This window comes from Roseomonas sp. F4 (assembly GCF_053891155.1).
The window spans coordinates 112,709-167,100 of the sequence record NZ_JBSSHK010000002.1 but is presented as its reverse complement, the minus strand read 5'-3'; the positions used below and the strand labels follow the sequence as shown (position 1 = coordinate 167,100).

At 70.0% G+C, this 54,392-nt stretch carries 53 protein-coding genes and 1 pseudogene (2 of these 54 running past the window's edge); 29 read left to right on the top strand and 25 right to left on the bottom strand.

Going from position 1 to position 54,392, the window contains the following annotated elements; genetic code table 11:
* A protein-coding gene (locus ACVFYP_RS08225; protein ID WP_499199678.1) for a hypothetical protein crosses the window boundary here: on the bottom strand, positions 1-1,098 show its 5' end (the start). It extends 1,188 nt beyond the left edge of the window; the window shows 1,098 of its 2,286 coding nt (coding positions 1-1,098); it begins with the start codon at positions 1,096-1,098; the stop codon falls past the left edge of the window.
* A 47-nt stretch (positions 1,099-1,145) separates the two neighbouring features.
* Here ACVFYP_RS08225 and ACVFYP_RS08220 point away from each other — a divergent pair, with 47 nt between their 5' ends.
* The 8 genes from ACVFYP_RS08220 to ACVFYP_RS08185 are packed head-to-tail and all read left to right on the top strand — an operon-like array spanning position 1,146 to position 10,423.
* On the top strand, positions 1,146-2,987 hold the full coding sequence (locus tag ACVFYP_RS08220) for a hypothetical protein (RefSeq protein WP_499199677.1): 1,842 nt from the start codon (positions 1,146-1,148) through the stop codon (positions 2,985-2,987).
* Positions 2,977-4,104: a hypothetical protein gene (locus ACVFYP_RS08215; RefSeq protein ID WP_499199676.1), complete on the top strand. Its 1,128-nt coding sequence runs from the start codon at positions 2,977-2,979 to the stop codon at positions 4,102-4,104. The genes ACVFYP_RS08220 and ACVFYP_RS08215 overlap by 11 nt, the downstream gene beginning before the upstream one ends.
* Positions 4,105-4,115: 11 nt before the next feature.
* A complete protein-coding gene (locus ACVFYP_RS08210; protein ID WP_499199675.1) occupies positions 4,116-5,177 on the top strand; it encodes a hypothetical protein in 1,062 nt (353 codons plus the stop codon).
* Positions 5,174-6,661, top strand: coding sequence for a glycerol kinase GlpK (gene glpK / locus ACVFYP_RS08205; protein WP_499199674.1), 1,488 nt, complete (start codon positions 5,174-5,176; stop codon positions 6,659-6,661). The genes ACVFYP_RS08210 and glpK overlap by 4 nt, the downstream gene beginning before the upstream one ends.
* Positions 6,658-7,836 carry an aminotransferase class V-fold PLP-dependent enzyme gene (locus ACVFYP_RS08200; protein ID WP_499199673.1) on the top strand — a complete coding sequence of 393 codons (1,179 nt, stop codon included), beginning with the start codon at positions 6,658-6,660 and terminating at the stop codon, positions 7,834-7,836. The genes glpK and ACVFYP_RS08200 overlap by 4 nt, the downstream gene beginning before the upstream one ends.
* Positions 7,837-7,870: 34 nt before the next feature.
* The gene (locus tag ACVFYP_RS08195) at positions 7,871-8,509 is read left to right on the top strand and encodes a hypothetical protein (protein WP_499199672.1); all 639 of its coding nucleotides are present in this window, start codon (positions 7,871-7,873) and stop codon (positions 8,507-8,509) included.
* A gap of 22 nt (positions 8,510-8,531) precedes the next feature.
* Entirely contained in the window at positions 8,532-9,188 is a 657-nt protein-coding gene (locus ACVFYP_RS08190) for a DUF1028 domain-containing protein (RefSeq protein WP_499199671.1), read from the top strand.
* Positions 9,189-9,235: 47 nt separating this feature from the next.
* Positions 9,236-10,423, top strand: a complete 1,188-nt coding sequence (locus ACVFYP_RS08185) for a M20 aminoacylase family protein (protein WP_499199670.1) — start codon at positions 9,236-9,238, stop codon at positions 10,421-10,423.
* A 39-nt stretch (positions 10,424-10,462) separates the two neighbouring features.
* On the opposite strand, the gene ACVFYP_RS08180 is transcribed toward ACVFYP_RS08185, so the two are convergent.
* The 5 genes from ACVFYP_RS08180 to ACVFYP_RS08160 form a co-directional block, all read right to left on the bottom strand.
* Positions 10,463-12,394 carry a DUF6212 domain-containing protein gene (locus tag ACVFYP_RS08180; protein WP_499199669.1) on the bottom strand — a complete coding sequence of 644 codons (1,932 nt, stop codon included), beginning with the start codon at positions 12,392-12,394 and terminating at the stop codon, positions 10,463-10,465.
* The gene (locus ACVFYP_RS08175; RefSeq protein WP_499199668.1) at positions 12,391-15,015 is read right to left on the bottom strand and encodes a glycosyltransferase; all 2,625 of its coding nucleotides are present in this window, start codon (positions 15,013-15,015) and stop codon (positions 12,391-12,393) included. The genes ACVFYP_RS08180 and ACVFYP_RS08175 overlap by 4 nt, the downstream gene beginning before the upstream one ends.
* A gap of 223 nt (positions 15,016-15,238) precedes the next feature.
* Positions 15,239-15,949, bottom strand: a complete 711-nt coding sequence (locus tag ACVFYP_RS08170) for an acylneuraminate cytidylyltransferase family protein (protein ID WP_499199667.1) — start codon at positions 15,947-15,949, stop codon at positions 15,239-15,241.
* 37 nt (positions 15,950-15,986) lie between these two features.
* A complete protein-coding gene (locus ACVFYP_RS08165) occupies positions 15,987-17,516 on the bottom strand; it encodes an N-acetylneuraminate synthase family protein (protein ID WP_499199666.1) in 1,530 nt (509 codons plus the stop codon).
* Complete coding sequence (locus tag ACVFYP_RS08160) at positions 17,425-18,156, bottom strand: inositol monophosphatase family protein (RefSeq protein ID WP_499199665.1); 732 nt, start codon at positions 18,154-18,156, stop codon at positions 17,425-17,427. The genes ACVFYP_RS08165 and ACVFYP_RS08160 overlap by 92 nt, the downstream gene beginning before the upstream one ends.
* Before the next feature lie 196 nt (positions 18,157-18,352).
* Between ACVFYP_RS08160 and ACVFYP_RS08155 the strand changes: the two genes are divergently transcribed.
* Entirely contained in the window at positions 18,353-19,264 is a 912-nt protein-coding gene (locus ACVFYP_RS08155) for a hypothetical protein (RefSeq protein WP_499199664.1), read from the top strand.
* Between the two features lie 15 nt (positions 19,265-19,279).
* Here the strand turns inward: ACVFYP_RS08155 and moaB are convergent, their stop codons facing one another.
* The 3 genes from moaB to ACVFYP_RS08140 all read right to left on the bottom strand — a co-directional run bounded on the left by moaB (position 19,280) and on the right by ACVFYP_RS08140 (position 22,635).
* The gene (gene moaB, locus ACVFYP_RS08150) at positions 19,280-19,819 is read right to left on the bottom strand and encodes a molybdenum cofactor biosynthesis protein B (RefSeq protein WP_216872992.1); all 540 of its coding nucleotides are present in this window, start codon (positions 19,817-19,819) and stop codon (positions 19,280-19,282) included.
* Positions 19,820-19,891: 72 nt separating this feature from the next.
* Positions 19,892-21,571, bottom strand: a complete 1,680-nt coding sequence (locus ACVFYP_RS08145; protein ID WP_499199663.1) for a lytic transglycosylase domain-containing protein — start codon at positions 21,569-21,571, stop codon at positions 19,892-19,894.
* Positions 21,572-21,822: 251 nt separating this feature from the next.
* The gene (locus ACVFYP_RS08140) at positions 21,823-22,635 is read right to left on the bottom strand and encodes a uracil-DNA glycosylase (RefSeq protein ID WP_499199662.1); all 813 of its coding nucleotides are present in this window, start codon (positions 22,633-22,635) and stop codon (positions 21,823-21,825) included.
* A gap of 99 nt (positions 22,636-22,734) precedes the next feature.
* On the opposite strand from ACVFYP_RS08140, the gene ACVFYP_RS08135 reads away from it, so the two are divergent.
* From ACVFYP_RS08135 to ACVFYP_RS08120, 4 genes are all read left to right on the top strand, one after another.
* A complete protein-coding gene (locus ACVFYP_RS08135; RefSeq protein WP_499199661.1) occupies positions 22,735-24,387 on the top strand; it encodes an electron transfer flavoprotein-ubiquinone oxidoreductase in 1,653 nt (550 codons plus the stop codon).
* A gap of 24 nt (positions 24,388-24,411) precedes the next feature.
* Positions 24,412-25,872, top strand: a complete 1,461-nt coding sequence (locus ACVFYP_RS08130) for a hypothetical protein (protein WP_499199660.1) — start codon at positions 24,412-24,414, stop codon at positions 25,870-25,872.
* 70 nt (positions 25,873-25,942) lie between these two features.
* Positions 25,943-26,413 (top strand): GlcG/HbpS family heme-binding protein, encoded by a 471-nt coding sequence (locus ACVFYP_RS08125; protein WP_499199659.1) that lies wholly within the window; start codon positions 25,943-25,945, stop codon positions 26,411-26,413.
* Between the two features lie 73 nt (positions 26,414-26,486).
* Positions 26,487-27,089: a glutathione S-transferase family protein gene (locus ACVFYP_RS08120; protein ID WP_499199658.1), complete on the top strand. Its 603-nt coding sequence runs from the start codon at positions 26,487-26,489 to the stop codon at positions 27,087-27,089.
* Between the two features lie 37 nt (positions 27,090-27,126).
* On the opposite strand, the gene ACVFYP_RS08115 is transcribed toward ACVFYP_RS08120, so the two are convergent.
* On the bottom strand, positions 27,127-27,690 hold the full coding sequence (locus ACVFYP_RS08115) for a hypothetical protein (RefSeq protein WP_499199657.1): 564 nt from the start codon (positions 27,688-27,690) through the stop codon (positions 27,127-27,129).
* Between the two features lie 164 nt (positions 27,691-27,854).
* On the opposite strand from ACVFYP_RS08115, the gene ispH reads away from it, so the two are divergent.
* From ispH to ACVFYP_RS08095, 4 genes are all read left to right on the top strand, one after another.
* Positions 27,855-28,814, top strand: coding sequence for a 4-hydroxy-3-methylbut-2-enyl diphosphate reductase (ispH, locus tag ACVFYP_RS08110; protein ID WP_499199656.1), 960 nt, complete (start codon positions 27,855-27,857; stop codon positions 28,812-28,814).
* Positions 28,815-28,823: 9 nt separating this feature from the next.
* On the top strand, positions 28,824-29,804 hold the full coding sequence (locus ACVFYP_RS08105) for a homoserine kinase (RefSeq protein WP_499199655.1): 981 nt from the start codon (positions 28,824-28,826) through the stop codon (positions 29,802-29,804).
* 4 nt (positions 29,805-29,808) lie between these two features.
* A complete protein-coding gene (gene rnhA, locus ACVFYP_RS08100; RefSeq protein ID WP_499200464.1) occupies positions 29,809-30,258 on the top strand; it encodes a ribonuclease HI in 450 nt (149 codons plus the stop codon).
* A 201-nt stretch (positions 30,259-30,459) separates the two neighbouring features.
* Positions 30,460-31,026, top strand: coding sequence for a DedA family protein (locus tag ACVFYP_RS08095; protein WP_499199654.1), 567 nt, complete (start codon positions 30,460-30,462; stop codon positions 31,024-31,026).
* 4 nt (positions 31,027-31,030) lie between these two features.
* Here ACVFYP_RS08095 and ACVFYP_RS08090 read toward each other — a convergent pair whose 3' ends face one another.
* The 6 genes from ACVFYP_RS08090 to ACVFYP_RS08065 form a co-directional block, all read right to left on the bottom strand.
* The gene (locus tag ACVFYP_RS08090) at positions 31,031-31,456 is read right to left on the bottom strand and encodes a DUF427 domain-containing protein (protein WP_499200463.1); all 426 of its coding nucleotides are present in this window, start codon (positions 31,454-31,456) and stop codon (positions 31,031-31,033) included.
* Positions 31,457-31,502: 46 nt separating this feature from the next.
* Positions 31,503-32,516: a cytochrome d ubiquinol oxidase subunit II gene (locus tag ACVFYP_RS08085; protein WP_499199653.1), complete on the bottom strand. Its 1,014-nt coding sequence runs from the start codon at positions 32,514-32,516 to the stop codon at positions 31,503-31,505.
* Positions 32,513-33,895 carry a cytochrome ubiquinol oxidase subunit I gene (locus ACVFYP_RS08080; protein ID WP_499199652.1) on the bottom strand — a complete coding sequence of 461 codons (1,383 nt, stop codon included), beginning with the start codon at positions 33,893-33,895 and terminating at the stop codon, positions 32,513-32,515. The genes ACVFYP_RS08085 and ACVFYP_RS08080 overlap by 4 nt, the downstream gene beginning before the upstream one ends.
* Before the next feature lie 2 nt (positions 33,896-33,897).
* Entirely contained in the window at positions 33,898-34,473 is a 576-nt protein-coding gene (locus ACVFYP_RS08075) for a GbsR/MarR family transcriptional regulator (protein WP_499199651.1), read from the bottom strand.
* 111 nt (positions 34,474-34,584) lie between these two features.
* Positions 34,585-36,177, bottom strand: coding sequence for an ABC transporter substrate-binding protein (locus ACVFYP_RS08070; RefSeq protein WP_499199650.1), 1,593 nt, complete (start codon positions 36,175-36,177; stop codon positions 34,585-34,587).
* 62 nt (positions 36,178-36,239) lie between these two features.
* Entirely contained in the window at positions 36,240-37,079 is an 840-nt protein-coding gene (locus tag ACVFYP_RS08065; protein ID WP_499199649.1) for a class II glutamine amidotransferase, read from the bottom strand.
* Positions 37,080-37,113: 34 nt separating this feature from the next.
* On the opposite strand from ACVFYP_RS08065, the gene ACVFYP_RS08060 reads away from it, so the two are divergent.
* Both ACVFYP_RS08060 and ACVFYP_RS08055 read left to right on the top strand, forming a co-directional pair.
* Positions 37,114-37,755: a TetR/AcrR family transcriptional regulator gene (locus ACVFYP_RS08060; protein WP_499199648.1), complete on the top strand. Its 642-nt coding sequence runs from the start codon at positions 37,114-37,116 to the stop codon at positions 37,753-37,755.
* A gap of 413 nt (positions 37,756-38,168) precedes the next feature.
* Positions 38,169-38,310: pseudogene (locus ACVFYP_RS08055) on the top strand (chloramphenicol acetyltransferase); the annotation flags it as partial.
* Between the two features lie 226 nt (positions 38,311-38,536).
* Here the strand turns inward: ACVFYP_RS08055 and ACVFYP_RS08050 are convergent.
* Together ACVFYP_RS08050 and ACVFYP_RS08045 are read right to left on the bottom strand one after the other, a co-directional pair.
* Complete coding sequence (locus ACVFYP_RS08050) at positions 38,537-39,058, bottom strand: hypothetical protein (protein WP_499199647.1); 522 nt, start codon at positions 39,056-39,058, stop codon at positions 38,537-38,539.
* A gap of 5 nt (positions 39,059-39,063) precedes the next feature.
* Positions 39,064-40,239, bottom strand: coding sequence for a zinc-dependent alcohol dehydrogenase (locus tag ACVFYP_RS08045; protein WP_499199646.1), 1,176 nt, complete (start codon positions 40,237-40,239; stop codon positions 39,064-39,066).
* Between the two features lie 197 nt (positions 40,240-40,436).
* Here ACVFYP_RS08045 and ACVFYP_RS08040 point away from each other — a divergent pair, with 197 nt between their 5' ends.
* A complete protein-coding gene (locus ACVFYP_RS08040) occupies positions 40,437-40,784 on the top strand; it encodes a DUF1428 domain-containing protein (RefSeq protein WP_499199645.1) in 348 nt (115 codons plus the stop codon).
* A gap of 12 nt (positions 40,785-40,796) precedes the next feature.
* On the top strand, positions 40,797-41,552 hold the full coding sequence (locus tag ACVFYP_RS08035) for a VOC family protein (RefSeq protein ID WP_499199644.1): 756 nt from the start codon (positions 40,797-40,799) through the stop codon (positions 41,550-41,552).
* 15 nt (positions 41,553-41,567) lie between these two features.
* Here ACVFYP_RS08035 and ACVFYP_RS08030 read toward each other — a convergent pair whose 3' ends face one another.
* From ACVFYP_RS08030 to dnaG, 6 genes are all read right to left on the bottom strand, one after another.
* The gene (locus tag ACVFYP_RS08030) at positions 41,568-42,278 is read right to left on the bottom strand and encodes an SDR family oxidoreductase (protein ID WP_499199643.1); all 711 of its coding nucleotides are present in this window, start codon (positions 42,276-42,278) and stop codon (positions 41,568-41,570) included.
* Positions 42,279-42,350: 72 nt separating this feature from the next.
* Positions 42,351-42,872 (bottom strand): hypothetical protein, encoded by a 522-nt coding sequence (locus ACVFYP_RS08025; protein WP_499199642.1) that lies wholly within the window; start codon positions 42,870-42,872, stop codon positions 42,351-42,353.
* Between the two features lie 59 nt (positions 42,873-42,931).
* Positions 42,932-43,246 (bottom strand): ArsR/SmtB family transcription factor, encoded by a 315-nt coding sequence (locus ACVFYP_RS08020; RefSeq protein WP_499199641.1) that lies wholly within the window; start codon positions 43,244-43,246, stop codon positions 42,932-42,934.
* A 45-nt stretch (positions 43,247-43,291) separates the two neighbouring features.
* Positions 43,292-43,882 (bottom strand): GNAT family N-acetyltransferase, encoded by a 591-nt coding sequence (locus ACVFYP_RS08015; protein WP_499199640.1) that lies wholly within the window; start codon positions 43,880-43,882, stop codon positions 43,292-43,294.
* A 3-nt stretch (positions 43,883-43,885) separates the two neighbouring features.
* Positions 43,886-45,805 (bottom strand): RNA polymerase sigma factor RpoD, encoded by a 1,920-nt coding sequence (gene rpoD / locus ACVFYP_RS08010; protein ID WP_499199639.1) that lies wholly within the window; start codon positions 45,803-45,805, stop codon positions 43,886-43,888.
* A gap of 111 nt (positions 45,806-45,916) precedes the next feature.
* Positions 45,917-47,761, bottom strand: coding sequence for a DNA primase (dnaG, locus tag ACVFYP_RS08005; RefSeq protein ID WP_499199638.1), 1,845 nt, complete (start codon positions 47,759-47,761; stop codon positions 45,917-45,919).
* Between the two features lie 91 nt (positions 47,762-47,852).
* On the opposite strand from dnaG, the gene ACVFYP_RS08000 reads away from it, so the two are divergent.
* Both ACVFYP_RS08000 and ACVFYP_RS07995 read left to right on the top strand, forming a co-directional pair.
* Entirely contained in the window at positions 47,853-49,253 is a 1,401-nt protein-coding gene (locus tag ACVFYP_RS08000; RefSeq protein WP_499199637.1) for a pentapeptide repeat-containing protein, read from the top strand.
* Positions 49,254-49,339: 86 nt separating this feature from the next.
* Entirely contained in the window at positions 49,340-50,248 is a 909-nt protein-coding gene (locus ACVFYP_RS07995; RefSeq protein WP_499199636.1) for a cation efflux transmembrane domain-containing protein, read from the top strand.
* A gap of 3 nt (positions 50,249-50,251) precedes the next feature.
* Here ACVFYP_RS07995 and ACVFYP_RS07990 read toward each other — a convergent pair whose 3' ends face one another.
* Positions 50,252-50,716, bottom strand: coding sequence for a GatB/YqeY domain-containing protein (locus tag ACVFYP_RS07990; RefSeq protein WP_499199635.1), 465 nt, complete (start codon positions 50,714-50,716; stop codon positions 50,252-50,254).
* Positions 50,717-50,826: 110 nt separating this feature from the next.
* On the opposite strand from ACVFYP_RS07990, the gene carA reads away from it, so the two are divergent.
* The 6 genes in view from carA to carB are tightly spaced (at most 7 nt apart) and all read left to right on the top strand, a layout consistent with a single transcriptional unit that may run on beyond the window.
* Positions 50,827-52,215, top strand: coding sequence for a glutamine-hydrolyzing carbamoyl-phosphate synthase small subunit (carA, locus tag ACVFYP_RS07985; RefSeq protein ID WP_499199634.1), 1,389 nt, complete (start codon positions 50,827-50,829; stop codon positions 52,213-52,215).
* Positions 52,216-52,218: 3 nt separating this feature from the next.
* A complete protein-coding gene (locus ACVFYP_RS07980; protein WP_499199633.1) occupies positions 52,219-52,848 on the top strand; it encodes a LysE family translocator in 630 nt (209 codons plus the stop codon).
* Position 52,849: 1 nt separating this feature from the next.
* Positions 52,850-53,485: a LysE family translocator gene (locus tag ACVFYP_RS07975; protein WP_499199632.1), complete on the top strand. Its 636-nt coding sequence runs from the start codon at positions 52,850-52,852 to the stop codon at positions 53,483-53,485.
* The gene (locus ACVFYP_RS07970; RefSeq protein ID WP_499199631.1) at positions 53,482-53,736 is read left to right on the top strand and encodes a hypothetical protein; all 255 of its coding nucleotides are present in this window, start codon (positions 53,482-53,484) and stop codon (positions 53,734-53,736) included. The genes ACVFYP_RS07975 and ACVFYP_RS07970 overlap by 4 nt, the downstream gene beginning before the upstream one ends.
* Positions 53,733-54,170 (top strand): hypothetical protein, encoded by a 438-nt coding sequence (locus ACVFYP_RS07965; protein WP_499199630.1) that lies wholly within the window; start codon positions 53,733-53,735, stop codon positions 54,168-54,170. Before ACVFYP_RS07970 ends, ACVFYP_RS07965 begins: the two co-directional genes overlap by 4 nt.
* 7 nt (positions 54,171-54,177) lie before the next feature.
* Positions 54,178-54,392, top strand: the 5' portion of a protein-coding gene (gene carB, locus ACVFYP_RS07960; protein ID WP_499199629.1) for a carbamoyl-phosphate synthase large subunit. It continues 3,031 nt past the right edge of the window; only the first 215 of its 3,246 coding nucleotides appear in the window; the start codon lies at positions 54,178-54,180; its stop codon lies beyond the right edge, outside the window.

Genomic DNA, 54,392 nt, shown 5'->3' with positions numbered 1-54,392 from the left:
GCTGGCCAGGCGCTGCGGGTCGAGGCGGGCGAACAGCGCCGTCTCCCGCCCCACCGCGGCCTCCCGCAAATCGGTGGCCAGCGCCGGGGGCCAGGCCTCCGGCGGCAGCAGCGCGGCGACGGCGAAGGCCTCCTCCAGCTGGTCCTGTTCCAGCGCCAACGTGATCAGCAGCGCCCCGCCGCCGGCCGGCAGACCCTCCGTCGCGCGCAGGGCCAGCAGCCGTGCGAGCGCCCCGCCGCCCCAGCCGGCCCGGGATTCGGCTTGGGCCAGCAGCAGCGCGGTGGCCGGGCGCGCCTGCGCCTCCGCCGGCAGCCCCTCCAGCAGGAACAGTGCGAGGTCCGGGCGACCATCGCCCATCAGCACGCGCCGCAGCGCTTCCATCAGATCCGGCGCCGCCTGGGCCAGCAGCGCGCCCATCGGCCGCATCGCCCGTGCCGGGTCGGGCAGCCGGGCGGCGGCCTGCATGGCGCGCAGAGCGAGTTCCGGTGTCGGCATGCGTTCCAGCGCGGCGAGCAGGCCGGCGAAGGCACTGCCGGCATCGCCCTGTTCCAGCCGCAGCGCCGCCAGCCGCAGCGCCTCCGCCTGGCTGGTGGCGCCGAGGGTCGAGAGGCGTTCCAGCGCGTTGCGGGCGGCTGTGAGGTCGCCCAGCTCGGTGTGCAACTGCATCGCCTCCCGCAACGGCGGGATCTCGCCGGTCAGGCTATGCAGCCGTTCCAGCGTCTGGGCGAGTTGGTGCGGATTGTGCCCAGCGCGCAGATAGGCCGCCAGGCGGCGCAGCGCCGCGGGGTCGTCCGGCCGGGCGGCGGCGGCGCGCTCCAGGCTCGCGGCGGTGCGGTCCTCCAGCGGCCGGGGACCCGCGGCCTGGCTGGTATTCGGCAACTCGGGCGGGGGTAGCAGCGTGGCGGTCACCAGGGCCGTGCTGGCGGCGAGCGCGAAGGCCAGCGCGAATCGACGCGCCGGCGACAGCTCCGCGAGGAGCCGGCCAGGGATGGGCGCGGCGGAGGTGGCGGTGAAGGACATGCGCATCGAACAGGTAGCGGTGGGATCGGTCCGCCGCCAGGGGCAACCGCCATGGGCCACCGTGAGCGCAACATCCATGCCGCGCCTGGGGGCCAAGCCCTGGCGCGATCACCCCTGTGTCGATAATGCTGAGACCGAGAGCCTGGATCGAGGGCGATGGCCATTTCGGGGATTCCCGCGTGAAGATGCCGACGGCCTCGACGAGGCGCCGCGCGGCGCTGCCTGGGCCGCTCCCGGCGGCATCGGGCGAACTGCCGGTGGATGCGGCGCCGGCCTATGCCCCCCCTGAATTCACCTCGGCGGAATCCACCTCCGAGGAATCGACCTCGGAGCAATCGGCGTCCGAGAACGGCCTGGTCGGTGCGCCCTGGGACCGGCCCTGGGCGGCGGGGGGCGGGTCCGCCGCCACGCCCTCACTGCCCCCGGCCGCCCCGCGCCGCCGTCGCCGCTGGCCCTGGCATCGTCCAGGCTCGGCCGAGGCCGCCGCGGCACGGCTGCGCGCCGCGCCGGACCCGCCGGCCGCCGAGCCGGTCGAGTCCGCGCCGATCGAGCCCGAGCCATTGGGCGACCCGGCGGCACCCAGCCCGCCCAGCCCGCAATTGCCCAGCCTGCCCCTCGGCGGCCTGCCGCCGCTGCGCCTGCCGTTCCGGGCGCTGGTGGAGGGTTTTGGCGGACTGCTGCTGCTGGCGGTGGTGGACCGGCTGATCACCGGCGGCACCGGCTTCTCCCACGCCCCGGCCTCGCCCTTCGTGCTGCCGATCCTTTATGTCGCGGCGCGCTACGGGCTGCTGCCCGGCCTGGTGGTGGCCGCCGCCGCCGGCACACTGCGGCTCGGCCTCGCCGTCACCGCCGGGGCCTGGACCAGCGGCGCCTGGATGCTGCCTTTGATGTGGCCGCTGGCGGCGATGCTGATCGGCGGCTTCTCCGACCTCCAGCGCCGCCGCCTGGCCGCCGCCGAGGCCGCCGCCGCCGCCGCCGCCGAGGACCGCGAATCGATCGCCGAGGCCAATCAGCGCCTGGCCGAGAGAATGCTGGAGCTGGAGGCACGCCTGAATGCGCGGCTGCAGGCCGGCACCGCCATCTTCCAGGCGGCCCGCATCATGGGCCAGGGGACGGAGGGGGTGATCCGTGGCGCCACCGGCCTGCTGCGCGCCGCCACCGGCTGCACCGCCTGTTCCTTCTGGCTGAATGAGGACCGCACCCTGCATCTGGTCGCCGCCGAGGGCTGGCCGCAGCATCTGGCCGGCGCCGCAGCGCTTTCCCAGACCCTGCTGCCCGGCCCGCTGACCGATGCCATCCGCCAGGGCCGCGGCGCCCTGGTCGCCACCCGCCTCACCGACCGCCTGGCGCTGGGCGACGAAGGCGTGATGGCCGCGCCGGTGGTCGCGCCCTGGGACGGCGCCCTGCTCGGCATGGTGAAGATCGAGGAGATCGGCTTCAGCGATTTCGGCCTCGACACCATCGCCGCGCTGGAAGCCGCCGCCGGCTGGATCGGCGCGGCGCTGGCGGAGGCGCGGGCGCGCGAGGCCTCGGAATCCGCGGGCGGCATCGCCGGCCTGCCCGGCCCGGCCACCAGCGGCGGGCTGATGGTGCCCGGTGAGGAAGCCGGCCGCGCCATCAGCGTGATGACCGGCCTCGCCCGCCGCCTCGGCTTCGACCTTGTGCTGCTCTCGGCCGAGATCCCCGCCGGGGCCCGCGCCGCGGCGGCGCTGGAGGCCACGCGGGCGGCGATGGCGGAGGCCTTCCGCGGCTCTGACCTGCTGCTGGAGGCGCGTCTGGAAGACCGGCGCCTGTCCGTGCTGCTGCCCGGCACCGCCGTGGCCGGGGCGGAGATCGCCGCGGCGCGGCTGCGCGCCTTGCTGGCGGAGCGCGCGCCCTCCGCCACCGCGCAGGTGGTGGTGGGCGTGGCGCTGCTGCACGGGCTTTCGCGCGGTGCCCCGGTGGCAGCGGGGACCCATGGCCGCTGAGCCGGTGACGGACCGGCGCCGCGCCCAGCGGCGGCGCTTCGCCCGGCCTGGGCCGGACCGGCGGACCGCCCGCGCCCTGCGCCCGGGCGAGGGGCCGGGGCTGGCCGTGACGCTGGCCGGGCTCGGGCTGGCGCAGACATTTGTGGCGATGGCCCTGGGCCTGGGCTGGTGGGCAACGGCGCTGGTGCTGCACCTCGGCTGCTGCCTGGCCCTACCCCTGCTGCGACCGACGCTGCCGGAGGATGGCTGGGCCGGCACGGTGGCGCGGCTGCTGCTGGCGTTGCTGCCGGGTCTCGGCCCGCTGGCGGCGCTCGGTGCGCTGGTGGCGCTGGCGCGGGGCGTGCCGCGCCGGCTGCGGGCGGTGCTGGCGCCGTTGCCGGAAGATCCGCTGGATGCGCGGCTGGAGGCCATCGCCACCGCGCAACCTGGCGCGCTGCCGGATGGGCTGCTGCTGGAATCCCTGACCGATGTGCTGCGCTGGGGCCATGCCGGGCAGAAGGCGCGGGCGCTGGCCATCGCCGCAGACCCGGCCCGCCCCGGCGGCACGGACCTGCTGCGGCTGGCGCTGGGCGACGCCGATCCGGCGGTGCGGGCGCGGGCGGAGGCGCTGCGCCCCGCCGTGGAGCGCCGTCTGCTGGACTGGACCGAGGCCCTGCGCGCCGCCGCCCGCGGCCGTGCGGGGGCGGAGGGGTTGGCGGCACAGCGCGCCCTGGCCCGCGCGCTGGACCGCACCGCCCTGTCCGGCCTGCTGGACCCGCCCGGTGCCGCCGCCGCGCGGGCGGAAGCCGCGGGCCTCTGGCAGGCGCTGGCCGAGGCCGCCGATCCGGTGGGTGACGCGGAAGCCGAGGCCGCCCTGGGCCGCGACCTGCTGGCGCTGGGCGACCTGCCGGCGGCGCGCCTTGCCTTGGAAGCGGCGGTGACGCGCGGCGCGGCTGGGGAGGCGGCGCTGGCCTGGCTGGCGGAATGCCTGTTCCGCGCCCGCGATTTCGCGGCGCTGGAGGCCCTGGTGCAACGCTGGCGGCCGGTGCTGGAAAAGGCCGCGCAAGGCGGCGCCCTTGGTGCCCCTGGACCCCAGGCGGGTGCCTGGCGACTCTGGCTGGCCTCGGCGCGGCGATGAGGGATGGCGGGATGATCCAGGGTGCCGCCGGGGCGCTGGCGGCGGGTGCCTGGCTTGGCCCGATGTTGGCCGTGCTGACGGGCTTCGGCCTGTTGCGGCTGGCGGGGGTGGAGGGTGGCCTTATCCTGCTGGCCAGCGTGGTCGGCCTGTCGCTGCTGGCCGGGGCGCCGGCGGCGGTGCTAGCGGCGCGGCGGGGGCTGGTGGCGACGCCCCTCGGCCTCGCCGCCGGGCTGGCGCTGGTCGTCGGCTTCGCGCTGTTCCACCTGGATGACCGGCTGCCGGTGGCCCAGGCGCTGCCGGCGGCGCTGGCCACGGCGGCGCTGGCGGTGCTCTGGGGCGGGCTTGCCGTCACGGCGGCGCTGGGGCTGTCGCCCTGGCGCGAGCTCGGCGCCGGGCTGCTGCTGGCGGCCGGCCTCGCCTTCGGGCTGGGCGGGATGGCCGGGGCCTTCTGGGGCCTGGCGGCGGGCGCCGCCCTGACGGGGTTCCTGCTGGCCGCCCCGGCCGGCCCAGCCGATCCGCGACTGCGCCCGCGCCAGATGGCGGGGCCGACGATCGCCGGGCTGGCGCTGGCGCTGGCGGTGCTGGCCCAGCCTTTCGTCACCTTCCTGCTCGGCGGGCCGCTGATGGTGCCGGCCCTGGCGCTGCTGGTGGCCCTGCCCGGCCTGCTGCTGGTCGCCCTCGCACGCTCCCTGCCGCCCTTCGGCCTGGCCACCGCGCTTCTGGCGCTGCAGGCCCTGTCGGTGGCGATGGCGCTGCTGCTCGGCGGTGCCCCGGCTGTCGCCGGAGTGCTGCCGGAGGAAGCGCTGCACGCCTATCGCCTGGCGCTGCTCGGTGCGGCCTTCCTGCCGGCCTTCGCCGCCTTGCAGGCGGCGCTGCTCAGCCGCGCCTCCGCCCGCCTCGCAATCCTGGCCGCGCTGGCGCTGGCGGTGCTGTCGGCGGGGCTCGGACCGCTGCTGGCCCTGGTCGTGCCGGCGCTGGCCGCGCATGCTGCGCTGGCGGCACCGCTGCTGGCGACCGGCTTCGCCTTCTGGCTGGTGCTGCGCGCGGCGGAGGATGGGGAGGAGACGGCATGAAGGACCTGCTTCTGGCCATCGACCAGGGCACCACTTCCACCCGCAGCATCCTGCACGGGCCGGATCTGGCGCCTTTGGCCAGCGCCCAGCGGCCCCTTCCGCAGCACTTCCCGTCTCCCGGCTGGGTGGAGCATGAGCCGGAGGATATCTGGACCGCGACGCTCGCCACGATGCGCGATGCGCTGTCCGGCGGCGGGGTGGGGCCAGAGGCGCTGGCCGGCATCGGCATCACCAACCAGCGCGAGACCACCGTGGTCTGGGACCGCCGCAGCGGCCGGGCGATCCACCGCGCCATCGTCTGGCAGGACCGTCGCACCGCTGCCCATTGCGCCCGGCTGGCGGCGGAAGGCGCGGCGCCGCTGATCGCGGAGCGCAGCGGGCTGCTGCCGGACCCCTATTTCTCCGCCACCAAGCTGGCCTGGCTGCTGGACAATGTGGGCGGCGCGCGGGCGGCGGCGGAACGCGGCGACCTCGCTTTCGGCACCATCGACTGCTTCCTGCTGTGGCGCCTGACGGGCGGGCGGGTGCATGCCACCGACGCCACCAATGCCGCGCGCACCATGCTGTTCGACATCCGGCGCGGCTGCTGGGATGACGACCTGCTGAAGCTGTTCGGCATTCCGGCCGCCCTGCTGCCGGAGGTGCGGGACAATGCCTGCGAGTTCGGCATGACCGAGCCCGGCCTGCTCGGCGCCGCCGTGCCGGTGCGCGGCATGGCCGGGGACCAGCATGCGGCGATGCTTGGCCAGGCCTGCTTCGCGCCGGGCATGGTGAAATCCACCTATGGCACGGGCTGTTTTCTGCTGCTGAACACGGGCGATACCGCCGTGCCCTCGAAGAACCGGCTGCTGACGACGCTGGCCTGGCAATTGGGCGGGCAGCGGACCTATGCGCTGGAAGGCGCCATCTTCATCGCCGGCGCCGCGGTGCAATGGCTGCGCGACGGGCTCGGCATCATCAAGGACGCCGCCGAGAGCGGCGCGCTGGCGGCGCAGGCGGACCCCGCCCAGCCGGTCTATTTCGTGCCGGCCTTCACCGGCCTCGGCGCGCCGCATTGGGATGCGGAGGCGCGCGGTGCGATCCTCGGCCTGACCCGCAACACCGGCCCCGCCGAGATCTGCCGCGCGGCGCTGGAGGCGGTGGCCTTCCAGACCCGCGACCTGGTGGAGGCGATGCAGGCGGATTGGGGCGCGGCGGGGACCACCGTTCTCCGCGTGGATGGCGGCATGACGGCCTCCGACTACGCCATGCAGGCGCTGGCGGACCTGCTCGGCGCGCCCGTGGACCGGCCGGTGGTGCAGGAGACGACGGCGCTGGGCGCCGCCTATCTGGCGGGCCTGCAGGCCGGGCTGTTGCCGCCGCCCGGGCCGGCGGTGGCGCATTGGCGGCTGGATCGCCGCTTCCAGCCCGCCATGCCCCGCGCCGAGGCCGACCGGCGCCATGCCGGCTGGCAGGATGCGGTGCGACGGGTGCTGACGCGATGAGCGCGCTCGCCACCCTCGGCATCGCCCCCATCATCAACGCCGCCGGCACGGTCACGCGCTTCTCCGGCGGCATCCTGGCGCCGGAGGTTGCGGCGGCCATGGCGGAGGCCTCCGCGGCCTGTTTCGACATGCTGGAATTGCAGGAAGCGGCCTGCTGGGAGATCGCCGAAGCCACGGGGGCGGAGGGTGGGATCGTCACCGGCGGCGCCTCAGCCGCCTTGCTGCTCGGCGCCGCCGCCTGCCTCGCGGGGCTCGATCCAACCGCGATGAACGCGCTGCCGGCGGCGGGGCCGAAGCGGGACTTCGTCATGGCCCGCGGCCAGCGCAACATGTACGACCGGGCGCTGGAAGTGGCCGGCGGGCGGATCGTGGAGGTCGGCATCCCGGACCGCTTCTCCGGCGCCGGGGTGCGCGACGCCTCGGCGGCGGAGCTGGCGGCGGCGATCGGGCCGGGCACGGCGGCAGTCTTCTGGGTGGCGCAAAGCTGGTCGGAGCCACCGCTGGCGGAGGTTGTGCGGGTGGCGCATGCGGCCGGCGTGCCGGTGCTGGTGGATGCGGCCGCGCAACTGCCGCCCCTGGCCCATCTGCGCGGCTTCGTCGAGGCCGGCGCCGATCTCGTCGCCTTTTCCGGCGGCAAGGCGATCGGCGGGCCGCAGGCCAGTGGCATCCTTGCCGGGCGGCGGGACCTGGTGGCCAGCGCGCTGTTGCAGATGTTGGACCTGGATGTGCCGGAAGGTCAGTTCCGCCTGCCCGCCGCCTTTGCCGGCAACCAGGCCCTGCCCTTCCTGCCACGCCACGGCATCGGCCGGTCCTGCAAGGCGGGGAAGGAGGAGATCGTCGGCCTGCTGGTGGCGCTGCGCCGCTTCCGGGCGGAGGGCGACGCGCCCCGCCAGGCGCGGATGCTTGCGCGGCTGGAGGAGGTGTGCGCGGCGATGGGCGCGACGCCCGCCGAGATCACCGCGGACGCCACGCCGCTGCTGCTGATCCGCTGTGCCGATGCCGCCATGGCGGCGCGGATGGAGGCGACGCTCCGCGCCCGGCGGGTGCATGTGAATCAGGGGCGGATGCGGGAGGGGGTGCTGGTGGTGCATCCGGCGGCGTTGGCGGCGGCCGATTTGGTCGCGCTTGGCGAGGCCCTCGCGGCAAGCTTCGCCTCCGCCGGCAAAGCCGGTTAAGCTTATGGGCGTGACACGCCGGGAGAGTCCTTTCATGCGGCCTGCGCTGATGGCGCTTTCAATCCTGGCGCTGGCCGGCTGCGCCGAGCTGCGCGCCCCGCCCCCTTCCGCCCGCATCCCGGCCGCGCTGGGGGCGGGCAGCGCCGATCCGCTGCGGGACGCGGTGGCGCAGGCGGCGATCGCCTATGCCGATGGCGGCAGGTCGCTGACCAACGACCCCGCCGCCATGGCCCGCGCCGCGGCGCAGGTGGAGCTGATGACGGCGGAGTTCCAGCGCGACCTGCGCTGGGCGCCGCTGCCCTCCGGCGTGTTGTTCGAGCTGCGTGGGGCGCGGCTGGAAGGCCGCGCCGCCCTGGGCATCCGCGCCGGCGCCGATCCGGATGAGGTGGTGCGCGCCTTGACCGCCGCCCACCAGGCCCTTCTGCGCGGCAATCGCGCGGCGGCGGAGGCGGCGCTGCGCCCGGCTTTGTTCGAACCGGGCGGGGCGGAGACGCTGGCCCTGCTGACCCGCCCCGGCCCGCTGCCGCAGTCCCGCATCGCCACATCCCTGGCGCGGGACGAGGTGGAGCGCCTGGCCCGCAGCCGGGTCTGGGGCCTGACCGGGGCGCTGGACCCGCATTCCGGCTGGGTCGATCCGGAGCCGGGCCGCGGCCTGGGCATCGGGCCGCGCTGAGACCGCCAACAGAAGAGGCCCGATGACCTTCTCCCTGATCGCGCGCTGCGCCCGCACCGGCCAGTTCGGCGCGGCCGCCACCACCTCCTCCCTCGCGGTCGGCGCGCGGGTGCATGCCGTGGCGCCAGGGGTGGGGGCGGTGCTGACGCAGCACCGCACCGATCCGCGCCTCGGCCCGCGCGGGCTGGGGCTGCTGCGGTCCGGCTGCACGGCGGAGCAGACGGTGGCGGCGCTGGTCGCCTCCACCCCCGATCATGGCTGGCGGCAATTGGCGGCGATCGATGCGGCGGGCCGCACCGCGCATTTCCACGGCCGGCATGTGAAGCGCGAATTCGGCGCGGCGCATGGGCCGGATGTGGTGGCGATCGGCAATATTCTGTCGAGCGACCAGGTGCCGGCGGCGATGGTGGCGGGCTTTTGCGCCGATCCGGATCTGCCTTTGGCCGAACGGCTGGTGCGGGGGCTGGAGGCCGGGGAGGCGGCGGGGGGCGAGCATGGCGAGGTCCGCTCCGCCAGCCTGCTGGTCTATGGCCCGCACGACTTCGCCCTGGTCGATCTGCGCGCCGATGGCCATGCGCAACCCATCCCGGCGCTGCGCGCGCTGTGGGAGGAATATGCGCCGCTGGTCGAGGCCTATGTCGTGCGCGTGCTGAACCCCGACGACGCCATCGCCCTCTGAACCGCCTTCATCGCCAGCCCCCGCCCCTCTCCGAAAGGTGCCGAAACATGCCGATCAACAACAGGATTGCGGCGATGCAGCCGGAGATGGAGGTCTGGCGCCGCGACCTGCACCAGCATCCCGAACTGCGCTTCGAGGAGCATCGCACGGCGGCGCAGGTGGCGAAGCTGCTGACCTCCTGGGGCATCGAGGTGCATACCGGCATCGCCACCACCGGCGTGGTCGGCGTGCTGCGGGGCCAAGGGGGCTCCGGTGGCGGATCGGGCCGGAGCATCGGGCTGCGCGCGGATATGGACGCGCTGCCGATGACGGAAGCGACGGGCCTGCCGCATGCCTCCACCACGCCGGGCGTGATGCATGCCTGCGGCCATGACGGGCACACCACCATGCTGCTCGGCGCCGCGAAGTACCTGGCGGAGACGCGCAACTTCGACGGCACCGTGCATTTCATCTTCCAGCCGGCGGAAGAAGGCGGCGCGGGCGCCAAGGTGATGATGGAGGAAGGGCTGTTCACGCGCTTCCCCTGCGACAGCGTCTACGGCATGCACAACGATCCCTCCCTTCCTTTGGGAGAGGCGGATATCCGCGACGATGTGATGATGGCGGCGGCCGATGTGTTCTTCATCACGGTGCGCGGCAAGGGCGGGCATGCGGCGCGGCCGCATGGCGGCATCGACCCGATCATGGTCGGCGCGCAGATCCTGGGCGCGATCCAGACCATCGTCGCGCGCCGTGTCGACCCGCTGGAATCGGCGGTGATCTCCACCACGCAGTTCCATGCCGGCACGGCCCAGAACATCATCCCCGACGAGGCGAAACTCTCCGGCACCGTGCGCACGCTGAAGCCGGCGGTGCAGGATCTGGTGGAGGCCAGCATGCGGCGGGTGGTGGAGGCGACGGCCGCGGCGCATGACGCGGTGGCGGAGTTCACCTATCAGCGCGGCTATCCGCCCACCATCAACCATGCCGAACAGGCGCGGCTGGCGGCCAGCATCTGCACGCGGCTGCTGGGCGAGGGCAAGGTGCGGCGCGACATGCCGCCGGTGATGGGGGCGGAGGATTTCTCCTACATGCTGCTGGAGAAGCCCGGCGCCTATATCAAGCTGGGCCAGGCCGCCGGCGCCAAGGGCCGCGCGCCGGTGCATACCGTGCAGTATGATTTCAACGACGACCTGCTGCCGATCGGCGCCAGCTTCTTCGCCGCCGTGGTGGAGCAGGAGTTGAAGCGGGGCTGAGGCGAAGGGGGGCCTCCCCCTCCGCCCCCGAGGCCGGGATCAGGCCTGCCGCAAGGCCTCTGCGCCGCGCTGCCACAGCGCGGCCTGGTCCGCATCCAGCTTCGCCAGGCCGACACCCTCCGCCGCGATCGGCTCCAGCAACGCGGTCAGCGTCATGAGCAGGGCGGCGTCGCGCGGATGCGCCAGGCCCTCGACAAAAGCCCGCATCTGGGCGCGCCGCACCCGCAGCACCGGGCCGAACTTGTCGGCCTCCGTGCCCGGCCAGCGGATGAAGGTCTCCGGCCAGCCCTTGCCGCGGCGGAATTCCAGCAATGGGCCGTCCGACGCCAGGGCCAGCTTGAAGCGGATCTGCGGCCAGGCCTCCCCGCCACCGGCCAGGCCGTGCACCACCAGATCCAGGTGCTGGTAGCCGCGCGCGCCGGTCAGGTGCTGGTGCAGCTCCACCCGCCCCAGCTGCGGCTTCGGCGGCGGCAGCGGGATGCCGCGCTGGATCGCGGCCTCGCGCTGCGCCTCCCGCAGCACATCGGGGTCGCGGGCCGCCATCAGGCTGGGCTCGGTCAGCGTCAGGACGCCCTCCGTGCCCGCATCGCGTCCCTGCACCGCCAGCACGATCTGCGCCTGCGGGCCGAGGGCCAGGGGCAGAAGCATGGTCAGGCTGCCATCCTGGCCAGGCGTGGCATCGCGCCAGCCGGAAAAGCTGCCCTCCGCCGCCAGGGAATCGAGCCCGGTCACCGGATGGCCCGCCGGCACGACCCATACGCCGATGCCAACGGGGCGCGCGGCGCTGCCTTGCAGGCTCCAGCCGAGCCGCAGCACATCCGTCCCCAGCACCGTCACGCGCGGCAGCGCCAGCAGGGCGGGTTCCGTCCCGGTGAGGGCGAGGCGCGTGGCCTGGCCCAGGCCGGACCAGTTGCCGGCCAGGATTCGCGCGGCCTCGCGCTCGGCCGGCGCGATCGCCAGTGGAACGCCGGTCAGCGGCAGGCTGGCGCCGGCCTCGTTCCAGTCCCAATGCGCCGGCACCACGAAACGCTCGCCCAGACGCGCGGTCCAGATGCGCATGGCCAGGGCGCGGCCCTGGTCGCTGCCATCGGCGCGACCACAGGCGACGGCGGCGGGCACCCAGTTGGGCTCCAGCGAGAAGGCCAGGGAATGGGGCCCGGCGACGTCGGCGGTGATCTCCAGCACCGCCGTCTCCCGGTCCGGCCCCAGCGGGGTCGGCAGGTCGAGCGTCAGCCAGCCTTCCGTCACGCTTTCCATCGGCACGGTCCAGGCGGCGGCGATGCGGCCGCTTTCCTCGCCCAGCACGCGCAGGCGCAGCGGGCCGCTGGTGGCGGCGCTGATGGCGCCGACATGCACCGCCAGCGCGGCCAGGCCTTCCAATTTGCGCGCCAGCGGTTGGCGCAGGAACAGCCGCTCCCCCTCCGTCGCCACGCCGATGCGCTGGGCCGAAGGCTCCAGCGCCGCGACCAGGGACAGGGGCGCGGGCGGGCGATGGCCGAGCGTGCGGGTGACGCTGGCGATGGCGATGCGGGTTTCCTCGTAATCCACCCGGGTCGCGGCCAGTTGCCGTTCCAGCCGCACGCAGCGTTCCTGCGCCGTCTGCACCTCCGCCGCCAGCCGCGCCAGCAGGGCCGGCAGGGCGGTCGCGGCATCAGCGGCCAGCACCAGCGGCGCCGGCTGGCCCATGGCCGATTGCCACCACTGCGCCACCGGTCGCCCTTCCTCCGCCGTGCGGGCCAGCAGGGCGACGGCGCCGGGCGGCGGCAGGGTCAGCGGCAGGGTGGCGGCCGGCTCAGCCGCCGCGTTCGGGCGGTGCAGGCGGAAGGTCTTGCCGTTGCGGGTGGCGAGCCACAGCTCGATGCCCGGCAGTTCCAGCCCTTCCAGCCCTGGCAGGCCGGCGATGGCCAGTACGGCGGTGCGGCCGGACATCAGTGCCGACAGGTCGGCGGGCGCGATCTGGAGAATGCTCATGCCGCAGGCCTCAGCGTCTGCTCGATCCGCTCCACCCAGCCCTCCATGTTGCGACTCCAGCTTGTATCGGCCAGCCGCGCCGCGGCGGCGAGACCCACCTGCCGCAACCGCGCCCGGTTCCCGGCAAGGTGGCGGAGAATGCTTGCGAATTGCGCGACCACGCCAGCCTCATCCTGGTCCACCGAGACCAGGAAGCCGTCCACGCGGTCACGCAGGATTTCCGTCACCGCGCCGACATCGGTCGCGACCATGACGCAGCCGAAGCGCTGCGCCTCCAGGATCGTCAGGGGCACGCCCTCGAAGAAGGAGGGCAGGACGACGACATCGGCCCAGGCATAGAGCGCATCCAGCTCCGCCCCCGTCATCGCCGGCGGCTCCAGCTCCACCCCGGTGGCGGAGAGGTCGAGCGCGGCATCGTCCAGCACCGCCTTGCCGACCACGCGCCAGACGATGTCGCCGCCCTGGGTCTGGAGGATGACATCGCGCAGCCGGTCCAGCCCTTTCTGCGCGTCCAGCCGGCCGAGATAGAGCACCCGCAGCGGGCGGTCCTCCGCCGCGCCACGCGCCGCCAGCGCGGCCGCCAGCACCGCCGGATCGGCGGTGTAGGAGGGGGCGTTGAGCACCTTCACCACCTTGTCCTCCGGCACCGCCTGGCCGATGCACCAGTCGCGCAGGCGGTCGGAGATGACGACGAAGCCGTCATAGGCACCTTCATAGGCCAGGGCGATATGCGGGTTGCCGAGCGGATTGCCGAGCGGCCCCTTCTCCACCAGATGCAGGCCGAGCCAGGTCTTCACCCCCTGCTGGCGCAGTTGCTGCATCAGGCCGTGGCCGCCCAGCGCATGGGTGTTCAGCACCACATCCATGGTGGCCAGCAGCCCCACCGCATCGCGCGTGTCGCGCCAGATGGCGAAGCCGGAGACCGGCGCGCCCAGATGCATGCGGTCGTAGTCGCCGCCCTCGATACCCTCGCCGCCGAAGAAGTTGACGCTCTCGAAGACCTCGAAATGGCCGTCCAGCGGCTGCACCTTCTGCGCCCCGGTGATGAACAGATGCGGCCGCCAGCCGGCATGGCGCATCGCGGCGGCGTAGTTGAACACCACCTTTTCCACCCCGCCGAAGGAGAACAGCGGCAGGATGAAGCCGATATCGCGCTGGTCGCCCGGCGCCAGGTGCGGCAGCACGGCGCCGCAGCGGGCCAGGTCGTAATAGAGGTCCGGCGCCATGAAGCGGGGCCGCCGGTCATCCGGCCGCCAGGTGGTGGACAGGGAGGAGCGTGTCAGCATCCGCTCCCGCAGCGCATCGACCTCCGCCAGCATGCTGTCCACAACCGGCGGCGGCGCATCGGCCAGCAGGGCGGCCGGCAGCATCACCGGCAGATGCGCCAGGCGCGGGCTCGGCGTGTCGGATTTCACGGAATTGACCCAGCCGACGAAGGGGTCGCGCGCCACCTCCTCCAGCAGCATGGTGCGGGCGAAGATCATCGCCGCCGCGGCCCCCACCCCGCCACTGACACCGCCATCCGGCGGGGCCGGGACCAGGGACACGCCCAGCGTGCCATCGGCCGAGGGCGTCAGGGTGACGGCGAGGAAATGCGCATCCCGCAGCGCGACATTGGCCTGATGGAAGATGCCGCGCAGCAGGCGCGACCGGCGCAGCAGTTCATAGGCCTCGGTCGTGGTGAAGCAGCAGAAGGAGGGGAAATGCGTGGCGCGCGGCTGCCGGCTGGCCTCCACGAAGCGGCTGCGCGCCATCTCCCGCGCTTCGGTCCGCGGTGCGGGGATCATCGGGTCCAGCAGGTAGCCCACGGTCGGCTCGCCATCCTGGAACAGGGCGAAGCGCGGCAGTTCCTCCGCCTCCAGCACCGCCAGGCGGCGGGCGGTGAGCTGCTTCGCCATGCGGTTGCGCATCTGGCCGAGGATGACGCCGCGCTGGCGTTCGGAACTGGCGAGCATGCTCTCGGCGCGCTTGCGGTACTGGAAGCCGGAAGCGGGCAGATGCCGGCCGCGCCAGCCAGCCAAGGCGGCGCGCAACCAGAAGTCCCAATCCTCGAAGCCCGCCCGCATCGCCTCGTCGTAGCGCAGGCCACGATCGAAGACGTCGCGCCGGATCAGGCTGCCGGCCTCGCAGTAATTCTCCGCCAGATGCATGAAGAAGGAATAGTCGCCGGCGGTGGAGTGGTTTTCCTGGAAGCCGAAGAAATCGAAATCCGGATAGACCCAGCCGGTGCTGGCTGGGGAGGCTTCCAGCAGCGCCTGCGCCCGGGCCAGGAAGGGCGGCTTGATGCGGTTGTCGGCATCCAGCGGGAAGATGCTGCGGCAGCCCGGCCAGGCCTTCAGGATGAAGTCGATGCCGGTGTTGCGCGCCGCCGAAAGCCCGCCATTGGTGCGACGCAGATAGATGATCCGGCCAGGATGGGCGCGGGCATAGGACAGGGCGGTGTCGTGGGTCTGGGCGAAGGGGCAGCCATCATTCACCACCACGGCACCGATGCGGTGAGGACCCTGCTGGGTCAGGACCGATTCCAGCGCCTCCGCCAGGAAGCCGGGCTGCTTGTAGGCGGGGATGACGACTCCGATGTCGATGGATTGCGCGTCATGCTCTGCCGGCATCAAGGTCATCCCGTTCGTCTCTCCGCATGCCATCCCACAGCCACGCGGCGGCGCGCCCCTCGCCACCACGGTGCCGGCCGATGCGGATATCCACGACCCGTCGCCGGCCCATCAACCCAGGTAACGCCGACCCCCGGGCCGGCGGACCATCCCCGTATCTACACGAAATGACAAGGTCATTGTGCATCGCAGCAAGCCCCGCCCGCAAGGTTGGCGGCGCGGCCGCGCGCGGTCAGATGAGCGATTCGCCGGCGGACTGCTTCAGCCGCGCCAGGCGTTCCAGCAGGATGAACTGATCCTCCCAATCAATATCCATCGCGACATCTTCGGCGATCGGCATGAAATAGGGCTTCTGGCCGATACGGTCGCCGGTGGCGCGCATGACGGAGAAGGGCATCACATAGGCCGCATGGTTGATTTCCAGGATCGGCTTGATGTCCTGGCTGCGCGGCCATTTGACGGGATGCGGATTGTAGTTGATCGGCCCGTTCTCATCCCAGAGGAACTTGTGGAGCTTGGTCACGGTGATCAGCGAATCATGGCCACGGGCCACGCAATCCTCATAGGCCCGGATAAACTCCAGATAGTCCTCCCCGCGCACGAAGGGGGAGGTGACATGGCTCCAGACGATCACCCCGTCCCGCACCAGTTCGGCGATGTAGAGGATGAACTCATCCATGGTGGTGCTGCTGCGCCCGAGCTCGTCGGGCCGGGGCAAGGGGCGGACCCGCGCATCCACCTTGGCCGCGAAATCGGCCGCGTAGTCGAGCACGATCGGGTCGTTGGAGGAGACGATGATCTCCGCCAGCTCCGCCACCGCCGCCATCTGCCGCAGCTTCAGCTCGATCAGGCCCTTCTCGAAGCCGGCGAAGGGGCGGGTGTTCTTGTTCGGAACCCGCTCGCTGCCGGCACGGCAGGGCAGGAAACCAATATAGGGCAGCATGGGGTTCTCCGGAGGCAGGCGGCGACGGGCCGGCGGGTCAGCTGGCGGCCTTGACGAAATACTTGTGGTGCTCGCTGGGGTTCACCCGCTTTTCCTCGCTGCCCACGATCAGCTCTGCCTCCCGGATCGCATCGACATATTCGCGGAATTTCGGGGTGGTGAGGTCCACCGCCACCGCGTCGAAATGCGCCCAGTCCGTGTTGCCGAGCTTCACATGCTTCTCGACCATCCGCGCCCCGGCGGCGACCGCCAGGGCGGAGCCCTTCCAGCCGAAGTCATGGCTGGAATAGGCGGGGACGATCTGGCGATGCTGCCTGGACAGCCGGTCGTAATGCCGCACCACGCCGACATTGCATTCATGCAGCGGCGTCGGATAGGCGCTGTTCGCCTGCATCAGGAACAGCCGCTCGCAATTGGTGAAGTTCTCCAGCACCCAGCGCTCATAGGCCTGGTCCGTCATGCCGGTGGACAGCACAACGCCGCGCCGATAGTTGCGCGCGACATGGGAGAGGTAGTCCGTATGTTCGGAGATGGTGGAGGGTAGCTTCACCAGCTCTGGCTCGAACTGCTGCATGAACTGGAAGGAGGGCAGGTCGAGCAGCGAGGCGAACCAGCCGATGCCCAGATCCTTGCACAGCGTATCGACGAAGGCGAAGTCCTCGGCCGAAAGCTCCAACTGCCGGCGATAGTCGCCGAAGGTCCGGCCGAAGGGGGACCGGTATTCCGAGTCCAGCTGCTCCTGGCTGTAGAAGGTGCCGACGTCGCGCTTCTGCAGCTTCACATAATCGGCGCCGGCGGCGCGCGCCGCGCGGATCATCCGCTCCAGCCGTGCCCGGTCGCCGAAATGGTTGGTGGTCATCTCCGCCACCACGGACACATTGTACCGCGGCGCGTCCGGCACCGCGGCGTTGCCCAGGAACTGGCGGTTCAGGTCATCCGGGGAGATGGCGCTGAAGGCGCGCTCCCCCACATGTTTCACTTCCAGGTTCGACTGTTGCAGGAAGTAAAGCGTGTTGAGGAAGTAAAATTCCTGCAACGAGATCTTGGCCTGCTTCTCCTCCGCCGATTGCGGCGCGAAGTCGGTGGTGATCTCGTGGCTGTAGCCGGTCTCGGGGCGGAAATCGAAGCCGACCATATAGACGGTCTGGGTCCGCCCCCGGGCCTTGGCGACCAGGCGGGCGACCTTCAGGGCGGTGAGGAAAAGGATATCCTCCAGCGCCAGCTCATCCGTCATGAAGCGCTGCATGACGAGGTCGGAGGATTCCTGGGTCAGCGTGTGGTGCGGCACGCGCAGCACCTTGCGCCCGGGCACGGCGAAGTCGGTGGAGGTGATATAGAGCTGGGACCGGTAGCCGGCGGCGCGCAGGCCCTGCTTCACCCAGTCCGCATGGAAGACGGTGATGTCGGCCGGGGCGATCCGCTCCGCATCGTTCAGACCGATGACCAGGGAACCGGCGAAGACGTCCTTGCGGACCTCATCCGCCGACCGGCCCTTGCCCAGGATGAAGATCGTGTCGGTGCTGTATATCGACGCGATATCGGCGATGAGGTTCGAGAAATCGTCCATCAAACTTGCTCCCATCGACGGCCACGTCGCACCCCTGCTCCAGCGCCAGCATGAGCCCCGGCAGAAGGTCCCAGGCGTAGGCGCCCTTCGGGTTGCAAAAGCGCGCGAAAGACCCCCGCGCCACGTTGTACAGGTTATAGACCGCGCAGCCGGTGATCCGCGACTCCCTCACCTCACCCATCTGGCGGGCGATCTCCTCACAAAAAGACGACGAGAAGCCGACGATGCGAGAGGTCTCATGGACGATTCTGTCGCCCGTCATGAGCGATTCGGAAAGCTCCGGGAGAAGAAGCAGACTGCCAATATGACCGCCGCGGTTCCATACGCCGAGTGATACGCCCCACTCCTTCAGGCCGGAGCAGAAATTTTCGGTACCGTCGATCGGATCCAGAAGTACAAGATAGCCATCACCGAGCTGGTCGGAAGTACTGTAGCTTTCTTCCCCCACGAAGTCGGCACCCGGTAGATTTTCAGTGACGTAGCGTCGAATCATCTCCTCGACGAAGACATCGGAGGCAGTGACCGGACTTCCATCGGGCTTCCAGGAAACATCCCGCCGGCGCTCCAGGATCTGTGGAAGACCCGCCTTCACCAGGTCCATCGCCCCTTGAAGAAAGGACCGCACCTCCTGCACCTGCATGCGTCGTCACTCCAGATTGTGATGTTGCCTTTGGTCGGGCGGCTACATAGAGAGGAAGTTGGCGGTACCCCGAATGCCGCACGAACCCGTTGCCTTTATAGATCTTCCTCTCCCCTGGGAAAGTCAACATCCACCCTTGCCGAGTTGAATCCAGCAACGGGGCGGTAGAGTACGCCATCCCAAAGGATAAGACCAAATGACGACCGTTCTTTGTAGCGTATGCGCCCACACCAGGCCGGTTGAGCTTTTCGAGCAATTTCTGAATTACAATACAGCCTTCGAAGCCAAGCTGCATCACGTTGCGCATATCTCACGGGATGGTTATCAGGACTTCTTTCGGGATGCCGAATCGCGCGGCGTGGATTTTGCAGCGATTCCGAACGTCCATTTTAACACGACATCCTATGGCAGCGGCACGGGCGTGATCTCCTCACTGCTCGGCTTCCACTATGCCAATGTCATCGAGGCGATTCGCCTCGGTCTTGAATTTGACTATGTGCTGATCCACACCAGCTCGGACTTGTTCTTCCGAACACTTCCGGCCTCCTACATCGAAAGCTACGATCTCGGCTGCCTGCACAAGGAGCACCTGTACAAGGAAGATCCTTATTTCGAAAAGGCGAGCCAGGACACCAACTTCGTCCGCCTGGCCCAGACCATCGTGCCGGATGGCAAGCTGCGCAAGTCACGGGTTGAGGCCGCTTTCTTCCGGAAGAGCATCTTTCTGGAACTGATGGCGCTGATGCTGAAGTTCGAGGCCTTCGACACCGAGCGCCCCTGGTTCAAGACCTATCCCTTCGAGGAAATCGCCGTCCCGACCCTGGTCGCGGGCTACGTGGCGAAGCGCAAGCTCCGCCTGACGCGCAACCTGGTGGTCACCACCGATGGCGCCTTCTTCGAGGCGGTCTCCGGTCGCAAGAAGCAGTGGCGCGAACCCATGACGCTGGAGGAGTTCCACCAGCTTCCCCAGGCGCTGGAGGCGCGCCGCGTCGCCGACCAGTATTTCTCGGTGAAATTCGTCGCGCAGGACCAGAACGACCCGGTGCGGCAGGAGATCCGCCGCAAGCTGGGCTACGAGGTCGCGCTGCGCCGCACCGCCAGCGCCTGAACGCCGGCCAATGGCTCAGGCCGCGCGCAGGTGTTCCTGTAGCCGCGGCATAAGTTCCACCAGATTGCAGGGCCGGAAGCGGGCATCGAGTTGATGCACCAGGATGTCGTCCCAGGCATCCTTGCAGGCCCCGGTGCTGCCCGGCAGCGCGAACAGATAGGTACCACCCGCCACCCCGCCGATGGCGCGGGACTGAATGGTGGAAGTTCCGATCTTCGCATAGCTCAGCATGCGGAACAGCTCGCCGAAGCCGGTGATCTCCTTCTCCAGCACACGGGCGAAGGCCTCCGGCGTCACGTCCCGGCCGGTGATGCCGGTGCCGCCGGTGGTGATGACGCAATCCACCTGCGGGTCCGCGATCCAGGCGCGAAGCTGCGCCTCGATCAGCCCGGCCTCGTCACGCAGGATGGCACGCGCCGCCAGCACATGGCCGGCGGCCTCGATGCGCTGGACCAGCGTGTCCCCGCTGCGGTCGGAGGCGAGGTCCCTGGTGTCGGAGACGGTGAGCACCGCGATGCGCACCGGCAGGAATTTGCGTGATTCGTCGATCGGCATGGCGCCCGCCTCTCAGAGCATGATGACCGAAGGCGCGAAGGCACCGGAGGTCTGAATCATGCGATCCAGTATTCAGCGGGAGATTAGCATCGCCGCGACCGCTGGCGCCCCCTGGAACTGGGGGAACCGCCCCGTGGCCAGCGCATCGAGCGAGGGTGAGGGCAGGCCGAGCCGGGCGGCGTAGATCCAGGAATAGGCCAGCACACGCTGCACGAAGACCCGCGTTTCCCCCACCGGGATGCTCTCGATGAACAGGAAGGGGTCGGTGCGGTGGCGCACCGCCGGCAGCCAGCGGGAGAGGTTGCCAGGGCCGTTGTTATAGGCGGCCAGCAGCCGGATCAGATCGCCGTCCACCTGTCCCATCTGCGCCAGGTGATGCACGTAGCGCTGCCCCACCTCCAGCGAGAAGCCGGGGTCGTGCAGCCGCGCCACATTGGCCCCGCGCAGGCTGCGGTCGCCCGTCACATAGCTGGCGGTGGCCGGCATGATCTGCAGGATGCCGCGCGCTCCGGCCGGGGAGATGGCGCGGGGATCGAAGTTCGATTCCTGCCGCGCCAGCGCATAAAGCAGCGCCGGGTCGATCCGGAAACCGTGCATCGGCTCCAGCCGCGGCAGCGGGAAGCGGGCGAAGTCGCGCGGCCGCCCATCGGCCGATTGCGACAGCGTGGCGAGCTGGGAGGCAAGCTCCGACATATTGGACTGGGAGGCGACCAGCAGCATGGCGCGCACCACGCCGGCATTGCCCTGCACCCGCGGCCACAGGGCGCGCAGCTCCGCCTCCGCCCGCGCCGGCTGGCCGATCTGCAGCAGGGCCAAGGCGCGCCAGCCGGCGGCGGTCTCGGCCATGGCGGCGGCCTCCCCCTCCCCGGCCACTTCGCTCTGCCAGGCGAAGCCCATCGGCAGGCCGAGCGCCCGGCGGGCGACCAGGCCGTAGAAGGTGCGCGGCTCCTGCGCCGCCTGCATCATCCAGGGCACATAGGCCTGGGGTCGGCGGGCGCGCACGGCGGCGCGCGCGGTCCAGAAGGCGGCGGCGGCGCGGGTGGCGGGGGCGGCGATCTCCGACCGCGCAGCATGTTCGAAATAGGCCAGCGCCGCTTCCGGCTGGTTCAGCGCCCAGGCGGCGAGGCCCGCGATATAGCCCGGAAAGGCAGTGCCACCGGATTCGCGGGCGGCGGCGGAGGCGATGCGGAAGGCCTCCTCATCCCGCCCCTGCTGGAACAGCGCCTGCGCCACCTCCGCCCGCAGCAGCGCGGCATAGGCACCGCTGGCGCGGCTACGCTCGATCTGAGCCAGCGCGCCCTCGGCATCCTCCCGCGCGCGCTCGCGGACCGAACGGTCGAGACTGGGGTTGCGGGTGATCTGGCGGGTTGGGGGCTCGCGCTCCTCCGGCACCTCCTCGGCGCCATCGGCCAGGCGATCCTCGCGCGGCGCGGCGGGCAGGGTCATGCCGGCGGGGGCACGGCGCACCAGGATGGCGTGGATGGCGGGCGCATCCGGATGGTCGGCATAATCGGTCAGCCAGGCCACCACATCCGGCAGCGGCGGCTCCACGCCGGCGCGAAGCCAGCGATCGGCCAGCACATGGCCAATAAGCCGGCGGTCTTCCAGCCGTTCCACTTCGCGCAGCGATGGCGCGATCTCGTTCCTGGCATGCAGATCGAAGATACGTCGAAGGCGCGCCGCATCGGATGGCGCTAGGGGTTGCGGGAACCCGGCGTCCCGGCCCTGCGATGCAGGGCGTGGGACGCTCATGGCGGTCTGGTCGACCCGTTGCGCGACGGCGGGAGCCTGAACCCCCAGCGTCAACGTCGTTGCCATCAGCAGCAGCCCGAGGGCTGCGGCAGATGGGGAACGCCGGGCCATGGGGCAGAGCGCTTGCATGGCGGGCCACCCCTAAGGCGGGGTGTGACCACCTGACAACCCCCAATCATGAGACAATATTAATTTTTTAGATCGCTCACGTCGAATCAGTCTGTTACTGCATTTTGTTGACGCATTATTTTTCAATCGCTTGTGGCTTCACCGTCCAGAGTGCGTCGCAACAACAGCAGGTCCATCCAGGCATCCCGTTTCGCTGCCGGGCTGCGCAACAGATAGGCCGGATGCAGGGTGGGCAGCGCCGGCAGCTGGGAGTCCCCCGTGTCCATGCGGTGCCAGCGGCCGCGCAGCCGGGTGATCCCCTCCTTCGATCGCAGCAGGGATTTGGCCGGGGTGCCGCCCAGCAGCACGATATGGCGCGGCCGCACCAGGGCGATGTGGCGCAGCAGGAAGGGCAGGAACAGCGTGATCTCGCCATCCGTCGGCGTGCGATTGCCCGGGGGGCGCCAGGGCAGGATGTTGGTCAGGTAGAAGTTCCGCGACCGCTCCAGCCCGATGCTGGCCATCATCCGGTCCAGCAACTGGCCGGAAACGCCGACAAAGGGCCGGCCCAGCCGGTCCTCATCGGCGCCCGGCGCCTCCCCGATCATCATCAGCCCGCTTTCCGCCACGCCGTCAGCGAAGACCAGGTTGGTGGCGGTGTCGCGCAGCGGGCTGTCGGTCTCGGCGATGGCCTGGCGCAGCGCCGCCAGGTCCTGCGCTGCCGCGGCCCGGCTGCCTGCGGCCAGGACGGCGGGCGGCAGGCCCGGGGGCAGCAGCGCGGTGGGCGCCGGGCGGATCGCCGGGCGCGCCAGTTCCGGCGCCGCATCCGCCATCGGGGCCGCTGCAACCGGGGCGGCTGCGGGCGCGCGGAATCGGTCGATGGGCGCGTCGTCCAGCGCCTCATCCACCCCCCAATCCAGCTGCAGCCGCAGGGCGGCCAGCAGTTCCTCGCGCATTCCTGCCTGCATGGGGGCGATATCGGGCCGCTTCGGGGTTCCGCGCAATGGGCTGCGAGGCTACATCCCAGTTCCCAAGGAACACCGAAGGAACAGCGCATGTCCGGTGACGCGGCCGAAACCCGGGAGAGCATGGAATTCGATGTGCTGGTGGTGGGCGGTGGCCCTGCTGGCCTCGCTGCCGCCATCCGGCTGAAACAGGCCCGCCCCGACACCAATGTCTGCCTGGTGGAGAAGGGCGGCGAGATCGGCGCCCATATCCTGTCCGGCGCCGTGCTCGAACCCCGCGCGATGGATGAGCTGTTCCCGGATTGGCGCGACGATCCGCCGGCGCTCGCCACCCCGGTGACCGATGACCGCTTCATGCTGCTGACCGAGTCGCGCGGCTTCAAGCTGCCGACGCCGCCGCAGATGCACAATGAGGGCAATTACGTCGTCTCCCTCGGCAATGTGTGTCGCTGGCTCGGTGCGAAGGCCGAGGCGCTGGGGGTGGAGATCTATCCGGGCTTCGCCGCCTCCCACACCCTGATTGAGGATGGGCAGGTGAAGGGTGTGGTGGCGGGCGTCGCCGGCATCCTGAAGGATGGCAGCAAGGGCCCGTCCTACGAGCCGGGGATGGAGCTGCGCGCCACCTATACCGTCTTCGCCGAGGGCTGCCGCGGCAGCCTGACCAAGCGCCTGTTCGAGACGTTCGGCCTGCGGGAGGGTGTCGCGCCGCAGACCTTCGGGCTCGGCATGAAGGAGCTTTGGGAAATCCCCAAGGAGAAGCACACGCCCGGCCTGGTGTGGCATTCCACCGGCTGGCCGCTGTCTTCCGACACCTATGGCGGGTCCTGGCTGTACATGCTGGGGGACAACCTGGTCTCGGTCGGCTTCGTGGTCGGGCTGGACTATCCGAATCCCTGGCTCTCCCCCTTTGACGAATTCCAGCGCTTTAAGACCCATCCGGCGGTGCGCGGCTTCCTCGAAGGCGGCAAGCGCATCAGCTACGGCGCCCGCGCGCTGAATGAGGGCGGGTTGCAGGCGGTGCCGAAGCTGGTTTTCCCGGGCGGCATGCTGGTGGGCGACACCGCCGGCTTCCTGAACGTGCCGAAGATCAAGGGCACCCATACCGCCATGAAGTCCGGCATGGTCGCCGCCGAGGCGATCGCCGCGGCCCTGGACGGGGATGCGCCCCCGCCGGTGCTGGAGAGCTATCCGACCGCCCTGAAGGCGAGCTGGGTCTGGTCGGAGCTGGAGGGGGTGCGCAACATCCGCCCCGGCTTCGCCAAATACGGCTTCTGGGGCGGCATGGCCGCCGCCGCGCTGGATACCTATGTGCTGCGCGGCAAGGCGCCCTGGACCTGGAGCCACCATGCCGACCATGAGACGCTGAAGCCGGCGGCCGAGTCCAAGAAGATCGCCTATCCGAAGCCGGATGGCGTGCTGACCTTCGACCGCCTGTCCTCGGTCTTCCTGTCCAATACGAACCATGAGGAGCATCAGCCCAGTCACCTGGTGCTGAAGGACCCCTCGGCCTGGAAGGGCACGAACTGGCAAAAGTTCGCCTCGCCCGAAAGCCGCTACTGCCCCGCCGCGGTCTATGAGGCCGTGGGCGCCGAGGCCGGGAATGGCGAGGGCGAGATGCATCTGGTGATCAATTCGCAGAACTGCGTCCACTGCAAAACCTGCGACATCAAGGATCCGTTGCAGAACATCGACTGGAAGACGCCGGAAGGCGCCGGCGGCCCGAACTACATCGGCGGCATGTAGCCTTCCGCGCATCCGGCCCCCGCCATGGTCGCCATGCCACGCCGCGCGGAGATCCAAGCCGCCCTGCCCGCCGCCGCGCGGGCGCCAGGGTGGCAGCCCCTTCCGGCGGCCCTGCTGGGCATGGTGGCGCTGGCCTTGGCCCTGGCGGCGGATCTGGCGCAGCCGGTGGCACCGCTCGCCGCCTGGCTGGCGCTGGCACTGACGGTGCTGCTCGGGCTGGCGGTGCCGCTGCGGCGGGTGCTGCCGCGACTGGCCCAGGCGGTCGCGCTGCTGCTGCCACTGTTTGCCGGGCTCGCCCTGGCCGAGGCAGTCTTGGCCGGGCCGCGCGGGATGCTGGCGGGGCTGGTCCCGGCGCTGGCGCAGTGGCAGGACCGCCATCTCGGCACGCCGCCCGACCCGCCCTGGGAGGCACCCCGCCTGCGCGCCGCGCTGATGCGGCGTGATGCGCCGCTTCGTCCCTACCCCGCCTCGGCGGATGAATTCCTGCTCAATGCCCTGCTGCGGGATGCGCGCCACGACCGCGCCGGCGCGGCGGCGGAGCTGGTGGAGGCGCTGCGCCGCGCCCCGGAACCGCGCCCGGATGCGCGGCTGCTGCATCAGGCGCTGATGGGCTGGCCGCAATCCCGTCCGACGCTGGAGGCGGCGGCGCTGTCGCTGCCGGTGCTGCCGGCCGAGGACCTGCTGGCCCAGGCGGAATGGGCGCATGCGCAAATCGCCGCCACCCTGCCGCTGGGGCCGACCATCGCCATCGCCGCCCGCATCGCCCCGGTGGTGGAGGCCTTCGCCGATGACGCGCGCTTCGCTGCGCTGGCGGAGCGATTCCTCGACCCCCGCCGCGCTCTGGCCCTGCGCCAGGGCGTCGCGACGCTGGATTGGGTGCGGGAGGTGGCGGCGCGACGGCTTTCGGTCGCCACCGCGATGCCGCCCCCCGGCCAGCCGGCCCAGCCCCTGTTGATCCGCATCACGGTGCCGGAGCCGGCCCAGGCGGTGCAGCTTTGGGACGGGGCGGATTGGGTGGCGGTGCCGCAGATGGCGGATGACCCCGCCCCGACCCTGCGCCAGCCCCGCCCCTTCCAGCCGCAGACCCTTCGCCTGCGCTATCTGGACCGCGACGGCCAGGCCTCGGCGGAGGTGGAAGCGACGATCGACCCGGTGGCGGCGATTCGCGCCGCGGCGCGGCAGGCCTTGCAGCGCCAGGGTGCCTTCGCCCTGTACCAGCCGGGCTTCCTCAGCCCCGGCCAGCTCAACCCCCTGCCCCTCGCCGGCCGCCTCCGCGCCGCGCTGACCGCCATCACCTGGCGCGCGGAGCCGGGGGGAGACGCGGTGACCGTGCCGGTCGGCGTGCCGGACGAGGCCCTGCTGGCCGGCGATCCCCCGCGAATCCTGATCGAATTCACCGTGCCGGAGGAGGCGCGGCTGCTGCACCTGACCGCCCATCTGGCGGAGGGCGGGGAGATCGGCCCGGTGGTTCTGCCGATACGATAGGAGACCCCCCTTCCCGTGCGGCTTGGTTGCGGGCAGAGGAACAGCCTGACTTTCTTGGAGCGAAACACCCATGACTCATGCCGCCCCCGGTGGATTCCAGCACGGCATCACCGCCGCCGCCGCCCGTACCATCCTGGACGCCACCCTCACCAAGGGGCGGGAACTGGGCCTCGCGCCGCTGACCGTGGTGGTGCTGGATGCCGGTGGCCAGTTGAAGGCCGCGCTGAAGGAGGATGGCAGCAGCCTGCTGCGTCCCGACATCGCCTGGGGCAAGGCCTTCGGCGCCATGGCGCTGGGTTTCGGGTCGCGGGAACTGGCGCGGCGCAGCCAGTCCATGCCGGGCTTCATGAACGCGCTGTCGGACCTGGCCGGCGGCCGCGCCGTACCGGTGCCGGGCGGCGTGCTGGTGCGCGCGGCGGATGGCGCGGTGCTGGGCGCGGTTGGCGTCTCCGGCGACCTGTCCGACAAGGATGAGATCTGCGCCGTCGCCGGCATTCAGGCCGCCGGGCTGATCGCCGATACCGGCGACGCCCCCACCTGATCTATCGGCCCTGATTGCCGTGCATGCGGTTGCGGGGCAGATTTGTCCCGCAACCGCAAGAGAATCGAAAAACATGCTCCGCATCCACGGTGTCGCACGCAGCCGCGCCTTCCGCTGCATCTGGGCGGCGGAGGAAGCCGGCCTGGCCTATGAGGTGGTGCCGGTCGGCTTCGGCCCGGGGCTGAAGGATGCGATGGCCCCGGTCAACCCGAACGGGAAGATTCCGGCGCTGGAGGATGGCGGGCTGCTGCTGTTCGAGAGCCTGGCGATCAACCTGCATCTCGGCGCCAAGGCCGGCGCGCCGCTGATGCCTGCCGGCGATGATGGCTCACGCGTGCTGCAATGGACGCTCTGGGCCGCGACCGAGGTCGAGCCCCATGCCATGCAATGGGCCTACAACACCTTCATCCGCCCGCCCGAGCAGCGCGACCCGGCCCAGGCCGCGGCCGGCATCGCCGCGCTGGACCAGCGCCTGGCGGTGCTGGAGGCCCATCTGGCCGCCGGCGGTCCCTGGCTGCTGGGCGAGAACTTCACCATGGCCGACTGCAACCTGGCCAGCGTGCTCTATGGCGGCTGGGCCAATGGCTATGCCTTCGGCCCGAAGGTGAAGGCCTGGCTTGACGCCGCCGTGAACCGCCCGGCGGCACTGGCCGCGCGGAAGCTGCGGGAGGGGTAAGGCCCCCCTACCGCGGGCCCCTTTTACCTGGCCCCTTTTACCGGGGCCCGCGCGCCCGGTTCAGCGCCAGTTCCGCCGGCGTCAGCTGCAGGCTGAGCCGGATGGTGTAGTCGTCGGCGCGGCGACCTTCGCCGAGGGGCATGTTCAGCCGCAGCGTCTGACCATTGACCCGGGTGCGCGCCACATTCGGGGCGAAGGCGACCCGGGTGGTGGCGGATTGGCGGTCCAGAACGGCGCTGTCCGCCGCATCGGTCAGGGCGACGAACCAGGGCAGGTCCAGCGTGCGGCCTTCCGCCGCCGGGCCACGTTCCACATCGAAGCGCGGCGTCAGCCGCACCTCCAGCCCGCTGCGGTCGCGGCGGGTATAGTCGCAGCTCGCATCGAAACCGGCGATGCGGGCATCGGCGGTCAGCGCCGTCAGATCGCCGCTGGCGCCACCGCGAAAGCGCGTGAGATCCGCGCCATCGGCCAGGATGGCGATGCGTGGGCAGGGCGCCTGGTTGCCGTCGCCGGCGCCCGGCAGGCTGCCGCCACCGCAGGCCGCCAGCAGGCCCGCAGCCGCCAGGGCGGCGAGGCGATTGCGATTGATCCGAAATGCCATGCGGGCCACGCCCCCTTTGAAGCCGGTCCCTCTTTGAAGCAGGGCCGGCGGCCGGTAAGATGGCGCATCGTCGCCACGCTGCGTCTATCGCATCGCCGGCGCCGTCCGACCATCCCCGGACCCGCGAGGTATCCGGGCGACGCAGCCGCCAAGCAGGATCCACCATGCCCGACACCAAGCCCCGGCTGAACGTGCTTCTGGCCGGACCCCGCGGCTTCTGCGCCGGCGTGGACCGCGCCATCAAGATCGTGGAGGAGGCGCTGAAGCGCCATGGCGCACCGGTCTATGTGCGGCATGAGATCGTCCACAACCGCTTCGTGGTGGAAAACCTGGAACGCCTTGGCGCCGTCTTCGTCGAGGAACTGTCCGAAATCCCCGACAATGGCCGCCCCGTGGTCTTCTCCGCCCATGGCGTGCCGAAATCGGTCCCGGCGGAGGCCGCCGGGCGGCAGATGTTCGCCCTCGACGCCACCTGCCCGCTGGTCAGCAAGGTGCATCGCGAATCGGAGCGGCTTTACGCCCGCGGCCGCCACATCCTGCTGATCGGCCATGCCGGGCATCCGGAGGTGATCGGCACCATGGGCCAACTGCCGGAGGGCACCGTCACCCTGGTGGAGGATGCCGAGCAGGCCGAGACGGTGCAGCCGCCGGCCGGGGAGCCGCTGGCCTTCACCACCCAGACCACCCTCTCGGTCGACGACACCGCCGATATCATCGCCATCCTCCAGCGCCGCTTCCCCGACCTGGTCGGCCCGGCGAAGGAGGATATCTGCTACGCCACCACCAACCGGCAGGCCGCTGTGAAGGCCATCGCAGCCCGGGGGGCGGAGCTGGTGATCGTGGTGGGCGCGCCGAATTCCAGCAATTCCGTGCGGCTGGCGGAAGTGGCGCGCCGCGCCGGGGCGAAGCGGGCACTGCTGGTGCAGCGGGGCGCGGCGCTCGACCCCTCGATCGCCGATGGCTGCACCACCATCGGCCTGACCGCCGGCGCCAGCGCGCCGGAGGTGCTGGTGGAGGAGGTGCTGGCGAAGCTGGCCACACGCTTCGACCTGGCGGTGGAGGAAGTGGTGGTGGCCGAGGAAAAGGTGGTGTTCCGCCTTCCCCCCGCCCTGGCGGCCGAATAGACCCCATCCATGGCTGTCTATACCGAGGTGACCGACGAGGCGCTGCGCGCCTTCCTGGTCGATTATGAGCTGGGCGGCCTGATCGCCTTCCGCGGCATCGCCGAGGGCGTGGAGAATTCCAACTACGCGCTGCGCACGGAACGCGGCGACTTCGTACTGACCCTGTACGAAAAGCGCGTCGATCCGGCGGAGCTGCCCTATTTCCTCGGGCTCATGGAACATCTGGCGCAAGCGGGCCTCGCCTGCCCCACCCCGGTGCGGGGGCGGGATGGGGAGGCGCTGCGCGCGCTATGCGGCAGGCCGGCGGCGATCTGCACCTTTTTGGAGGGCGTCTGGCCGCGCCGGGTGCGGCCGGAGCACCTGGCGCCGCTGGGTGAGTCCCTGGCGCGGCTGCATGCGGCCAGCGGTGATTTCGCGGGGCATCGGCCGAATGCGCTGGGGCCTCAGGGCTGGGCGCCGCTGCTGGAGGCCTGCCGCGGCCGGGGGGACGAGGTTCTGGCCGGGCTGATGGCGGAGCTGGACGGCCATCTGGGTGCGATCCTGGCCGCCTGGCCGGCGGCGGGCGCCCTGCCGGTCGGGCAGATCCACGCGGACCTGTTCCCGGACAACGTGTTCTTCCTGCCGGATGCGTCGGGGCAGCCACGGGTTTCGGGCATCATCGACTTCTACTTCGCCTGCACCGACCTGCTCGCCTATGACATCGCCGTTTGCCTCAACGCCTGGTGTTTCGAGGCGGATGGCGCCTTCAACCTGACCAAGGCGCGGGCGCTGATCGGCGCCTATGCCGCGGTGCGCCCTCTGACCGCGGCGGAGCGCGTGGCGCTGCCCGCGCTGTGCCGGGGCGCGGCGATCCGCTTCCTGCTGACGCGGCTTTATGACTGGACCCACACGCCGGCGGATGCGCTGGTGACCCGGAAGGACCCCTTGGAATATCTGCGCAAGCTGCGCTTTTTCGCGCAGGTGGAGAGCCCCGGTGCCATCGGCGCCTGAGACCGTGCCGGTGGAAGACCGGCCCTTCGTGGAAATCTGGACCGATGGCGGCTGCAAGCCGAACCCCGGCCCCGGCGGCTGGGCCGCGATCCTGCGCTCCGGCCCGACCGAGAAGGAGCTGACCGGCGCCGAGGCCGCCACCACCAACAACCGCATGGAACTCACCGCCGCCTGCGCCGCGCTGGAGGCCCTGAAAAAACCCTGCCGCGTGGTGGTGCACACCGACAGCGAATATGTCCGCAACGGCATGGAGCGCTGGATCAAGGGCTGGGTGCGCAACAACTGGCGCAATGCGGCCAAGCAGCCGGTGGCGAATTACCCGCTGTGGCAGCGCCTGCTTGAGGCGGCGAAGCCGCATGATGTGGAGTGGCGCTGGGTGCGTGGCCACAATGGGGATGTGATGAACGAGCGCGCGGATGTGCTGGCGACGCGGGCACGGGAGGGGTTGGGGTAGGCCCAGGCCCGCGCCGTCTCAGAAGTGATGCCGCAGCGGCTTTTTGGCACCAACGCGAATAGAGGGCTGTTTCTTTAGGGACTATGCGGCATCCTAGGATGCTTCCGCTGGGAGACGCCCTCATGCCTGTCTGTGCCCTAGCCATTCCCACCCAAGGCCGCATCCGGCAGGCCTGCCCGCGCCTGATGATGGCCGGCGCCAATGGCTGAGCTCTGGGCGGAATGGGGCGGCCTCGCCTATGCCATCGCGGCGCTCTGGGCCTTCTTCGAGGGTGAGACCTTCGTGCTGGCCGCCGCTGCCGTGGGCGCCGCGGCGGGGGGGATCGATCCCTGGCTGCTGATGGTGGTGGTCTGGGGCGGATCCTTCGCCGGCGACCAGACCTGGTTCTTCGTTGGTCGTCGCTTCGGCCCTTCGGCGCTGGCGCGGTTTCCGCGCTGCCAGCGCAATGCGGACCGGGCCATGGAGCTGCTGCACCGGCATGGCACGCTGTTCATCCTCAGCTTCCGCTTCATGTACGGCATCCGTAACGTCGCGGCCGCCGCCTGCGGCCTGGCCGGCATGCCCTATCGCCGCTTCGCCATCCTGAACTTCATCGGCGCCGGGATCTGGGCCAGCAGCTTCGTCGCCGCCGGCTGGTTCCTCGGCAGCTGGCTGGGGGTCGAGCGGCTGTTCCAGCTGATCTGCGGCGGGGTCTTCCTGGCCCTCGCCCTGCTGGTGGGGCGTGGCCTGCTCCGGCGGCGGGCGGCGCGGCGCGTGCTGCCGGCCTGAGGCGTTACCAGCCCAGCGTGCCGGGCCCGCCCTTGAAGGGCCCGACCAGTTCGGAGGTGATCCAGCCGCCGTAGAAACCACCCGGCTGCGGCTGCACCACCTCCTCGTCCACCCGGCATTCCTGCATCAGCCCGGCATAGACGGCGACATGGTCGCGGAGCGCGGCGAAGGCGGGCGTGGGGTCCGGGTAGCTCCAGCCGGCGCGGGGCGCCGTCTCGCCCCCGGCCACGATGTCCCAGTAGCGCGCCACGCCCTTCCATTCGCAGAAGCTGCTGCCGCTGGCCGCCCGCAGCACGCCGGGTGCGAAGGCGTCCGGCGGCAGGTACCAGCTGGGCGGGTGGAAGGTCTCCAGCACCCGGAAGGCGGCCTGCGTGTCCGCGATCCACAGGCCACCGAAGCGGATCCTCACCCGCCGGCGGCTGGCTTCCAGACGCGGCGGGCGCGGATAGTCCGCGACCCGCTCGAGGGTGCTGGGCTCAGTAATAGGTCAGGTCCCTTGCCTTACCGCCAAACACCCGCCAGGCCAGCACCGTGTAGAGCACGATCACCGGCAGCACGAACAAGGCCCCGGCCAGGATGATGGACAGGCTCTCGGGCGCGCTGGCGCTTTCCCAGATGGTCAGGCGTTCCGGCACCACATAGGGGAAGAAGGACCAGGCGAGGCCGGCGAAGAACAGCAGGAACAGGCCGGTCGCGCCCCAGAAGGGAATGTGGTGCCAGGCATCCTCGGCGAGGGGCATGCGCGCCAGCATCCGCGCCAGGCCCCACAGCAGCAGCGCCGTCAGGATCGGCAGCGGCGCCAGCATCAGCAGGCCGGGCCAGTCGAACCAGCGCGCGGCGATGCGCGCCGAGACCAGCGGCGTCACGGCGGAGACCAGCAGGATGCCGATCGCAACCGGCCACAGCGCATGCCGCGCCCAGGTGATGGCATGCGCCTGCAGGGCCCCCTCCGTCCGCCAGATCAGCCAGCAGGCGCCGATGAAGGCATAGGCGATGGCCAGCCCGATCGCCGCCATCAGCGCGAAGCCGGTCGCCGCCCAGCCTTCCGCAAAACCCAGCACGTAGCGCCCCAGCATCCAGCCCTGTGCCAGGGCGGAGACCAGAGAGCCCGCGAAGAACCAGCGGTCCCAGCGCCGCTTCGCCGCCTCGTCCTTGGCCTTGGCACGGAACTCGAAGGCCACGCCCCGCAGCGTCAGCGCCACCAGCATGACAGCGACCGGCAGATACAGCGCCGTCAGGATGATGCCGTGGGCGACCGGGAAGGCCACCAGCAGAAGGCCGACGCCGAGCACCAGCCAGGTCTCGTTGGCGTCCCAGAAGGGGCCGATGGCCGCGATCATGCGGTCGCGCTCATGCTCCTCCGCCACCGTCTCCAGCAGGATGCCGACGCCGAGGTCGAAGCCGTCCAGCACCACATAGGCCAGGATCGCCACCGCCATCAGGCCTGCGAAGACCAGCGGCAGCCACTCGCCAGGGATAAAGGGGGTCATGCCGGGCGCTCCTGGGTCATCTTGTCCTGGGCCGCATCGCCGGGCGCACTGCCCGGCTTCATCATGGCGCCCTCCACCTTCTCGGCGACGCGGCCGGCGGCGGCCAGGCGGAAGACGGTGGTGACATAGGCCAGCAACAGCAGGCCATAGAGCACCAAGTACATGGCCAGTGTGGTGCCGATCGAGGCGGCGGGCAGCGGCCCCGCGGCCTGGGCGGTGTTCAGCACGCCGGTCACCAGCCAGGGCTGGCGGCCGATCTCGGTCACGTACCAGCCGGCCAGGGTGGCGACCCAGCCGGCGAAGGTCATCAGCATGAAGCCGCGCAGCAGAAGCTTCGGCAGCGCGCCGCGACGGAACAGGTACCAGGCGCCGGCCCAGCCCATGGCGATCATCAGCACGCCGATGCCGACCATGACGCGGAAGGCGAAGAACACCGGCGCGACGGGCGGGTGGTTGCCCGCGAACTGGTTCAGGCCGGGCACCACGCCATCCAGCTCATGCCGCAGGATCAGGCTCGCGCCGTTGGGGATGGCGATCTCGAAGCGGTTTTCGCGTGCCGCCTCGTCCGGGATGGCGAAGAGCACCAGCGGCACGCGGCCGCGGGTTTCCCAATTGGCCTCCATGGCGGCGACCTTGGCTGGCTGGTGTTCCAGCGTGTTCAGCCCGTGCAGGTCGCCCAGAAACATCTGAAGCGGCGCCAGCAGCGCGGCCATGACGATGCCGGTGCGCAGCGCCTTGCGAACACCTTCCACCTGATCGCCGCGCAGCCAGCGCCAGGCGGAGATGCCGGCCAGCAGGAAGGCCACCGTCAGCGCGCTGGCCGTCAGCATATGCGCCAGGCGATAGGGCATGGAGGGGTTGAAGACGATGGCGAACCAGTCCGTCGCATGCGCCACGCCGTCGCGCATCTCGAAGCCCACCGGGGTGTGCATCCAGGAATTCAGCGCGATGATCCAGAAGGCGGACATCGTCGTGCCGAAGGCGACCAGGAAGGTCGCGCCGGTGTGCATCCAGCCCGGCACGCGCTTGAAGCCGAACAGCATGATGGACAGGAAGGTCGCCTCCAGGAAGAAGGCGGTCAGCACCTCATAGGCCAGCAGCGGCCCGGCGATATTGCCCACCTTCTCCATGAAGCCCGGCCAGTTGGTGCCGAACTGGAAGGACATCGTGATGCCGGAAACGACGCCCAGCGCGAAGGACAGGGCGAAGACCTTCACCCAGAAGCGATAGGCATCCATCCAGGCTTCGTTCTTGGTCGCCACGAAGCGCAGCTTGAAGAACAGCAGCACCCAGCCGAGCGCGATGGTGATGGTGGGGAACAGGATGTGGAAGGAGATATTGGCGGCGAACTGGATGCGCGCCAGCACGATGGGGTCCATGGTCAGCCCTCCTTGCCGGTGCCGGCGCGACCGCGCATCAGTCCGACGACCTTGTCCTTGGTTTCCAGCAGCCGCGTCACCCGTGCGCCGAGCGCGAGCAGGGAGGCAAGCCTTTCGGTCTCCAGCCGCTTCACATCGTCGTACCAGGTGGTCAGCTGTTCGATCAGCCCGTGCATCTCGGCCATGCGGTGCTGCGCGTGGCGTTCCTCGGCGCTGCCCGGCGTCTGCATCAGCAATTCGCGCAGCACGGAGAGGGTCGGGTCCACCTCCCGCTTCTTCCGCTCCTCCGCCAGGGTGCGCAGGATCTGCCAGACATCGTCGGGGGTGGTGAAATGGTCCCGGCGGTCATTGGGGATGTGCTTCGGAATCGCCAGGTTCCAGGCCTGCAACTCCTTCAGCCCCATCGAGACGTTGGAGCGGGAGACGCCCAACGCGTCGACGATCTGCTCGGCATTCAGCGGGTCGGGGGAGACGTAGAGCAGGGCGTAGATCTGCCCCACGGTGCGGTTGATGCCCCAGCGGCTGCCCATTTCGCCAAAGTGCAGCACGAAGGCCTGGACGAGGGGTGGGAGGTTCATGACGGTCCGACATTTCAGGAATTTCTGAAATATCGGACGTCACAGCCATCCGTCAATGGGAATCCGGCGGACCCCGGGGGCGGGCCAGGCGCCCGCCCCCTTCGCAAAAAATCAGCGCGCCGCCTTGCGGATGTTCCAGGCGATGATGATGCCCGGCATGGCCAGCACGCCGGAAATGCGCGGCGTGACGGCGGAAGGCAGGTACCACTGGCCGTAGGGCACATAGGGCACCAGGCGATAGGCGCTGACATGCAGCTCCTCCAGGATGCGCTTCCGCTCCTCGGCATTCGCCGCATAGGGGAAGGCATCGATCAGCGCCTGATGCGCCGCATCGCAGGGCCAGCCCGGCCAGGCCCGGTCGCAGCTGGCCTGCATCGGCACATTGCCCACGGGGTCGGAGGCGCCGAGGCCGTTCCAGAAGGTCAGGCCGATATGCCAGCCGCCCTCGCTCGGCGGACGGCGATTGGCGCGGCGCCCGGCCATGGAGGCGAAGTCGGTGGCCTGCACATCCGTGCGGAAGCCCACGGATTGCATCTGCTGCGCCAGCACCAGGGTCGCGGTGTGGACGAAGGGATTGTCGGTGGGGTCCATCATGACGATGGGCGTGCCGTCATAGCCGCTCTCGCGCAGCAACTGCCGCGCGCGTTCCCGCGCCGCCGGGCTGCCGAGGCCGGCAGGCACGCCGGCATTCGTCTCCTGCGGGCTGCCGCAGACGAAGAAGGCGTGGCAGACCTGATACAGCGCCGGGTCGGGGAACATGCCCTGGAGGATTTCCTCCTGATTCACCAGCAGCATCAGCGCTTCCCGCGCGCGCGGGTCGTTGAAGGGCGGGTGGATATGGTTCATCCGGATCATGCCAGGCGCGCCCAGCGTATTGGTGCGGACAATCTGCATCCCCCGACGCTGCAACATCGGCAGGAAGTCCACGCCGGGGCTTTCGATATAGTCGATCTCGCCCTGGATCAGCGCCAGGGTCGAGGTCTGCGCATTGGCGATGTTCTGCCATTCGACGCGATCGACATGCACCACCTTGCCACCGGCGGTGCCGGAGGCCGGCTCGCTGCGCGGGACGTAGGCGGGGTTGCGGCGATAGACCACCGTGCTGCCCGGCACCCATTCCTCACGGGAGAAGATGAAGGGCCCGCTGCCGATGGCGTCGCGAATGGCGGTGAAGGGGTCGGTCGCGGCGATGCGGGCCGGCATGATGGCGGGCATATTGCCGGCCGGCTTGGACAGCGCATCCAGCATCAGCCCGTAGGGACGGTTCAGCGTCCACACGACCGTCTTGCCATCGGCCTCCGCCGTCAGGCTGGTGGTGATGGCCAGGATCTGCCGCCCATGCGGATCGCGCGCGCCCCAGCGACGCAGGGACGCCACCACATCCTCCGCCGTGACCGGCGCGCCGTCATGGAAGGCGAGCCCGTCGCGCAGCGTGAAGCGCCAGACCAGCGCATCGGCCGAGACGCTGTACTCGCCGACCATTTGCGGCTGCGGGCGCTGCTGGGCGTCGCGGCCGAAGAGTTGATCGTAGACCATATGCGCATGGGACTGCACCACGCCGGCCGTGGTGTTGATCGGGTCCAGCGTTTGCAGATCGGCATTGGGCACCATGCGCAGCACGCGCTCGGGCGGGATGGTCTGTGCCAGCGCCGGGCCGGCGAGAAGGCCGGCGCCCAACAGCAGGGCGGCAAAGCGGGTCAGCATGGGTGGTCCCCCGGGTTGTGCCGCTTTATGGACCGGCCGTTACAGATGCGACAAGGGCGTGGTCACGCCGCCACTTCGAAGGGTAGCACCCGTACATCCGAACCGGGGCGCGCCACCAGCACATGATTCGCCGCGATCGGCACCCAGCCGGCGCTGCGTTCATCCACCGGTTCCGACACCACCAGCACATTGCCGGCGACGCGGCGCCAGTACAGCGTGGGCGGCTTGCCATCCGACGACCAGCGGAAACAGGTCAGTGTCGTGCCATCGCTCTGCGCCGCGGCGAAGCGCAGCGCCTGGCTGCTGCCGGCGTCGTGCATCATCGCCAGCACGCGGCCCAGTGTGCGCGCCATGGCACCCACCGGATCCTCCGCCAGCCCATCGGCCAAAGCGGCGAGGAAGATCGCCTCGGTATCGCCGGTGCCCATGCGATGGTCGTAGAGCGTGTCGGGGATCAGCGCCTCCATCCGCCGCTTGATGCGGGCATAGTCGCCGACCTGGCCATTATGCATGAACAACTGGCGGCCGAGGCCGAAGGGGTGGCAATTGGCCCGCGTCGTGGCCGTGCCGGTGGAGGCGCGAACATGGGCGAAGAACAGGCGGGAGCGCACCTGGGCGCAGAGCGAGCGCAGATTCTCGTCCGACCAGGCCGGGCGAATTTCGCGGTACAGCCCCGGCTCCTCCCGCTCCCCATACCAGCCGATGCCGAAGCCATCGCCATTGGTGGGTGTCTTGCCCTCATCGGCATGCATCGACTGGTGGATCAGCGAATGCGCCGGGGCGCAGACCAGGTCGGAGAGGAAAATGGGTTCGCCGAGATAGGCGAGGAAGCGGCACATGGGCGCGGCGATCCGGATTGGTGACAGCGCGGCCAGGGTGCGTCCGCCGCGCGTCCAGGGCAAGCGGCGACCGTTGCCGCGCCCGTACCCCCCGCCTATGCTGCGCCGCACCGGCCGAGAGGCGCTCCGTCCCTACATGTCCCGCCCGCGCAGCTTCGACGAGGATGCCGTGATCGAGGCGGCGATGCGCCATTTCTGGCGGCATGGCTATGCCGGCACCAGCGTGCGTGATCTGGGCCAGGCGATGGGGCTTGGTCAGGCCAGTTTCTACAACGCCTTTGGCGACAAGCGCAGCCTGTTCGCCCGTTGTCTGGATCGCTACCTGGAAGCCGGCCTGCGCGCGCGTATCGCACGGCTGGAAGCGAACGAGCCTCCGCGCGCCGCAATCGAACTGTTCCTGCGGGAGATCATCGCGCGGTCCCTGCGCGACAGGCTGGGCTGCCTGCTGGTGAATTCAGCGCTGGAGGTGGCGCCACGCGATCGCGCCATTGCCGGCACCGTCGCGACGCGGCTGGCGGAGCTGGAGGGCTTTTTTCGCCGACAGGTCGAAGCCGGGCAGCGTGATGGCAGCATCGATGCCGGGCGCGATGCGGCGGATGTGGCGCGGCTGCTGATGACGCTGGTGCTGGGCCTGCGCGTGCTGGCGCGCGGCCGGCCGGACCGGGCGGTGATGGAAGGCGCGCTGCGCCAGGCGCTGAGCCTGCTGGACCCGCCGCACGGCCGATCGGCAAAGACGTAGCGAGCGCCGCCATGCAATATCCGTTCAAGGTGCCCTTCGGCCCGCGCGTCGCCGCCTTCTTCCGGCACCATCAGATCTGGCTGTCGCACCCCTTCGGCCTGGATGACGTCTTCCCGCCGGGCGGCGAGTTGTTGATCTCCGCGCCGACCCTGGTCGAGCCGAACGCCACCATGCCGAAGCGCCGCTTCTTCGGCCTCGGCGCCTTCTCCTATTCCATCTCGGCGCTGCCGAACGTGACGCGCACCGGGCGCTATTGCAGCATCTCCTGGAATTGCAGCGTGATGGGCATCCAGCATCCAGTGAACCGCATCAGCACCCATGTCTTCGCCTTCCGGCCCTATTGGCAGGCGATCGCCAAGCGCCATTACGGCGACGCGCCAACCCCCGCGCCCTTCCAGGCGGAGCTGCCGCCCATCGAGATCGGCGACGATGTCTGGATCGGGCAGGATGTGCTGATGAAGCCCGGCATCAAGATCGGCCATGGCGCGATCATCGCCGCGCGTGCCGTTGTCACGAAGGACGTGCCGCCCTTCGCCATCATGGGCGGTGTCCCGGCACGGCTGCTGCGCTACCGCTTTCCGGAGGCCTTGCAGCAGCGCATCCTCGCCTCCCGCTGGTGGGACTACCATGTGCGGGACTTTGGCGGTCTCGACACCGGCGACACCGAGGCATTTCTCGATGGGCTGGCGGCGCGGGTGGAGTCCGGCGCCATCAGCCCCTACGCGCCGGGCCGCATCGATCTGGCGCCGGCGCTGCGGGACTGGATGGCGGCAGGGGTCGACTAGCTGGCTGCAACACGCTTCGGCGCAGCAGCGCCACGGGCCTTGGCCACGCCCTGCGGGAAGCCGCTGAGATCCCTGCCCCGTATCGTCACCCCGCCCGAGACAGGCTGGCCACGCCCGTGCCGTTTGGTCAGTGCGCGACTGGTGAACAGGTCCAGCGCCGTCACGCCGGCGACGAAGCCCAGTGCCAGCACCGCACGGCCGCGCGCCGGGTTGCCGGGGCGCAGCGCGGTCAGCAGGGTCGCAGCGTCGATCGCATCGCCGATCACCCGGCTGCGCAGGCCGGCGCCGCGATCGACGGAGAGCGACATCACGCCGCTCGCCACTTCCCGTGCCCCATAGCCGCGCATCAGATGCGCCTGCCCGGGCAGGCCAAGTGCGCGGCTCATCCGGCGCGGCGCCACGATCTGCGCCACGCCGAGGCCCAGGCTGAACCAGCCCAGCATCCGCGCCAGGCGATCCACCAGGCCGAGCGAGCCGGGCATGCGCCGTTGCGTGCGGGGGCGACGAACAGGGGTCATGGCGTTCATGGCTTCAGCACCACCTTGATGCAGCCGTCCTGCTTGTTGCGGAACAGGTTGTACATCGCCGGCCCCTCCTCCAGGCTCGCCTCATGGGTGATAACGAAGGAGGGGTCGAGCTGCCCATCCTCGATCAGGCGCAGCAACTCGTCGGTCCAACGCTTCACATGTGTCTGGCCCATGCGGATGGTCAGGCCCTTGTTCATGGCGATGCCGAAGGGCAGCTTGTCCACCAGCCCGGCATAGACCCCGGGCACGGACAGGATGCCGGCCGGGCGGCAGACATAGATCATCTCCCGCAGCACATGCGGCCGGTCGGTTTCCAGCATCAGCATCTGCTTGGCGCGATCCATCAGCGTGTCGGGCTGGCCGAAGCCGACATGGCTTTCCATGCCCACCGCGTCGATGCATTTTTGCGGCCCCTTGCCACCGGTCAGCTGATCCAGCCGATCGATGACGCTGTCTTCCTCGAAGTTCAGCGTGATGGCGCCGCCGGCGGCCGCCATGGCCAGGCGCTCCGGCAGACGATCGATGGCGATGACCTGCTTCGCGCCGAGCAGGACGGCGCTTCGGATCGCCATCTGGCCGACCGGGCCGCAACCCCAGATCGCCACCGTGTCGTCGGGCTCGATGTCGCACTGCTTCGCGGCCTGCCAGCCGGTGGGCAGGATGTCGCTGAGGAACAGCGCGTGCTCATCGCTCATCCCATCCGGCACCTTGATATGGGTGTGGTCGGCGAAGGGCACGCGCAGATATTCCGCCTGCCCGCCGGGATAGCCGCCGGTCAGATGCGTGTAGCCGAACAGTCCGGCGCCACCGTGGCCGAACATCTTGTCGGCCAGCTCCTTATTGCGGTTGGTGGTCTCGCAGACCGAGAAGTTGCCGCGGCGGCACTGCGGGCAGTTGCCGCAGGTGATGGTGAAGGGCACCACGATGCGGTCGCCCTTCTTCAGGCTGCCCTTCGCCGCGGCGCCGACCTCCACCACCTCCCCCATCGTCTCATGGCCCATGATGTCGCCGGACTTCATGGCGGGGATCAGGTTATGGAACAGATGCAGGTCGGAGCCGCAGATGGCGCAGCTGCTGACCTTGATGATGACGTCACGCGGGTCCTCGATGGAGGGATCGCTGACCGTGTCGCAGCGAATATCCTCTTTTCCATGCCAAACCAGGGCGCGCATGCGAACTCATCCTTAATGTCAGAGACCTAAGCGCGGCCGTGCGGCTGGGTTGCCGCGCGGCCCGTCACGGTGCCGCGACAGCGCCCCGCGCAGGGGAGGAACCCAAGCCGTCACGCAGCCGTGTTGACGGAGGGATGGACAGCGCGCTTCCGCGCAAATACAAAACCATAAGGTTTAGTGTTTGGAAGGAAACCTCCATGGCCTATGTCGATGGCTTCGTCATCGCCGTCCCCGCCGCGAACAAGGAGGCCTACCTGGCCGCCGCCGAGCGGGTGCTGCCGCTGTTCAAGGAATATGGCGCGACCCGCCTGGTGGAATGCTGGGGCGACGACGTGCCGGAGGGGAAAGTCACCGACTTCCGCCGTGCCGTGAAAGCAACGCCGGAGGAGGTGGTGGTCCTTTCCTGGGTCGAATGGCCGTCCAGGGCGGTGCGGGATGCCGGGATGGAACGCCTGAAATCCGACCCGCGCGTGCCGCCTGGCGACATGCCTTTCGACGGCCAGCGCATGATCTTAGGCGGCTTCACCCCGATCCTCGACGCCTGAAGGGAGGTTCCGATGCCAAATCCCCATGGCAGCTTCATCTGGTATGAGCTGCTGACCAAGGACACCGACGCCGCCGCCCGCTTCTACGGCCCCATTCTGGGCTGGACGGCGGCCCCCTTCGCGGGGTCGGAGATGGGCTACACCGTCTTCTCCCACGGCACCCAGGGCATTGGCGGGATGATGGCCGCGCCCCCGGGCGTGGCGCCGGTCTGGCTCGGCTATATCGTGGTGGACGATGTCGATGCCACCGTCGCTCGTCTCGCCGCCGCCGGCGGCGCCGTGCAGATGCCGGCGCGGGACATCCCCAAGGTCGGCCGCATCGCCATGGTGGCGGATCGCGACGGCGCACCCTTCTACGTCATGCGCGGCGCCAGCGACCAGCCGAGCCAGAGCTACGACGCCGACGCCGTCGGCCATTGCGCCTGGAACGAGCTCTCGGCCCGCGATGCGGAGGGAGCGGTGGACTTCTACGCCACCCATTTCGGCTGGCAGCGGGGGGAGCCACTTCCGATGGGGCCGATGGGCACCTATCAGTTGATGGAGCTCGGCGGCCGCGCCTTCGGCGCCATCGCCCCGGCGCAGGGCGGCATGCCGCCGATCTGGCGCTTCTATTTTCGGGTGCCCCGCATCCAGGCGGCGCTGCGGCAGGTGGTGGAGCTGGGCGGGACAGTCGCGATGGGGCCGATGGATGTGCCGGGCGGCGACCAGATCCTCATCGGCACCGACCCGCAGGGCGCCGAGTTCGCCTTGGTCGGCAAGCCGGATTGAAAAGGGCGCCGGGGCCTATTCCTCGTAAATCATCTTCCGCGTCATCCCGCCATCGGTCCGGAATTCGGCGCCGGTGACGAAGCCGGCCTCCGGCCCCAGCAGCCAGGCGGTCAGGGCCGCGACATCCGCCGGCTGGCCAACGCGGCCGGCGGGGTGTTGCGCATGGTCCTCCGGCCGCAGCGGGTCCCCCGCCGTGTCGATCCAACCGGGGCTGACGCAGTTCACCCGCACATCCGGCCCCAGGCTGACCGCCAGCGCATGGGTCAGTGCCACCAGCCCGCCCTTCGATGCCGCATAGCTTTCCGTATTCGGTTCCGACTGGATGGCGCGGGTGGAGGCGATGGTCACCACGGCGCCCTTCGCCGCCCGCAGCATCGCCTCCGCCTCCCGCACCAGAAGGAAGGTCGCGGTCAGGTTGGTGGCGATGACGGCGGACCATTCGGCCAGCGACAATTCGCGGATCGGCTTGCGGATCATGAAGCCCGCATTGGAGACGAGGCCATCCAGCCGCCCCTCCTCCGCCCGGATGTCGTCGACCAGCGCGGCGACGGCCGCCTCATCCGCCACATCGGCGCGGAGAAAGCGTACCCCTGCCAGCGCCTCCGCCGGCAAATCGCGGTCCACACCCACCACGCGCCAGCCATCCCGCGCCAGCCGCGCGGCCACGGCCCGACCGATGCCGCGCGCGGCGCCCGTCACCAGCGCCACCTTCCTCGAAACGGTCATGGGGATCCTCCTGCCGCTGCAACGCCAGGCGGGGGTGTTGGTTCGGCTGGTCCTCGATCTCCGGACTCCGCTTCAGGACGGCTCTGTGCAGAAGACCTGGGAGGGCTCAGCGGCACAGCGAATCAGGCGGACCATTTCCTTGGCATCCGCTGTCAGGCACGACCATGACGCGGAATAGATGTGCTGGCTGGACGGCGCCGAGATGGTGATCCCGGCGAAGTCATGGTGTCCACGCAGGCAGCCTGGTCGTTCAGCGCCGTTCAACAGGATTCGACGCGCGAGCCGCTGGACCTCGCGCGCCTGCTGCGTTGAGACCGGACGCTCCGATGCAACCCGCGCCTCGCCCCATCGCGGCCCCAACGCAGGGTGCTGCGACAGTTGCGTGAACGCGTAGGTGCGAACCCGTGGGACGTTGTTCGACGCCGCTGGATGATCGACAAGCTCGACCCGTATCGGATCGCCGCTGAAAAGAGCCCCGCCGCCGGCGTCATAGCGGACACTGACGATGTGCCAATGCTCCGGGACCGTGCATCCCCCGAATGCGACGATGCCAGCCAAGGCGAGCGCAGCGCGGCAGGCCGGCCATTGCGGCATTATCGATGTCACCTCAGCCCAGGTCTTCCTCAAGCGCGTCGGGTTCGCAAGCCGTTACGTTATCCCGCCTCCGGCGCGCAATACAGTCGGTACAGCGTCTCCAGCACCGCTGCCGCTTCCGGGCTGGCCAGGCGGTAGAAGATGGTCTGGCCGTCGCGCCGCGTTTCCACCAGCCGCAGGTCGCGCATCCGCGCCAGATGCTGCGACAGGGCGGAGGGGGCGAGGTCGACCAGCTCGGCCAATTGGCCGACGGATTTCTCGCCCTCCACCATGTGGCACAGCGCCATCAGGCGCTTGCCATTGGCCAGGGCGGACAGCAGCCGTGCCGCCTCCTCCGCCTTCGCCCCCAGCGCCGATATGGCCGCCTCGTCCATCCCGCCTCGCTTTTGCATATCAGGGCCGTGCGGCAGAGCCGGAGGTCAGCCTTGCCGCAGCCGTTCCGGAATCTGCAGGCCCAGGCGCAGCGGCACCGGCCAAACTTCCCGCACCACCCGCATGATGCGGAAGCCGGCCTCGACGTAGTTCGGCAAAGCGCGCGGATGGTCGGCGGTGCAGGTGTTCACCGTCAGCAGGCGCGGCCCCTCGGCCCAGGCGGTGTCGATGGCATGGCGCAGCAAGGCGCGACCCGCGCCATGGCCGATGGCCTGGGGCATCAGGCCGAAATAGGACAGGTTGGTGCCGTAATCGCCGCCGCGACGCTCCAGCTCATAGAAGCCGGCCGGCTCGCCGCCCTGGTACAGGACATGGATGCTGATCTCGCGCCGCGCCAGCAGCGCCGCGATTTCGGTATCCGGCACGGTGCGCCGCAGCCACCACAGGTAATCGCGGCCGACCGTGTCATACAGATAACGATAAAACGCCACCGAACAGGCGGCCAGCCGCACCACGCCGACGCCGGGCGGGAAATCCGGCGGCGCGCCGGTGGGCGGCGCATCCATGCGCAGGAAGGTGACATCCACCTCAACCCGCTGCACCGGTTCGCGGATGCCGCTGCGCACCGGCGTTGCCATGGCTCAGTTGTCCAGGAAGCTGCGCAGCTTGCGGCTGCGGCTGGGGTGTTTCAGCTTGCGCAGCGCCTTGGCCTCGATCTGGCGGATGCGCTCGCGCGTCACGTTGAACTGCTGGCCGACCTCCTCCAGCGTATGGTCGGTGTTCATGCCGATGCCGAAGCGCATCCGCAGCACCCGTTCCTCACGCGGCGTCAGGCTCGACAGAACCCGCGTGGTGGCTTCGCGCAGATTGGACTGGATCGCGGCATCCAGCGGGATGATGGCGTTCTTGTCCTCGATGAAATCGCCGAGGTGGCTGTCCTCCTCGTCGCCGATCGGCGTTTCGAGGCTGATCGGCTCCTTGGCGATCTTCAGGACCTTGCGGACCTTTTCCAGCGGCATGCCGAGCTTCTCGGCCAGTTCCTCCGGCGTCGGTTCGCGGCCGATCTCGTGCAGCATCTGTCGGCTGGTGCGGACCAGCTTGTTGATCGTCTCGATCATATGGACCGGGATGCGGATGGTGCGCGCCTGGTCCGCGATGCTGCGGGTGATCGCCTGCCGGATCCACCACGTCGCATAGGTCGAGAATTTGTAGCCGCGGCGGTACTCGAACTTATCCACGGCCTTCATCAGGCCGATATTGCCCTCCTGGATCAGATCCAGGAATTGCAGGCCGCGATTGGTGTATTTCTTGGCGATGGAGATGACGAGGCGCAGATTGGCCTCGATCATCTCCTTCTTCGCCTGGGTCATGTCCCGCTCGCCGCGCGACACGGTCTGGTAGACGCGGCGGAAATCCGGCACCGGCAGGCCGGTATCGGCGGCCACCCGCGCGATCTCGGCGCGGATCGCCTCCGCATCGTCCTTCGACCTCGCGACAAAGGTCTTCCAGCCGCGCGTCTGCAGCTTGCTGATGCGTTCGAACCAGCTCGGATCCAGCTCGCTGCCGCGCCACTGTTCCAGGAATTCCTCGCGCTTGACCTTCTGGGCCTCGGCGAGGCGCAGTACCTGCCCTTCCAGCGTGGTCTGGCGGCGGTTCAGGCCCTTGAGCTGGTCGACCAGCTCCTCGATCCGGTTGTTGTGGAGCTGCACCTTCTCCACCAGCGCCACCAGCTCCTGGCGCTGCTTCTCATAGGTCTTCTCGGAGCGCTGGGAGTTCTCGCCGCCGGAGGTATAGGCATCCATCCGCTTGGAGGAGAGCTTCTGCAACTTGCCGAACAGGCTCTCGATCTGTTCGAAGGCGAGCAGGGCCTCCGGCTTCAGCTTTTCTTCCAGGGCGGAGAGCGACAGGCCGACGCCTTCGGCCGCCTCGTCGCCTTCCTCATATTCCTCCTCGGGCGGCGGGGTGCCCTCGGGCGTGTTGGCACCGGCCGTCGCCTCCAGGTCGATGACATCCCGCAAAAGCATGCGGCCTTCCTTGACCGCCTCATGCCAGGCGACGATCGCCTTGAAGGTCAGGGGGCTTTCGCACAGCCCCCCGATCATCATGTCCCGCCCGGCCTCGATGCGCTTGGCGATGGCGATCTCGCCCTCGCGGGACAGCAGCTCGACGCTGCCCATCTCGCGCAGATACATGCGGACCGGGTCGTCGGTGCGGCCGAGATTGGCCTCATCGACATTGCCGCCGCCTTCCTCGTCGTCCTTCTCGTCTTCCTCGGCCTTGGCGGGCTTGTCGGCCGCGGCCTCGCCGTCCTCCGTCTCCTCGGATTCGACGACATTGATGCCGAGCTCGTTGAGCGTCGCCATCGTGTCCTCGATAAGCTCGGAGGACACCTGCTCGGACGGCAGGGCGGCGTTCAGATCGTCATAGGTGACGTAGCCGCGTTCCTTGCCGCGGGCGATCAGCTTCTTGACCGCGGCCGTCAGGGTGTCGAGCAGCACGCCTTCCACCGCTTCGTCGCGCCCATCCGCCGTGTCGGTGCCATTCGCGGCCTTGCTCGCCATGCCTTTTCCCGCTCCGTCAAAGGCGCCCTGGCCAGGCCGGGCCTGGGCCCCGCCTTTGCCTGCGCGAATTCGCCACGCCCCGCGCCACCGCGCGCCACCCGCCCAACCCCGTCAGCTGGAGGAGCCGGCCGGCAGGGCCACCTCCTCCGCCTCCGCTTCGCCGCGGCGCTGCGCCGACAGCAGCAGCGTCAGGCGGATGAGCCGCTGCTGCGCCCGGGCCTGGACGACCGGATCGGTCGTTACCGCGTCCCAATCGCGCCGCGCCGCCGCGAGGTCTTCCATCAACTCCGCTTCGCCTCGCAGCAACCCGTAGAAGTGCCACCAGGCATCCAGCACATCCTTCGGCTGGGCGTCCGCGCTTGCGGCCTCCGGCAGGCCGGGGTCCCGCAGCAGGCCGGTTGTCAGCTCCGCCAAGCCTATGCCGGCGAGTTGGTCCATCAGAAGGGTTGAGTCAAGTTCGTGGCCCTCCGCCAGCCAGGCGAGAACGCGGTCGCGGCACTCCGCGAGGCGCGCATCGCCCGGATTGATCGCCGCGAAACATTCTTCCACCTCCGCCAGCAGCCAGGGATGGCGCAGCGTGATGGCGAACAGGGCGGCGGCCTGGGCGGCGCGGGTGCGTTCCAGGCTGATGGTCGGACGGTTGCGCGGCGGCGCCGGCGGCTTGCGACCAGGGCCACCGCCGCGCCCGCCTGGCTGTGGCCGGCTGGCGGCGAAGAAGCGATCCAGCAAGGCGCGGCGATATTCCGCCGCCAGCGTCTTGTCCGGGATGGCGTTCGCGGCCTCCGCCAGGCGATGGCGCAGCGCGGCGCGCTGTTCCGGGGTGCTGGCGGGGCGGCCCTCGGTCAGCAGGGCATAAAGCGCCTCCGACAGCGGCCGGGCGCCGTCCAGCACGGTGGCGAAGCCGGCCGGGCCGCGGCGGGCCACCAGCGTGTCCGGGTCCTCGCCCTGTGGCAGGGTCGCCAGCTTCAGGCTGCGTTCCATGGTCAGCAGGGGCAGTGCCGCTTCCGCCGCGCGGGCGGCGGCGCGGCCGCCGGCGGCGTCGCCGTCGAAGCACAGCACGGGCTCCGGCGTCAGCCGCCACAGCTCCTCCATCTGTTCGGGCGTCAGCGCGGTGCCCAGCGGGGCGACGGCACCGGCGAAGCCCGCCTGATGCAGCGCGATGACGTCCATATAGCCTTCCACCACCACCACCGGCTTGCCGCGAAAGGCGCCTTCCTTGGCGAGGTCCAGGCCGTAGAGATTGCGGCGCTTGGAGAACAGGCTGGTCTCCGGCCCGTTCACATATTTCGGCTGGCCGTCGCCCAGCGTCCGCCCACCGAAGGAGATCACCCGGCCGCGCCGGTCGCGGATCGGGAAGATGACGCGGTTGAAGAACAGGTCCGTGTAGCCCTCCCCCCCTTCCCGCTCCCGCACCAGCCCGGCCTCCGCCAACTGGGCCGGGGTGATGCCATCGGCCTTCAGGTCCGCGGCGATGACGCCACGGCCGCCGCCGGACCAGCCGAGGCCGAAGGCGGCGATGGTGGCCTCGCTCAGCCCGCGCCGCTTCAGATAGGCCAGCGCCTCCGCCCCCTCGGGCAGGTTCAGCCGGCGGCGGAAGGCGGCTTCCACCGCTTCCAGCACGCCATAGAGGTCGCGGGCGCGGCGTTCGCGGGCGGCGGCTTCTGGCGTCGCCTGGGGGATCTGGAGGCCGGCCTCCCCGGCCAGGCGTTCCACCGCCTCCGGAAAACCAAGCCCCTCCGCCTGCATGACGAAGCTGATGGCATCGCCATGCGCGCCGCAGCCGAAGCAGTGGAAGTGGTCGTCATAGACGTAGAAGGAGGGGGTCTTTTCCCCATGGAAGGGGCAGCAGCCCTTCCAGTTGCGGCCGGATTTGGTCAGCCGCGTCTTGCGCTGGATCAGCGGCGCCAGAGCGGTCCGGTGACGAAGCTCGTCGAGGAAGTTGGGGGGCAGCGCCATGGATGCCACCCTTCCTAGCACCGATGACCCTGTCCAAGCGAAGGCCTCGCATAGCGAATTCTTCACAGCTTCGGCGGCAGAAGTGGCCGGTGTGACAGCCCAGACAAAACCCCCGCCGTCCCAGCCCCCACGCGCCGCCGGACCGAGTTGGCGCGAGGAACTGGCCATCGACTACAGGCCGATCAGCTTGGCCGAGCTGGCGGATGTGCTGGCGGCGCATCAGCGCCACCTGAAGGGCGAGAAGGGCGGCAAGCGCGCCGCGCTGAAATTCACCGACCTCGGCCACGTCAATCTGCGCGGGGCCATCCTGACGGCGGCCGACCTGACCGGGGCGCGGCTGGAAGGCGCCGACCTGGCGGAGGCCGATCTGCGCGACGCCTGCCTGTTCGGGGCCAATCTGCGCAAGGCCGATCTGGCGCGGGCGCAGATGCAGCAGGTGGACCTGCGCGGCGCCTCCCTGCGCGGCGCCCAGCTGATGCGCGCCAATATGACCGGCGCGGATCTGCGCGACGGCCTTCTCGTGCGGTCCCGGAACGGGGAGCTGGTGCCCTCGGGCACGACGGAGGGCCATGGCGAACTCTCCGAGGCCAGCGCCGCCAATGCCAATCTGACCCGCGCCAAGCTGTCCAACGCCTTCATCGTGCAGACCGATCTGCGCGATTCCAACCTGCGCCAGGCGGTCTTCGTGCGCGCCGATCTCAGCTGCACCGATCTCAGCGGCTGCAACCTGGAAGGTGCCGACCTGTCGGAGGCCAATCTGACGGGTGCGGTGCTGGAGGGTGCGATCCTGACCCGCGCGGTGCTGCGCTCCACCAATCTCAAGGGCGCCAATCTGCTGGGCGCGCTGCTGGATGAGGTGGACCTCAGCACGGCCAGGCTGGAAGGCGCGGAGATGACCCGCAAGCTGGAGAATATGGAAGGCGCGGTCGGCACCGCCCTTCGGCTGCACCAGGACTGGATCCGCAGCAATGGCCGGGACGGGCAGCGGGCGGATCTCTCGGCCTGCGACCTCAGCGGGCTCAACCTGGCGGGTGTGAATCTGGCGGCGGCGGTGCTGAAGCACGCGGCATTGCGAGGCTGCGACCTGACCGGGGCGGTGCTGGCCATGGCGGATCTCTCCATGGCCGATCTGCGCGGGGCGCGGCTGGCCGGCGCCAATCTGCGCGGTGCCAGCCTGGTGCGGGCCGTCCTGAACGAGGCCGATCTCAGCCGGGCGGAAGCCGGGCCGATGATGCTGAAAAGCGGCCAGAGCTGGCCCACCAATTTCACCAATGCGCGGATGGTGCGGGCGAAGCTGGTGGGAGCGAACCTGACCCAGGCGCGAATCGCGGATGCCGACCTGACCCAGGCCGATCTGCGCGAGGCCGTGTTGTTCGAGGCGGAACTGATGGACGCCACCATGACCATGGCCGACCTGCGCCAGGCGGACCTGCGCGGCGCCAGGCTGATGGGGGCGGAGGGGCTGATCCTGCCGGGGCGCGACGACGACTGACCGCGGCGGCGGGCCCGTTGCCTCGCTGCGGGCGATCCTCGATCATTCGGCTGTAGCTAAATATTTTATGCGATCTAAGGTTGCTTATGGTCAGCACGGAATCGCGCCGGCGGGAATGGTCGCTGGGTCTCAGCCTCGCGGCCGACAGCGTCATGCTGGTGGCCTATGCCGTGGTGTCCCTCGGCGCGGCCTCCCTGCCGATGCTCGCGGAGGCGCTGCGCGGCGGCATCCTGCTCCTGCTCGGCTGGGGGGTTTTCGGCATGATGCGCCGCCTGCATCGCGGGCATCTGCCCAGCTATGATTATGGCAGCGGCAAGCTGGAGCGTTTCGCGAACTTCCTGGTGGGCGGGCTGCTGCTGCTGGGCGCGGGCTGGGTCGTGCTGCGCAGCTTCGCCGCCTATGCCGCCGGCCCCACCTCGCCCGACCCTTCGCTGCACGGCTGGATGGTGGCGGCGCAGCTGCTGGCCGCGATGAATGTGGTGATCAACGCCCTGGCCTTCCTCGCGCTGTGGCGCGCCGGGCGGGACGGCACTTCCCTGCTCATGCGCGGCCAGGTGCAGGCGCGGGCGGGCAAGCTGGTGACCTCCCTTCTGGTGCTGGCGGCGGTGGCGGTGGCCGCGGCCTGGCCGGGCACGCGCATCGCCTGGATCGCCAATCTGGCGGGCGGCCTGTTCGTGGTGGCGGTGATGGCCAGCATCGGCATCGCCATGCTGCGGGAGACGCTGCCCGACCTGCTCGACCGCGCCCTGGAGGAGGATCTGCAACGCACCATCAACGCCACCCTCGGCGCGCATTTCGAGGCCTATGACACACTGGAGCGCGTACGGTCCCGCCAGTCCGGCCAGGACGTCCATATCGAGATCACGCTGGGCTTCGATGCGGGCCGCAACTTTGGTGAGGTGGCGGCCGCGGCCCGGATGATGGAACAGGAGCTGACGGCGCGGATACCCGGCGCCAGGGTCACCGTGGTGCCGGTGGCCTCGGCGACGGGATAGCTCTCAGCCGCCGAGGCGGGCCTTCACCAGGGGGCCGGCCTTGGCCATGTCCAGCACCGCGCCGTGCTTGGCGCGCAGCACGGCCATGACCTTGCCCATCTCCTTCACGCTGGTGGCGCCGGATTCGGCCACCGCGGCGTCCACGGCGGTCGCCATGCCGGCCTCGTCCATCTGCTGCGGCAGGAAGGATTCGATGACGGCGATCTCCGCCTCCTCCTTCTCCGCCAGTTCCGGCCGGTTGCCCTGGCGGTACATGGTGGCGCTTTCGGCGCGGGACTTGGCCATGCCGCGCAGCATGGCGACGATCTGATCCTCCGGCACCTTCTCCACGCCGCTGGGGCGGGCGGCGATGTCCACATCCTTCAGCTTGGCGGTGATCATCCGCAGGGTGGAGGTGCGCGCCGCATCCTTGGCGAGCATCGCCTCCTTCAGGCTGGCGGTGAATCGGCTGCGCAGGTCGTCGGCCATGGGGTATTCTCCTTCGATACGGGGATATAGCACGTCAGGGCCGATGGGAAAAATCTTCCCAGGCGCAGCCTCTGCTTGCGGTGGGAAGGAAATTCCCACATATCTTTCCCATGCGAAGCGTTGAAGAGATCATCACCCTGATGGGTGGACCGGAAGCCGCGGCGCAGCGGCTGAACATCGGCACCGAGGCCGTGCGCAAATGGCGCCAAGCGCGTGCCGTGCCGTCAAAGCACTGGTCCGCCATCCTGGCCGCCACCGGCCTGACCCTGGCCGACCTGCCGCAACCCCAGCCCACGCCCCGCACCCCCTCTCCCGGCAAGGACAGCAGCACCGTGACCCAGACCGCCCAGACCCCGCCTGCCGGCGCGACCGCCGCCCTGGTGCTGGCCGATGGCAGCGTCTTCTGGGGCCGCGGCTTTGGCGCCCAGGCGACCACCGTCGCGGAGATCTGCTTCAACACCTCCATGACCGGGTATCAGGAGGTGCTGACCGATCCCTCCTATGCCGGGCAGACCATCTGCTTCACCTTCCCCCATATCGGCAATGTCGGCGCCAATGCCGAGGATATCGAGGCCATCACCCCCGCCGCGCGGGGCCTGATCGTCAAGCAGGACCTGACCGAACCGGCCAATTACCGCGCCACGCGCCACCTGGATGACTGGCTGAAGTCCCACGGCGTGCCCGGCATCGCCGGCATCGACACCCGCGCCCTGACCGCCCGCATCCGCGACGGCGGTGCGCCGAATGGCGTGCTGGCGCATCCGGCTGATGGGCGCTTCGACATTCCCGCCTTGATCGAACAGGCCAAGGCCTGGCCGGGGCTGGAGGGGATGGACCTGGCGAAGGAAGTCTCAACCCGCCAGTCCTATGGCTGGGACGAGGCCGAATGGGCCTGGGGCCAGGGTTTTGGACGCCAGGACGCGCCGCGGGTGAAGGTCGTGGCGGTGGATTACGGCGCCAAGCGCAATATCCTGCGCTGCCTCGCCTCCGCCGGCTGCGCCGTGACCGTGGTGCCCGCCACCGCCACCGCCGAGGACATTCTGTCCCACAAGCCGGATGGCGTTTTCCTGTCGAATGGTCCGGGGGACCCCGCCGCGACGGGGGAATATGCCGTGCCGGCGATCCGCGGCGTGCTGGAGACGGGTCTGCCGGTCTTCGGCATCTGCCTCGGCCACCAGCTTCTGGCCCTGGCACTGGGCGCCAAGACCTACAAGCTCGACCGCGGCCATCGCGGCGCCAACCAGCCGGTGAAGGAGCTGGCGACGGGCAAGGTGGAGATCACCTCGCAAAACCACGGTTTTGCCGTGGACGATGCCAGCCTGCCGGAGGGCGTGGTGGTGACCCATCGCAGCCTGTTCGACGGATCGAATGAGGGCATCGCCAGCACCACGAAGCCGGCCTTCTCGGTGCAGTACCACCCGGAAGCGAGCCCGGGGCCGACGGACAGCCACCATCTGTTCCGGCGCTTCGTGGGGATGATCGAGGCGGCGAAGGGCTGAGCCATGGTCGAGCCCGGCAACCTGCTGGCCTTCGCGGCGGTGGCGCTCGGCATGGTGCTGACGCCGGGCCCGAACATGATCTATTTGATCAGCCGCAGCATTCTGCAGGGTCGGGCGGCGGGCTTCGTCTCGCTGGCGGGCGTGGCGCTGGGCTTCGTCTTCTATCTGCTCTGTGCCGCGCTCGGCATCACCGCCATCGTGATGGCCGTGCCCTTCGCCTATGACGTGTTGCGGCTGGCGGGCGCGGCCTATCTGCTGTTCCTCGCCTGGCAGGCGGTGCGCAGCCCGGGTACGCCCTTCGCGCCGCAGGCTCTGCAGCCGGACAGCCCGGCGCGGCTATTTGCCATGGGCTTCCTGACCAACCTGCTGAATCCCAAGATCGCGGTGCTGTACCTGTCGCTGCTGCCGCAATTCATCGACCCGGCGGGGGGCGATGTCTTCGCGCAATCCGTCACGCTGGGCGCCGCGCAGATCGCGGTCAGCGTCGCGGTCAATGCGATGATCGTGCTGGCCGCCGGCTCCGTGGCCGTCTTCCTCGCCCGCCGGCCGCTCTGGCAGCGGGTGCAGCGCTGGCTGATGGCGACCGTCCTGGCCGGGCTGGCGCTGCGGCTGGCCTTCGACGGGCGGCGCTGACATGCCCTCCGCCGACACGCTGCTGATCTTCGCCGCGCTCTCGCTCGGCCTGGCGGTCACCCCCGGGCCGAACATGCTCTACCTCATCTCGCGTTCCCTCGCGCAGGGCACCGGGGCGGGCATGGTGTCGCTGGTGGGCTGCCAGTTCGGCTCCTTCACCATCATGGTCTGCGCCGCCGCCGGCATCACCGCCGCGCTGCTCGCCATCCCCTATGCCTGGGACATTCTGCGGATCGGCGGCGCGATCTACCTGCTCTACCTCGCCTGGCAGAGCGTGCGGCCCGGCGGGCAGCCGATCTTCGCCGCGCGGCCGATGCCGCGTGAACCGCGCGCGCGGCTGTTCTGGGTGGGTTTCGCCACGGCGGCGCTGAATCCGAAGGTGGCGCTGTTTTACATGGCGGTGCTGCCGCCCTTCCTCGATCCGGAGCGCGGCAACCTGTTCCTCCAGGCCGCCATTCTCGGCTTCGTGCAGATCGCCATCTGCACGGCCTGGGACGCCGTGCTGGTCTGGGGCGCGGCCGGGGCGGCGCGCTTCCTCGGCGCCAACCCGACCTGGATGGCGGTGCAGCGCTGGGTGCTCGGCGGCGCGTTGGCGCTGCTGGCGGTGAAGCTGGCGACGGAAAGCCGCGCCACATGATCCCCGTCGCCGTCGCGCTTTTCGCTCTGGCCTATTCGGGCCTGGTGCTCTTCACCGTCGCCTCCTCGCTGCGTCGGCTGATGTCGCCGATGCGCGCGGCGCTGGGGGCCTTCGGCCTCTCCGTGCTGGTGCATGGCGCGACGACGCTGATGCTGGGGGAGGAAGCGCCGACGGCCCTGTACTTCTGGGGCATCCCCCATCTGCTGATCCTGCCGCTGCTGCTGTGGTCGGCGCGCCGGCAATCGACATGATGGCGCATGGCGGACAAGACCGATCTGCGGCAACCGGCGTGCTCGCACTCGTCGGCGCGGTCCTCGTGCTGCCCGTCTGTGTGGCGGCGCTCGTCGGCGGGATCGCAGGTCCGGAGAACTGGGAGCTGGCTTTCGAAGCCTTCTTCTACACGATCATCTTCCTGCTGATCTCGGCGCTGGCCACACCGGTCTTCCTGCTGTTTCGCCGTGTGCTGCGCTGGCAGCGCAGCACCGCCTTGCTCGCCATGCTTCTCGCCTCCTGGGCCATCCATGCGTTGCTGCTGTTCACCCGCGGGCCAGAGACGCCCGACTGGGAGGACGGCAAAGTGCTGGTGATCGAGCTTTCGCCCGTGATCGAGCTGCTGCTCCACCTCCCGATGATCCTCCTCCTGCGCTGGCTCGACACCACCGTCGCCAGCGCGCCTGACAGGTGAAACTCCCATGCCGAAGCGCACCGATATCAAGTCCATCCTCATCATCGGCGCCGGCCCGATCGTCATCGGCCAGGCCTGCGAATTCGACTATTCCGGCGCCCAGGCCTGCAAGGCGCTGCGCGCCGAGGGCTTTCGCGTCATCCTGGTGAACAGCAACCCCGCCACGATCATGACCGATCCGGGCCTGGCGGATGCCACCTATATCGAGCCGATCACGGTCGA

What these genes read in the sequence shown, in the direction of transcription:
- ACVFYP_RS08220 (WP_499199677.1), top strand. Translation starts at nt 1,146, where the DNA reads ATGCTGAGACCGAGAGCCTGGATCGAGGGCGATGGCCATTTCGGGGAT.
- ACVFYP_RS08215 (WP_499199676.1), top strand. Translation starts at nt 2,977, where the DNA reads ATGGCCGCTGAGCCGGTGACGGACCGGCGCCGCGCCCAGCGGCGGCGC.
- ACVFYP_RS08210 (WP_499199675.1), top strand. Translation starts at nt 4,116, where the DNA reads ATGATCCAGGGTGCCGCCGGGGCGCTGGCGGCGGGTGCCTGGCTTGGC.
- glpK (WP_499199674.1), top strand. Translation starts at nt 5,174, where the DNA reads ATGAAGGACCTGCTTCTGGCCATCGACCAGGGCACCACTTCCACCCGC.
- ACVFYP_RS08200 (WP_499199673.1), top strand. Translation starts at nt 6,658, where the DNA reads ATGAGCGCGCTCGCCACCCTCGGCATCGCCCCCATCATCAACGCCGCC.
- ACVFYP_RS08195 (WP_499199672.1), top strand. Translation starts at nt 7,871, where the DNA reads ATGCGGCCTGCGCTGATGGCGCTTTCAATCCTGGCGCTGGCCGGCTGC.
- ACVFYP_RS08190 (WP_499199671.1), top strand. Translation starts at nt 8,532, where the DNA reads ATGACCTTCTCCCTGATCGCGCGCTGCGCCCGCACCGGCCAGTTCGGC.
- ACVFYP_RS08185 (WP_499199670.1), top strand. Translation starts at nt 9,236, where the DNA reads ATGCCGATCAACAACAGGATTGCGGCGATGCAGCCGGAGATGGAGGTC.
- ACVFYP_RS08180 (WP_499199669.1), bottom strand. Translation starts at nt 12,394, where the DNA reads ATGAGCATTCTCCAGATCGCGCCCGCCGACCTGTCGGCACTGATGTCC.
- ACVFYP_RS08175 (WP_499199668.1), bottom strand. Translation starts at nt 15,015, where the DNA reads ATGACCTTGATGCCGGCAGAGCATGACGCGCAATCCATCGACATCGGA.
- ACVFYP_RS08170 (WP_499199667.1), bottom strand. Translation starts at nt 15,949, where the DNA reads ATGCTGCCCTATATTGGTTTCCTGCCCTGCCGTGCCGGCAGCGAGCGG.
- ACVFYP_RS08165 (WP_499199666.1), bottom strand. Translation starts at nt 17,516, where the DNA reads ATGGACGATTTCTCGAACCTCATCGCCGATATCGCGTCGATATACAGC.
- ACVFYP_RS08160 (WP_499199665.1), bottom strand. Translation starts at nt 18,156, where the DNA reads ATGCAGGTGCAGGAGGTGCGGTCCTTTCTTCAAGGGGCGATGGACCTG.
- ACVFYP_RS08155 (WP_499199664.1), top strand. Translation starts at nt 18,353, where the DNA reads ATGACGACCGTTCTTTGTAGCGTATGCGCCCACACCAGGCCGGTTGAG.
- moaB (WP_216872992.1), bottom strand. Translation starts at nt 19,819, where the DNA reads ATGCCGATCGACGAATCACGCAAATTCCTGCCGGTGCGCATCGCGGTG.
- ACVFYP_RS08145 (WP_499199663.1), bottom strand. Translation starts at nt 21,571, where the DNA reads ATGAGCGTCCCACGCCCTGCATCGCAGGGCCGGGACGCCGGGTTCCCG.
- ACVFYP_RS08140 (WP_499199662.1), bottom strand. Translation starts at nt 22,635, where the DNA reads ATGCGCGAGGAACTGCTGGCCGCCCTGCGGCTGCAGCTGGATTGGGGG.
- ACVFYP_RS08135 (WP_499199661.1), top strand. Translation starts at nt 22,735, where the DNA reads ATGTCCGGTGACGCGGCCGAAACCCGGGAGAGCATGGAATTCGATGTG.
- ACVFYP_RS08130 (WP_499199660.1), top strand. Translation starts at nt 24,412, where the DNA reads ATGGTCGCCATGCCACGCCGCGCGGAGATCCAAGCCGCCCTGCCCGCC.
- ACVFYP_RS08125 (WP_499199659.1), top strand. Translation starts at nt 25,943, where the DNA reads ATGACTCATGCCGCCCCCGGTGGATTCCAGCACGGCATCACCGCCGCC.
- ACVFYP_RS08120 (WP_499199658.1), top strand. Translation starts at nt 26,487, where the DNA reads ATGCTCCGCATCCACGGTGTCGCACGCAGCCGCGCCTTCCGCTGCATC.
- ACVFYP_RS08115 (WP_499199657.1), bottom strand. Translation starts at nt 27,690, where the DNA reads ATGGCATTTCGGATCAATCGCAATCGCCTCGCCGCCCTGGCGGCTGCG.
- ispH (WP_499199656.1), top strand. Translation starts at nt 27,855, where the DNA reads ATGCCCGACACCAAGCCCCGGCTGAACGTGCTTCTGGCCGGACCCCGC.
- ACVFYP_RS08105 (WP_499199655.1), top strand. Translation starts at nt 28,824, where the DNA reads ATGGCTGTCTATACCGAGGTGACCGACGAGGCGCTGCGCGCCTTCCTG.
- ACVFYP_RS08095 (WP_499199654.1), top strand. Translation starts at nt 30,460, where the DNA reads ATGGCTGAGCTCTGGGCGGAATGGGGCGGCCTCGCCTATGCCATCGCG.
- ACVFYP_RS08085 (WP_499199653.1), bottom strand. Translation starts at nt 32,516, where the DNA reads ATGACCCCCTTTATCCCTGGCGAGTGGCTGCCGCTGGTCTTCGCAGGC.
- ACVFYP_RS08080 (WP_499199652.1), bottom strand. Translation starts at nt 33,895, where the DNA reads ATGGACCCCATCGTGCTGGCGCGCATCCAGTTCGCCGCCAATATCTCC.
- ACVFYP_RS08075 (WP_499199651.1), bottom strand. Translation starts at nt 34,473, where the DNA reads ATGAACCTCCCACCCCTCGTCCAGGCCTTCGTGCTGCACTTTGGCGAA.
- ACVFYP_RS08070 (WP_499199650.1), bottom strand. Translation starts at nt 36,177, where the DNA reads ATGCTGACCCGCTTTGCCGCCCTGCTGTTGGGCGCCGGCCTTCTCGCC.
- ACVFYP_RS08060 (WP_499199648.1), top strand. Translation starts at nt 37,114, where the DNA reads ATGCTGCGCCGCACCGGCCGAGAGGCGCTCCGTCCCTACATGTCCCGC.
- ACVFYP_RS08050 (WP_499199647.1), bottom strand. Translation starts at nt 39,058, where the DNA reads ATGACCCCTGTTCGTCGCCCCCGCACGCAACGGCGCATGCCCGGCTCG.
- ACVFYP_RS08045 (WP_499199646.1), bottom strand. Translation starts at nt 40,239, where the DNA reads ATGCGCGCCCTGGTTTGGCATGGAAAAGAGGATATTCGCTGCGACACG.
- ACVFYP_RS08040 (WP_499199645.1), top strand. Translation starts at nt 40,437, where the DNA reads ATGGCCTATGTCGATGGCTTCGTCATCGCCGTCCCCGCCGCGAACAAG.
- ACVFYP_RS08035 (WP_499199644.1), top strand. Translation starts at nt 40,797, where the DNA reads ATGCCAAATCCCCATGGCAGCTTCATCTGGTATGAGCTGCTGACCAAG.
- ACVFYP_RS08030 (WP_499199643.1), bottom strand. Translation starts at nt 42,278, where the DNA reads ATGACCGTTTCGAGGAAGGTGGCGCTGGTGACGGGCGCCGCGCGCGGC.
- ACVFYP_RS08025 (WP_499199642.1), bottom strand. Translation starts at nt 42,872, where the DNA reads ATGCCGCAATGGCCGGCCTGCCGCGCTGCGCTCGCCTTGGCTGGCATC.
- ACVFYP_RS08020 (WP_499199641.1), bottom strand. Translation starts at nt 43,246, where the DNA reads ATGGACGAGGCGGCCATATCGGCGCTGGGGGCGAAGGCGGAGGAGGCG.
- ACVFYP_RS08015 (WP_499199640.1), bottom strand. Translation starts at nt 43,882, where the DNA reads ATGGCAACGCCGGTGCGCAGCGGCATCCGCGAACCGGTGCAGCGGGTT.
- rpoD (WP_499199639.1), bottom strand. Translation starts at nt 45,805, where the DNA reads ATGGCGAGCAAGGCCGCGAATGGCACCGACACGGCGGATGGGCGCGAC.
- dnaG (WP_499199638.1), bottom strand. Translation starts at nt 47,761, where the DNA reads ATGGCGCTGCCCCCCAACTTCCTCGACGAGCTTCGTCACCGGACCGCT.
- ACVFYP_RS07995 (WP_499199636.1), top strand. Translation starts at nt 49,340, where the DNA reads ATGGTCAGCACGGAATCGCGCCGGCGGGAATGGTCGCTGGGTCTCAGC.
- ACVFYP_RS07990 (WP_499199635.1), bottom strand. Translation starts at nt 50,716, where the DNA reads ATGGCCGACGACCTGCGCAGCCGATTCACCGCCAGCCTGAAGGAGGCG.
- carA (WP_499199634.1), top strand. Translation starts at nt 50,827, where the DNA reads ATGCGAAGCGTTGAAGAGATCATCACCCTGATGGGTGGACCGGAAGCC.
- ACVFYP_RS07980 (WP_499199633.1), top strand. Translation starts at nt 52,219, where the DNA reads ATGGTCGAGCCCGGCAACCTGCTGGCCTTCGCGGCGGTGGCGCTCGGC.
- ACVFYP_RS07975 (WP_499199632.1), top strand. Translation starts at nt 52,850, where the DNA reads ATGCCCTCCGCCGACACGCTGCTGATCTTCGCCGCGCTCTCGCTCGGC.
- ACVFYP_RS07970 (WP_499199631.1), top strand. Translation starts at nt 53,482, where the DNA reads ATGATCCCCGTCGCCGTCGCGCTTTTCGCTCTGGCCTATTCGGGCCTG.
- ACVFYP_RS07965 (WP_499199630.1), top strand. Translation starts at nt 53,733, where the DNA reads ATGATGGCGCATGGCGGACAAGACCGATCTGCGGCAACCGGCGTGCTC.